Annotated in this window: 53 protein-coding genes (2 of these 53 only partly in view); 30 read left to right on the top strand and 23 right to left on the bottom strand. The window is 65.8% G+C overall.

The annotated features are described in order from the left end of the window. The 4 genes from LC092_RS04035 to LC092_RS04020 form a co-directional block, all read right to left on the bottom strand. On the bottom strand, positions 1–205 hold the 5' end (the start) of the coding sequence (locus LC092_RS04035; RefSeq protein ID WP_224805153.1) for an NAD+ synthase. Its footprint begins 1484 nt before the window's first position; only the first 205 of its 1689 coding nucleotides appear in the window; the start codon lies at positions 203–205; the stop codon falls past the left edge of the window. Between the two features lie 110 nt (positions 206–315). Further along, complete coding sequence (locus tag LC092_RS04030; protein ID WP_224805152.1) at positions 316–822, bottom strand: response regulator; 507 nt, start codon at positions 820–822, stop codon at positions 316–318. A gap of 219 nt (positions 823–1041) precedes the next feature. Further along, positions 1042–2424 (bottom strand): class II 3-deoxy-7-phosphoheptulonate synthase, encoded by a 1383-nt coding sequence (locus LC092_RS04025; RefSeq protein ID WP_224805151.1) that lies wholly within the window; start codon positions 2422–2424, stop codon positions 1042–1044. A 229-nt stretch (positions 2425–2653) separates the two neighbouring features. Continuing rightward, positions 2654–5923, bottom strand: a complete 3270-nt coding sequence (locus tag LC092_RS04020; RefSeq protein WP_224805150.1) for an AsmA-like C-terminal domain-containing protein — start codon at positions 5921–5923, stop codon at positions 2654–2656. A 199-nt stretch (positions 5924–6122) separates the two neighbouring features. Between LC092_RS04020 and LC092_RS04015 the strand changes: the two genes are divergently transcribed. The 6 genes from LC092_RS04015 (at position 6123) to LC092_RS03990 (ending at position 12021) form a co-directional block, all read left to right on the top strand. Further along, positions 6123–6593: a peroxiredoxin gene (locus tag LC092_RS04015; RefSeq protein WP_224805149.1), complete on the top strand. Its 471-nt coding sequence runs from the start codon at positions 6123–6125 to the stop codon at positions 6591–6593. 93 nt (positions 6594–6686) lie between these two features. Continuing rightward, positions 6687–7538, top strand: a complete 852-nt coding sequence (locus LC092_RS04010; protein ID WP_263626993.1) for a ferritin-like domain-containing protein — start codon at positions 6687–6689, stop codon at positions 7536–7538. A 138-nt stretch (positions 7539–7676) separates the two neighbouring features. Continuing rightward, positions 7677–9017: a peptidoglycan DD-metalloendopeptidase family protein gene (locus LC092_RS21250; protein WP_318245900.1), complete on the top strand. Its 1341-nt coding sequence runs from the start codon at positions 7677–7679 to the stop codon at positions 9015–9017. 160 nt (positions 9018–9177) lie between these two features. Next, positions 9178–10062, top strand: coding sequence for an ATP-grasp fold amidoligase family protein (locus tag LC092_RS04000; RefSeq protein ID WP_224805148.1), 885 nt, complete (start codon positions 9178–9180; stop codon positions 10060–10062). A 187-nt stretch (positions 10063–10249) separates the two neighbouring features. Then, complete coding sequence (locus tag LC092_RS03995; RefSeq protein ID WP_224805147.1) at positions 10250–11110, top strand: ATP-grasp fold amidoligase family protein; 861 nt, start codon at positions 10250–10252, stop codon at positions 11108–11110. A gap of 2 nt (positions 11111–11112) precedes the next feature. Then, positions 11113–12021 carry an ATP-grasp fold amidoligase family protein gene (locus LC092_RS03990; protein ID WP_224805146.1) on the top strand — a complete coding sequence of 303 codons (909 nt, stop codon included), beginning with the start codon at positions 11113–11115 and terminating at the stop codon, positions 12019–12021. 66 nt (positions 12022–12087) lie between these two features. On the opposite strand, the gene prfB is transcribed toward LC092_RS03990, so the two are convergent. The 3 genes from prfB to LC092_RS03975 form a co-directional block, all read right to left on the bottom strand. Continuing rightward, positions 12088–13219, bottom strand: a protein-coding gene (gene prfB / locus LC092_RS03985) for a peptide chain release factor 2 (protein ID WP_224805145.1) whose coding sequence is annotated in 2 segments (ribosomal slippage) — positions 12088–13149 and positions 13151–13219 — 1131 coding nt in all. Because the reading frame shifts where the segments join, the coding sequence is not laid out codon by codon here. A gap of 166 nt (positions 13220–13385) precedes the next feature. Then, entirely contained in the window at positions 13386–15836 is a 2451-nt protein-coding gene (locus tag LC092_RS03980) for a penicillin-binding protein 1A (RefSeq protein ID WP_224805284.1), read from the bottom strand. Between the two features lie 259 nt (positions 15837–16095). After that, positions 16096–17394: an N-acetylmuramoyl-L-alanine amidase gene (locus LC092_RS03975; protein ID WP_224805144.1), complete on the bottom strand. Its 1299-nt coding sequence runs from the start codon at positions 17392–17394 to the stop codon at positions 16096–16098. A 725-nt stretch (positions 17395–18119) separates the two neighbouring features. Between LC092_RS03975 and LC092_RS03970 the strand changes: the two genes are divergently transcribed. Further along, a complete protein-coding gene (locus LC092_RS03970; protein ID WP_224805143.1) occupies positions 18120–20741 on the top strand; it encodes an Rne/Rng family ribonuclease in 2622 nt (873 codons plus the stop codon). Positions 20742–20866: 125 nt separating this feature from the next. Here LC092_RS03970 and LC092_RS03965 read toward each other — a convergent pair whose 3' ends face one another. Then, positions 20867–22027: a pyridoxal phosphate-dependent aminotransferase gene (locus LC092_RS03965; RefSeq protein ID WP_224805142.1), complete on the bottom strand. Its 1161-nt coding sequence runs from the start codon at positions 22025–22027 to the stop codon at positions 20867–20869. Between the two features lie 307 nt (positions 22028–22334). On the opposite strand from LC092_RS03965, the gene LC092_RS03960 reads away from it, so the two are divergent. From LC092_RS03960 to aat, 6 genes are all read left to right on the top strand, one after another. Continuing rightward, on the top strand, positions 22335–23783 hold the full coding sequence (locus LC092_RS03960) for a M48 family metalloprotease (protein ID WP_224805141.1): 1449 nt from the start codon (positions 22335–22337) through the stop codon (positions 23781–23783). A gap of 146 nt (positions 23784–23929) precedes the next feature. Continuing rightward, entirely contained in the window at positions 23930–24712 is a 783-nt protein-coding gene (locus tag LC092_RS03955) for a DsbA family protein (protein WP_224805140.1), read from the top strand. A 139-nt stretch (positions 24713–24851) separates the two neighbouring features. Continuing rightward, positions 24852–25292 carry a type II 3-dehydroquinate dehydratase gene (gene aroQ / locus LC092_RS03950; RefSeq protein ID WP_224805139.1) on the top strand — a complete coding sequence of 147 codons (441 nt, stop codon included), beginning with the start codon at positions 24852–24854 and terminating at the stop codon, positions 25290–25292. Positions 25293–25331: 39 nt separating this feature from the next. Next, positions 25332–25790 carry an acetyl-CoA carboxylase biotin carboxyl carrier protein gene (gene accB / locus LC092_RS03945; RefSeq protein ID WP_224805138.1) on the top strand — a complete coding sequence of 153 codons (459 nt, stop codon included), beginning with the start codon at positions 25332–25334 and terminating at the stop codon, positions 25788–25790. A 14-nt stretch (positions 25791–25804) separates the two neighbouring features. Beyond that, on the top strand, positions 25805–27154 hold the full coding sequence (accC, locus tag LC092_RS03940; RefSeq protein ID WP_224805137.1) for an acetyl-CoA carboxylase biotin carboxylase subunit: 1350 nt from the start codon (positions 25805–25807) through the stop codon (positions 27152–27154). A gap of 165 nt (positions 27155–27319) precedes the next feature. After that, positions 27320–28000, top strand: coding sequence for a leucyl/phenylalanyl-tRNA--protein transferase (gene aat / locus LC092_RS03935; protein ID WP_224805136.1), 681 nt, complete (start codon positions 27320–27322; stop codon positions 27998–28000). Positions 28001–28032: 32 nt separating this feature from the next. Here the strand turns inward: aat and parA are convergent, their stop codons facing one another. Further along, positions 28033–28680 carry a ParA family partition ATPase gene (parA, locus tag LC092_RS03930; RefSeq protein WP_224805135.1) on the bottom strand — a complete coding sequence of 216 codons (648 nt, stop codon included), beginning with the start codon at positions 28678–28680 and terminating at the stop codon, positions 28033–28035. A gap of 188 nt (positions 28681–28868) precedes the next feature. On the opposite strand from parA, the gene LC092_RS03925 reads away from it, so the two are divergent. Beyond that, on the top strand, positions 28869–29567 hold the full coding sequence (locus tag LC092_RS03925) for a fumarylacetoacetate hydrolase family protein (RefSeq protein WP_224805134.1): 699 nt from the start codon (positions 28869–28871) through the stop codon (positions 29565–29567). Between the two features lie 42 nt (positions 29568–29609). Beyond that, the gene (locus tag LC092_RS03920; protein ID WP_224805133.1) at positions 29610–30404 is read left to right on the top strand and encodes a lysophospholipid acyltransferase family protein; all 795 of its coding nucleotides are present in this window, start codon (positions 29610–29612) and stop codon (positions 30402–30404) included. A gap of 33 nt (positions 30405–30437) precedes the next feature. Here the strand turns inward: LC092_RS03920 and LC092_RS03915 are convergent, their stop codons facing one another. Continuing rightward, on the bottom strand, positions 30438–31232 hold the full coding sequence (locus LC092_RS03915) for a Frag1/DRAM/Sfk1 family protein (protein ID WP_224805132.1): 795 nt from the start codon (positions 31230–31232) through the stop codon (positions 30438–30440). A 298-nt stretch (positions 31233–31530) separates the two neighbouring features. Here LC092_RS03915 and LC092_RS03910 point away from each other — a divergent pair, with 298 nt between their 5' ends. From LC092_RS03910 to LC092_RS03895, 4 genes are read left to right on the top strand one after another with little or no spacing between them, the layout of a single operon-like run. Beyond that, a complete protein-coding gene (locus tag LC092_RS03910) occupies positions 31531–31794 on the top strand; it encodes an acyl carrier protein (protein WP_224805131.1) in 264 nt (87 codons plus the stop codon). Further along, a complete protein-coding gene (locus LC092_RS03905) occupies positions 31791–33011 on the top strand; it encodes a beta-ketoacyl-[acyl-carrier-protein] synthase family protein (RefSeq protein ID WP_224805130.1) in 1221 nt (406 codons plus the stop codon). Before LC092_RS03910 ends, LC092_RS03905 begins: the two co-directional genes overlap by 4 nt. A gap of 10 nt (positions 33012–33021) precedes the next feature. Further along, positions 33022–33444 (top strand): hypothetical protein, encoded by a 423-nt coding sequence (locus LC092_RS03900; protein WP_224805129.1) that lies wholly within the window; start codon positions 33022–33024, stop codon positions 33442–33444. Continuing rightward, the gene (locus tag LC092_RS03895; protein WP_224805128.1) at positions 33441–33845 is read left to right on the top strand and encodes a MaoC family dehydratase; all 405 of its coding nucleotides are present in this window, start codon (positions 33441–33443) and stop codon (positions 33843–33845) included. The genes LC092_RS03900 and LC092_RS03895 overlap by 4 nt, the downstream gene beginning before the upstream one ends. A gap of 25 nt (positions 33846–33870) precedes the next feature. Here the strand turns inward: LC092_RS03895 and LC092_RS03890 are convergent, their stop codons facing one another. From LC092_RS03890 to LC092_RS03840, 11 genes are all read right to left on the bottom strand, one after another. Next, positions 33871–34752, bottom strand: a complete 882-nt coding sequence (locus LC092_RS03890) for an EamA family transporter (RefSeq protein ID WP_224805127.1) — start codon at positions 34750–34752, stop codon at positions 33871–33873. 1 nt (position 34753) lies between these two features. Continuing rightward, positions 34754–35407: an NAD(P)H:quinone oxidoreductase gene (gene wrbA / locus LC092_RS03885; RefSeq protein WP_224805126.1), complete on the bottom strand. Its 654-nt coding sequence runs from the start codon at positions 35405–35407 to the stop codon at positions 34754–34756. A gap of 105 nt (positions 35408–35512) precedes the next feature. Next, a complete protein-coding gene (locus LC092_RS03880; protein ID WP_224805125.1) occupies positions 35513–36418 on the bottom strand; it encodes a LysR family transcriptional regulator in 906 nt (301 codons plus the stop codon). A gap of 123 nt (positions 36419–36541) precedes the next feature. Next, a complete protein-coding gene (locus LC092_RS03875) occupies positions 36542–36922 on the bottom strand; it encodes a rhodanese-like domain-containing protein (RefSeq protein WP_224805124.1) in 381 nt (126 codons plus the stop codon). Positions 36923–37073: 151 nt separating this feature from the next. Continuing rightward, positions 37074–37793 carry a ThuA domain-containing protein gene (locus LC092_RS03870; protein ID WP_224805283.1) on the bottom strand — a complete coding sequence of 240 codons (720 nt, stop codon included), beginning with the start codon at positions 37791–37793 and terminating at the stop codon, positions 37074–37076. After that, on the bottom strand, positions 37787–38656 hold the full coding sequence (locus LC092_RS03865; protein ID WP_224805123.1) for an NAD(P)-dependent oxidoreductase: 870 nt from the start codon (positions 38654–38656) through the stop codon (positions 37787–37789). Before LC092_RS03865 ends, LC092_RS03870 begins: the two co-directional genes overlap by 7 nt. Further along, a complete protein-coding gene (locus LC092_RS03860) occupies positions 38656–40167 on the bottom strand; it encodes a sugar ABC transporter ATP-binding protein (RefSeq protein WP_224805122.1) in 1512 nt (503 codons plus the stop codon). Before LC092_RS03860 ends, LC092_RS03865 begins: the two co-directional genes overlap by 1 nt. Next, entirely contained in the window at positions 40164–41153 is a 990-nt protein-coding gene (locus tag LC092_RS03855) for an ABC transporter permease (RefSeq protein ID WP_224805121.1), read from the bottom strand. The genes LC092_RS03860 and LC092_RS03855 overlap by 4 nt, the downstream gene beginning before the upstream one ends. A 10-nt stretch (positions 41154–41163) precedes the next feature. Then, positions 41164–42138: an ABC transporter permease gene (locus tag LC092_RS03850; RefSeq protein WP_224805120.1), complete on the bottom strand. Its 975-nt coding sequence runs from the start codon at positions 42136–42138 to the stop codon at positions 41164–41166. 49 nt (positions 42139–42187) lie between these two features. After that, positions 42188–42985, bottom strand: a complete 798-nt coding sequence (locus LC092_RS03845; protein WP_224805119.1) for an SDR family NAD(P)-dependent oxidoreductase — start codon at positions 42983–42985, stop codon at positions 42188–42190. Between the two features lie 74 nt (positions 42986–43059). After that, positions 43060–44004, bottom strand: a complete 945-nt coding sequence (locus LC092_RS03840) for a sugar ABC transporter substrate-binding protein (RefSeq protein ID WP_224805118.1) — start codon at positions 44002–44004, stop codon at positions 43060–43062. 218 nt (positions 44005–44222) lie between these two features. On the opposite strand from LC092_RS03840, the gene LC092_RS03835 reads away from it, so the two are divergent. The 11 genes from LC092_RS03835 to LC092_RS03785 all read left to right on the top strand — a co-directional run bounded on the left by LC092_RS03835 (position 44223) and on the right by LC092_RS03785 (position 56285). After that, complete coding sequence (locus LC092_RS03835; RefSeq protein ID WP_224805117.1) at positions 44223–46034, top strand: ABC transporter substrate-binding protein; 1812 nt, start codon at positions 44223–44225, stop codon at positions 46032–46034. Between the two features lie 20 nt (positions 46035–46054). Further along, a complete protein-coding gene (locus tag LC092_RS03830; RefSeq protein ID WP_224805116.1) occupies positions 46055–46861 on the top strand; it encodes an SDR family NAD(P)-dependent oxidoreductase in 807 nt (268 codons plus the stop codon). Positions 46862–46976: 115 nt separating this feature from the next. After that, positions 46977–48275: a M24 family metallopeptidase gene (locus LC092_RS03825; RefSeq protein WP_224805115.1), complete on the top strand. Its 1299-nt coding sequence runs from the start codon at positions 46977–46979 to the stop codon at positions 48273–48275. Between the two features lie 51 nt (positions 48276–48326). Next, on the top strand, positions 48327–49322 hold the full coding sequence (locus tag LC092_RS03820; protein WP_224805114.1) for a thiamine pyrophosphate-dependent dehydrogenase E1 component subunit alpha: 996 nt from the start codon (positions 48327–48329) through the stop codon (positions 49320–49322). A gap of 11 nt (positions 49323–49333) precedes the next feature. Beyond that, positions 49334–50329 carry an alpha-ketoacid dehydrogenase subunit beta gene (locus LC092_RS03815; RefSeq protein WP_224805113.1) on the top strand — a complete coding sequence of 332 codons (996 nt, stop codon included), beginning with the start codon at positions 49334–49336 and terminating at the stop codon, positions 50327–50329. Then, on the top strand, positions 50319–51638 hold the full coding sequence (locus LC092_RS03810) for a biotin/lipoyl-containing protein (protein WP_224805112.1): 1320 nt from the start codon (positions 50319–50321) through the stop codon (positions 51636–51638). The genes LC092_RS03815 and LC092_RS03810 overlap by 11 nt, the downstream gene beginning before the upstream one ends. Before the next feature lie 28 nt (positions 51639–51666). Beyond that, entirely contained in the window at positions 51667–53097 is a 1431-nt protein-coding gene (locus LC092_RS03805) for an NAD-dependent succinate-semialdehyde dehydrogenase (RefSeq protein WP_224805111.1), read from the top strand. A 9-nt stretch (positions 53098–53106) separates the two neighbouring features. Then, entirely contained in the window at positions 53107–54015 is a 909-nt protein-coding gene (locus tag LC092_RS03800; protein WP_224805110.1) for a 2-oxo acid dehydrogenase subunit E2, read from the top strand. 2 nt (positions 54016–54017) lie between these two features. Continuing rightward, on the top strand, positions 54018–54791 hold the full coding sequence (locus LC092_RS03795; RefSeq protein ID WP_224805109.1) for an SDR family oxidoreductase: 774 nt from the start codon (positions 54018–54020) through the stop codon (positions 54789–54791). Positions 54792–54894: 103 nt separating this feature from the next. Next, entirely contained in the window at positions 54895–55614 is a 720-nt protein-coding gene (locus LC092_RS03790) for a spermidine synthase (protein WP_224805108.1), read from the top strand. A gap of 8 nt (positions 55615–55622) precedes the next feature. Continuing rightward, positions 55623–56285: a class I SAM-dependent methyltransferase gene (locus LC092_RS03785; RefSeq protein ID WP_224805107.1), complete on the top strand. Its 663-nt coding sequence runs from the start codon at positions 55623–55625 to the stop codon at positions 56283–56285. Here the strand turns inward: LC092_RS03785 and LC092_RS03780 are convergent. Together LC092_RS03780 and LC092_RS03775 are read right to left on the bottom strand one after the other, a co-directional pair. After that, on the bottom strand, positions 56271–57008 hold the full coding sequence (locus tag LC092_RS03780; protein WP_224805106.1) for an Asp/Glu racemase: 738 nt from the start codon (positions 57006–57008) through the stop codon (positions 56271–56273). The two genes, LC092_RS03785 and LC092_RS03780, sit on opposite strands and share 15 nt — an antisense overlap. After that, positions 57005–57671, bottom strand: partial view of a M24 family metallopeptidase gene (locus LC092_RS03775; RefSeq protein ID WP_224805105.1) — the 3' portion only. 506 nt of this gene lie beyond the right edge of the window; only the last 667 of its 1173 coding nucleotides appear in the window; its start codon lies beyond the right edge, outside the window — the gene reads right to left on this strand; it ends in the stop codon at positions 57005–57007. The genes LC092_RS03780 and LC092_RS03775 overlap by 4 nt, the downstream gene beginning before the upstream one ends.

Here is a 57671-nt window from a genome sequence, read left to right as displayed (position 1 = left end):
CCGGCTTGAGGACGAGATCTTCCGGCGGATAACCGGACAGGAACAGCTCGGACAACAACACGAGATCCGCATTCGCGGCGGCGGCCTGCGCCCGCGCCCGGCGCGCAAGCGCGAGGTTTCCGTCGATGTCGCCCACCGTCGGATTGAACTGTGCAATGGCGAGGCGGAGCCGGTCGGCGCGAGGCGGGATGGAAGCGTCTGTCATGGCTTCGGTTTAGCCCGCTCTTGCACCACGGTCCAGTGCCCTGAACGGTTGATGCAAGGGTCGCGCGGTCCGCGCGGGACCGGGCGCAGACATCCTTCGTGATGCCACCCCTAAAGGAACACCATGTCCTGCTGCGCCGGACCCGACGGCGCTGCAGCGGCGGGCGGCGGCATGCTGCTGCGCGGCACCGGGCCGAAATAGCTGCCCTTGCGCACGAACGGCCGATGCTCGGTCAACACCCGGTAGAGACGTTGATACAGCATCGCGGGCGAAACGGGCTTGGCGAGAAACTCGTGGATGCCCAATTCGAGCGCGCGCAGGATCACCGGCTTGCGGGCGTCGGCGCTGACCATGATCACCGGCGTGGTGGCGACGAATTCGTCTGAATCCCCGCGCAGAATGGACAGGAATTCGCCTCCCGACAGCGGCGCCATCACCCAGTCGCAGATCACCACGTCGGGCTTGCGGTCGACGACAACGGCCAGGCCATCTGATCCGTCGCCGGCCTCGAAAATCTTGCGCGCGCCGAAACCGTTCAAGATCGCACGGAACAAAGAGCGCATATGGGAATTGTCGTCGATCACGAGAATCGACACGTCCGAAAGGTCAATATGCATGCCGTCTCGGTCCCCTCCCGATTGGCGTTGGAAAAGTCTAGACGAAAGAGCTTCAATATTTCCTTTAAAAATAGAGGCTTTGCCGCCGGATAAACTGCAGCTCACACAGATGTGACCGGCAGCCGGCGAAACTGCGGACCGACCAACGTCCGATGAGCGAACGGCCGGCAATGCCGACCGTTCAACAGATGCCGTGCGATGCGTGCCCGCAGGGACGTATCAGCTCGCGGCGGCCTGGCGCTCCGCGGACCGGGCGTCGCGCTCCTTGCGCACGTTCTCGGCAACCAGGAACGCAAGCTCGATCGCCTGTTCGGCATTGAGGCGCGGGTCGCAATAGGTGTGATAGCGATCGGCCAGATCGTCGGCGGTCAGGGCGCGCGCCCCGCCGGTGCACTCGGTGACGTTCTTGCCGGTCATCTCGACATGGATCCCGCCCGCATAGGTGCCTTCGGCGCGATGCACCGCGAAGAAAGCCTCGACCTCGCGCAGGATCCGGTCGAACGGACGCGTCTTGTAGCCGTTGGCGGTGATGGTATTGCCATGCATCGGATCGCACGACCAAACCACCTTGCGGCCTTCGCGTTCCACGGCCCGCACCAGAGCCGGCAGATGCTCGAACACCTTGTCCGCGCCGAAACGGCAGATCAGCGTCAGACGACCGGCCTGGTTGTCCGGGTTGAGCGTATCCATCAGCTCCAGCAGACCGTCCGGCGTCAGGCTCGGTCCGCACTTGAGCCCGATCGGGTTCTTGATGCCGCGGAAGAACTCGACATGCGCATGGTCGGGCTGGCGGGTGCGGTCGCCGATCCACAGCATGTGGCCGGAGGTCGCGTACCAGTCGCCGGAGGTGCTGTCGACACGCGTCAGCGCTTCTTCGTAGCCAAGCAGGAGCGCCTCGTGGCTGGTGAAGAAATCGGTCGAGCGCAACTGCGGCGCCGTGTCTGGATCGATGCCGCAGGCCCGCATGAAGTCGAGGCTTTCCGAAATGCGGTCGGCAAGCGCCTGATAGCGGTGGCTCTGCGGGCTGTCCTTGACGAAGGACAGCATCCAGCGATGCACATGGTCGAGATTGGCGAACCCGCCCTGGGCGAAGGCGCGAAGCAGGTTCAGCGTCGCCGCGGACTGGCGATAGGCCATGATCTGTCGCTGCGGGTCCGGCTCGCGCGTTTCCGGCGTGAACTCGATGTCATTGACGATATCGCCGCGGTAGCTGGGAAGCTCCACGTCGCCCTTCTTCTCCATCGGAGACGAGCGCGGCTTGGCGAACTGGCCGGCGATGCGCCCGACCTTCACCACCGGCTGCGACGAGGCATAGGTCAAAACAACCGCCATCTGCAGGAACACGCGGAAGAAATCGCGAATGTGATCGGCATGGTGTTCGGCGAAGCTCTCGGCGCAATCGCCGCCCTGCAGAAGGAACCCGCGCCCTTCACCGACTTCGGCGAGCTGACGGGTCAGCTTTCGCGCCTCACCTGCAAAAACCAGCGGCGGAAAGTCGGACAGGCGGCTTTCGACCGTCGCAAGCGCCTCGGCGTCGCGATAGTCGGGAACCTGCACGACCGGTTTCGACCGCCAGCTGTCAGGTGACCAATTCTGCGCCATAGTTCCAACTCCCGCACAATTCCGGCACCGGCGTGACGATGGCGCGCCGCTGCCCTGTTCAAAAATCCGCGTTGCGGTTCACCCGTCGACCGCACTGACCGGCGTGACGCAACCGCCCGCGCCAGACCGGCTGGGGTTATACACGCGACCACGCGGCGAGGCCATACCTAATGCCCATGCCATGACGTAAGGGAAGATTGCAACCCTTGCGCGAATTGCGTCGATCGTTTCAACGGTATTCGAAGATTTTCCGGAAGATCCCCGGCGCCATCGCCGAGGCCGGGTTCACCGTCAGCACCGGATCGGCAATCGGCCCGGTGAGCTTGAAGGTCACGCCGATCAGACCCTCATCCGTCCCCCCGCCCAGCGCGAAACCGAGGATCGGGATTTTCGCGAAGAGGTTGTTGAGCGCAAAAACGGGAACGAAGGTGCCGGTCAGGTCGAGCAGACGCCTCTCGAGATTGACCTGGCCGCTCACGGTGCCGCCAATGGTCGCGCCCGTGAGCGTGCCGTCGGTGATCGTGAGCATGTCACCCTGACGCTGGAACACCAGATCGAGCGCATTGAAGGACGCCTCGCCGCGCTGTGCCGAGCCCGTCAGCCCCGCCCGGCGCCGCCGGTCAGGATCGGACATGTCGGGCGCGCGCGCAAGCGCGCGGATCGCCGGATCCTCGGTGATCGACAGACGCTTGACCTTGAAGCGACCGTTCCAGGCTCCGTTCGACGGCATCGCTACCGACAGGACACCCGCGCCGCCGCGCATGCGCTCGTAGAGGTTGGCGAAGCGCAGCAGCGCCCCGGTGTCCTGCATCGACCCGGACAGGACCCGGTCGGCGTCTTTGCCGGACATTGTGAAATTGAACGCCGCCCTGCCGCCGGTCTGCCCGCTCAGCGACAAGGCCCGCATCTCTCCGCCGATGCTGGACAGGTTGAGCGACACATTGGTGACGTTGACGCCGTTGAACCCGGTCATCTGGTCGACCGTTGCCTGAACCCGGAGCGCGCCCCCCTCCCCGCCGCGCCTGGAGGCGTCACCATTGGCGAGACTGGAAAGCAGGCCGCGACCATCGAAACGCCGCGCGCGCAGGTCGGCAACCACCTGGTTGCCGCGCTTCGACACCCGCAAGGTGGCGTCATCGCTCGGCCGCAGGGAAAAACGCGAAAACTGGGCGCTGGTGAAGCCCCCCTTCGCGTCGAGTGCAATGGTGCCGGCAATGTCGACGCCCTCCGACGTCAACTGGAAGCCGCGCACCTCGCGACCGCCATCGACCTCGGCCAACGTGAAATTCGCCTTGGCGGCAACGCCCGGGCTCTTGCTCCAGCCGACCTGGGGCAGGCTGATCTTCGCCCGCGACAGGTCGATCTCGTATGTCTGCCCGCTGGCGGTCTCGTCGGAGGACAGCCGCATCTGGCCGGAGACGAAATCGCGCAGATCGATGCCGCGACTGGCAAGCTGCGCCGCGGTCGCGTCGATAACGACCCCCTGACGGGCGGCAACGGAGGATTCCTCCCCGTCGCCAAGCGGGACCACAAGGTCGATGTTGGCGGGCAGGCCGTCGAGCTCTCCGCGCCCGGTCAGTGCGATCCGGCCCGGATCGACCTCAAACGACAGGTCCGCGCGCCGCATCTTGTGGCCGCGGATCGCAACGGCATTGGAAAACCCCTTGAGTTCGCCTTTCAGCGTCCAGTCGACCTCTTCGAGGGGAACGTCCTTTTCGAGCGCAAAGCGGGCGGTCAGCGAGAGCGAGCCGCCTCCGCCGAGATCGTCTGGCGTGACGTCGTTCTTGGACAGGACCTCGAAGGGCTTGCTGTCGAGAACACCGCCGAGCGACGCGGCCGGTCCGGCAAGCGTCAACGCGAGATCGCCGGTCTTGACCCCGCTTTTACGCAGGTCCGGAATGGCGAAATCGATCTTCTCGATGCTAAGCTGCTCGTCAGGGCGCACCACCATCACGCCCTGGTCGGAGGTGACCGTGAGAATTTCGTTCGCCACCTCGAGTCGCCCTGCAAGGCCCTGCGCGACGGGCACCGTACCCACGGTCTTGAGGCTGAGATCGTCGAAGGCGATCTCGATCTGCATGTCGTCGCCCGACCAGCCCGGATCGGGATCGAGATGATCGAAGGCCGGCGGCTGCAACGCCACCGTCGCGCTGCCGCCAAGCACCCGCCCGTCGATCATGTGCTCGATCACCCAGGCGCGCGCAGGAGGCGCGACGGTGATCGGCCAGATCCGCTTCAAGGTGGCAAGCGGCATCGGTCCGCTTTCCATGGCCAGCGCGAGATAGGGCCCGTCCGCCGCGATCTTCAGTGATCCGGCGCCGTCGAGCTGCGCTGTGCCCGAGCGCAGGGCGATATTGTCGAAATGCAGCTCGCGCTGCATCAGGTCCGCACGCCCCTCGACCGCAAGCGCATTCATCGCAAACGGCGGCCCCGGCACATCGCTCGGGCCGATCCGCCCGTTGCGCGACACAAGCTGGAACGACCATAGCTCCTGCCAGGCGCGCGGCGGTTCGACCATCCCCTCAAAGGGGACGACGGTGTTTCCCCGCGCATAGACCGATGGCGCCACCCGGAAGCCGGGGCGCCCCGCCTCCCAGACCAGTTGGAGGTCGAAACGGTCGAAGCTGACGACGGTCCGGCCGGTGTTGATCCACCCCGGCGACACGGACAGGCCTGCGCGGCTTGAAATGAACCCGCCGTCCTTGTCGAGGCTGGTGTCCAGACGGATGCGCACGGGAATCCCGAGCCCCCGGCCGGCGCGCATTTGCGTTTCCAGCGGCATGAACTCGCCAAGGGTCACATCCTTGATGTCGAGACCGAGCAGCCGCTCGCCGGAGCCGGGGTCGACGCTCCGGCGCAGGTTCGCGCGCCACCGCCCCATGCGGCCGGCCACTTCCGTCTCCATCTGCAGCGTGTCCTGCCCCTCGCGGCGCAGGACCGCGTCGATCCCGCTGGTGCGATAGGTCTGCCCCGCATAGGCGACCACCTCCGCCGACACGATCTCGATCCGCTGGATGCCGCGTGCCGACAGTTGCGCAAGCGCCAGACGGGCGAGCCTGTCGGCTGCCTCTGCAAGGGCCGACATGTCGGGCACCTCGCCCGGCGTCGTGCCGGTCGGCTGGATCTGCAGCTTCGGCTGTTCAAGCACCACCTCTTCGAGAACGACCTCGCCGCGCATGGCGTCCGACAGGTCGAGCGGGGCCGAAATGCGCGGCAGGATCAGCGTGACGGGACTGGGGCCCGGCATCTCGATCGCGGCGTTCTCAAGCTCGATTCGCACCGGCAGTCCGCGCGACACATCCACCGTGGCGACGCCGATCGTCAGCTGCGCCTCGTCGGTGGACACACGTTCCTCGATCGCCCGCGCAAGCTGTGGAACCGACACCGGTCCCTGGGCGAGATAGAACGCTCCGCCTGCGAGCGAGACAGCGAGAAAGGCGAGCAGGATGATCGACGGCACAACCCATCTGGCGCGGCGCCGGCGCAGCGTCGCGCGCAAGGGTTTATCGCGGCGGATCAACCTTCTATACAGGGGTCTGGTCCTTGTTCGAGGCAGCCGTCAATGGCTCGAATCGCGCAGCAGCATACTACCTATTGGGGTCTGTCGAACGCGCTTTGCTCCGGTCGGCATCCGCTTTCGTGACGACCGCGTAACACGTTGACTGTTGTTCCCCCAACTCGTGACGAAAGGAAGGCAAATGAGCGAAATTGCAGTCGGAAGCCCGGCACCGGACTTCGATCTGGAAACCGACGGCGGCGGACATGTCAGCCTATCCGGCCTGAAGGGCGGCAAGGTGGTGCTCTACTTCTATCCCAAGGACGACACGCCGGGATGCACCAAGGAGGCCATCGCCTTCACAGGACTTGGCGCGGACTTCAAGGCCGCCGGCGCGACGGTCATCGGCGTCTCGCCCGACACGGCCACCAAACACGACAAGTTCAAGGCCAAGCATGACCTCGGCGTGATCCTGGCCGCCGATACCGAGACCGAGGTCGCGACCGCCTATGGCGTTTGGGTCGAAAAGAACATGTACGGCAAGAAGTACATGGGCGTGGAACGCTCCACATTCCTGATCGACGGCGATGGCAAGATCGCAAACGTCTGGCGCAAGGTGAAGGTGCCCGGCCACGCCGAAGCCGTGCTCGACGCGGTCAAGGCGCTCGGCTGAAGCCCCGTCGCGACTGACACCGTGTCGCGGATGCGCCATTCGGCGCGTCCGCCCTCCTCGTCCGCCCCGGACCCAGCCTCTTTCGGAGCCCGCTTGCCTATCTCACCGACACGTCAGACGTCGCTTGATGCTGCCCCCGCCTCGCTTGCCGAGGGCGCGCGTCGCATCGTGGCCACCCGCAATCTCGACGAAAAGATCCGCCTCTCACACGCTACGGCGCGAAGCTGGTTCGCGCGCGGGATGTCGCTGCGCGGGAGAACCGGCGGCGCAGCCATGCCCGACCAGCCCGGCCGGCCGGAGGAGCCGCGCCTGCTGCCGCCGCGCGACATGCCGAAACGCGCCGTTGGCGGCCAGTCCGGCCGCATCGCGCTGTTGCATTCGCTCGCCCATATCGAACTGAATGCCGTCGACCTCACTTGGGACCTGGTCGGACGCTTCGCCGGTCATTCCGTTCCCCGTTCCTTCTACGACGACTGGGTGCGCGTCGGGCTGGAAGAGGCGAAGCATTTCTCGCTGCTGCGCAAGCGTCTTGCCGACCTTGGGTCGTTCTACGGTGCGCTTCCCGCCCATCATGGCCTGTGGGAGGCAGCCGAAAGCACCGGGAACGACCTGACCGCGCGGCTGGCGGTGATTCCCCTGGTGCTGGAGGCGCGCGGCCTCGACATCTCGCCCAACATGATCGTCAAGGCCCGCAAGACGGGGGACGCGGAGACCGCCGATATTCTGGAAATCATCTACCGCGACGAAAAGCGTCACGTCGCATTCGGCGCAAAATGGTTCCGCTTCCTGTGCGACCGCGAGCGCAGCGATCCGGAAGTCCGGTTTCAGGACCTTGTGCGCCGGCACTTCAAGGGCGGGCTGAAGCCGCCGTTCAACGACCGGGCCCGCGCGGAGGCCGGATTGACGCCGGGATTCTATCGCCCGCTGGTCCGCTTGACCGGGTGAAATCCGTCACGCCGGCGCCAAAAACACCGCCCGAACGCCTAACCCTTAGCATTTGTTAACCTTAATCATCTCTAATCCATTCCAAGGATGTCCGGCCGAGTGTGTGGTCGGAGACGGCAGGAATGGGTCCGGAGAGTAATGACAGGACACGCAGCAAACGGCCAGAAGGTGTTTGGAAAGCGCAAGGAACCCCATCGGGTCATCATCGCCAGGGGCGATCATGTGCGCAGTTTCACAATATCGCCCTGGATCGCCGGTGCGGCGACCGCCGTCGGGGTTCTGCTTGCTGTCGGCTACGTCGGTGCAACCGCCTATCTCGTCCTGCGCGACGACATCATCCAGTCCTCTTCGGAACGCCAGGCCCAGATGCAGCTCTCCTACGAGGACCGCATCACCTCGCTGCGCGCCCGCATCGATCAACTGACAAGCCGCAGCGTGCTGGAGCGCCAGAGCCTGGAAGCGCAGCTGGAAGGCGTGGTCGCCCGCCAGCAGGACCTGGATACGCGCCAGTCCCGCGTCGCAGCCCTGCTTCAAAAGGCCGCCGAAAGCGGGATCCGCGTGGCGGTCGGCGGTCCGGTGCCGCAGACCAAACCCGATATTGCCGACCCGCTACTGGCGCTGGACGCGGACCTGACCGGAACCGGTATCGGCGGCACGCCCGAGCCGATCGACATTTCGCCGACCCTCAACCTGCGCGGATCGCAGAGCGACCCCCTGCCCGCCGCAACGGACCAGGCGCCCGCCGCGCCGGCCAATCAGGCCGCGCTCGAGGAGCAGGAAAACCTGATCGAAAGCGTGAACGGCAGCCTGCAGCGCATGGACCGGGAGGCGCATTTCGCCCTCGACGTGATCGCCGTGACCGCCGAGCGCGACGCACAGCGAATTGCCGAGACCGCGGACAAGCTGGGCCTGCAACTGGCAACCGCTCTCCCCAAGTCCGCGACCGATGCGAGCGGCGGGCCGTTCATTCCGCTTGACGCCACCGACTTCGAGACCCGCCTGGAGCGCGCGGAACGTGCACTTGCCGTGCTCGGAACCCTGAAGACCGCCGCCCGCGGCATTCCGCTCGACCGCCCGGTTGCCGGCGCGCCGATTTCCTCCTCCTTCGGCCCCCGCCTCGACCCGTTCCTCGGGCGCATGGCGATGCACACCGGCACCGACTTCAAGGCCCCGCGCGGCGCCAGCATTCGCGCTCCCGGACCGGGCACGGTGGTGTTCGCCGGTCGCAATGGCGGCTACGGCAAATCCGTTGAGATCGAACACCCGAGCGGCGTGGTGACACGCTTTGCGCATATGAGCCGGATCCTGGTTAAGAAGGGGCAGAAGGTCGCCGCGCGCGAACCGATCGGCCGGGTCGGCTCGACGGGGCGCTCGACGGGTCCGCATCTCCACTATGAGGTGCGCATGGACGACCGCCCGCTGAACCCGACGCGCTTCATGGAAGCCGGAGAGCAGATCAAGCCGTTGCTCGACAACTGAGCCATCCTGCGACTGTGCATCACAGCGGCGCCCGGCGGGCGCCGTTTTCGTTTGCGTCCGGGCAGGCGTCGGCGCTCCGAAGCGGTTTATTGAAACACCGCAAGGCTTGCGTCAGAACAGAAGAACCGTCCCACGTTTGTCCTCCTGCCAACGCGGTTCCATGCAACGCCCCTCCCGCTTCCTCGACAAGCTTCACGAGTTCCTGCTCGACGTGACGCCGAAAACGCGGTTCTTCGACAAGCAGCTCTCGACCCTTCAGTTCCTGAACGCACACGGGCGTCTGCCCGGAAACCGCGCATCGCTCAACGACGCGCTCTACCGCCTCAAGACGAGCGACGAGATCCTGCGCCCCGAGCGGGTGCTCACCTCCGACAAGGAACTGGTGAAGGGCTTTATCCGGCAGCGGATTGGGGAGACGCACGTCGTTCCCACACTGGCAGTGCTGCGTAGCAAGCAGAAGATCCGCGACTTCGTCTTTCCGAACCGCTGCGTCATCAAGCCGACCCACACCAGCGGCGATATCATCCTTCGGCGCAACGGCGAACCGGTCGACATGACGACGGTCCTGGGCTGGATGGACAAGAACTATTACCGCGACCTGCGCGAGGCGAATAATCGGGACCTTGCCCCGAAGATCATCGTCGAGCCCTTCGTGTTTGATGCCGACGCCGTCGATGACATGAAAGTCTTTTGCTACCGCGGCAAGGCGCGGATCATCCAATGGGACTTCGACCGTCACAGCGGGCTGACCCGTGCGCTCTACACCTGCGACTTGGAGCCGCTCGAGGCGTCCCTGCTCTATCCACGCGCCACGAAACGCAAGGAGCGCCCCCGCAACCTTGACGCCATGCTCGAGGCGGCAGAGCGCCTCGCATCGGCCTTCGATCTCGTGCGAATCGACATGTATACGAACGACCGCGACTTTCTGGTCGGAGAGATCACCCATATCGCCGGCAACGCGACCAACCCGTTCATCCCCGCAGACGCCGAAGAGCGGGTGTCGGCACTGCTCTTCGCCGGGGACCCTGCGGCGCAGACGCCCTGAAAGGCATGGACGGCCGCGCAGGTCGCTTGCGATCACAAAGGGTCGGACAAGAGCCGCACAAGCCTGCCCCCCCTTATTGGCTCTTGCGTTTGGCGCCGATTTCTCACCATAGACAGGGGCGGATTTCTCCCGCCCGCGCCGTTGGCGCGCACGCCCCTCCCCCTGTCAGAAAGACCGAACGAATTTCATGCTTGCGAAGTCGTTGATCGATGTCCTGATCCGCATCACGCCGGAAACGCGGTTTTTCGACAGGCTCCTGTCGCACGCGCATTTTCTTGCAAGCCATGGACGGCTGGCGCTGCGGAAGAATTCTCTCAACGACGCCATTTTCGCCGTCAAGGCATCGGACGAGGCGCTCGATCCGCTGCGGGTCATGACCACGGACAAGGAACTCGCCAAGAGCTTCCTGCGCACGCGGGTCGACGCGGGCCGGATCCTGCCGACCCTTGCCGTCCTGAAAACGGCGGAAGATGTCCGCAGCTTCGTCTTTCCCGAACGCTGCGTGATCAAGCCGACCCATATGAGCGGGCAGGTCATCCGGAGGCACAACGGCGAACCGTTGGATCTCGACCGGATCTCGCAATGGCTGAAGATGAATTACTACCGCGTCTGGCGGGAAGCGAACTACCGTGACCTGGAACCGAAGATCATCGTCGAGCCTTTTGCCTTCGATCAAAGCGAACCTCAGGAAGCGAAGTTTTTCTGCTACAAGGGCAAGGTCAAGATCATAAAATGGACGCATGACTGGCATTCGGATCCGCACAGAATGCTTTACGACCGCCAATGGACCGCCTTGAATGCGTCGATGAACTGTCGCCTGACAACCATCAAGACGGAACGGCCCGCAAATCTTTTCGCGATCCTCGAGGCGGTCGAACGCGTCGCCGAGCCCTTCGGCCTCGTGCGCGTCGACATCTACACGAACGGCACGGATTTCTACATCGGCGAGATCAGCCACACGTCGAACAATGCTGCGTTGAGGTTCATTCCGCCGGAGGCCGAGCAGCGGATTTCGGCGATCATCTTCGACGAACACGGCCAGAGTTGAACATGACCGCCAATGCCACTCCAGAACCCGAGGACAGGCGCATTCTGCCGAAGACGACGGGTCCGCTGTGGGCGATCCATCACTGGCTGAACGGGATCACGCCCAAGACGCGGCGGTTCGACAAGCTCATCTCCTGTCTGCAGTTCCGCCTTTCGCACGGCCGCTGGCCGGGACGCCGGCAAACCCTGCAGGATGCGCTGCTCGCCCTCAAGGTCGGTGACGAGATCCTCTCTCCCGACCGGGTGCGCACCACGGACAAGGAGCTCGCCAAGGGCTTCATCGAGGAGCACACGGGTCCGGGACTTGCCGTGCCGACCATCGCCGTGCTTCGCAGCAAGCAGGAGGCAAGCGCCTGTGCCTTTCCGCGACGCTGCGTGATCAAGCCGACCCATTCGAGCGGGTCGGTCATCATCCGGCGCGACGGCGAGCCGGTGAACATTGACCAGATCACGGGCTGGTTCGACCACAATTATTACCGGGTCTGGCGCGAAGCCAACTACCGCGACCTCGCGCCCAAGGTGATCGTCGAACCGGTGGTGTTCGATGCCGATCCGAACACCGAACTCAAGGTGTTCTGCCATCAAGGCCGGGTCAAAGCCATCAAATGCTACCTCGGCGCCCCCGACAACACGACGTCTATGCTCTACACGGCCGCGTGGCAGCCGCTGCATGCAACGCTCGGAACGCCCGTCTCGCCGAAGATTCGCGCCCGCCCTGAAATCCTGGAGAGGATCGTCGGGATCGCGGAGAAGCTCGCCGCCCCCTTCGGCCTGGTCCGCGTCGATTTCTACTGGAGGGGCAAGGAGCTGTTCGTCGGGGAACTGACCCACGTCGATCACAACGCCACCGGACAGATCTTTCCGCCCGAGGCAACGGACCGCGTGTCCCGCCTCATTCTCGATCCCGTGTGACCACGCAAAAACGGCGCCCGTCAAGGCGCCGCTTCTGTCAGTCGCGATCTGAAGCGAGGCGGTTGCCTACTCCACGTCGGCGATCTCTTCCGCCTGGCCGCCGAAGGCACGCTGCGCCAGCGTTGCCTCCATGAAGCCGTCGAGGTCACCGTTCAGCACATCCTGCGGGCTGGTGCTTTCCACGCCCGTGCGCAGGTCCTTCACCAACTGATACGGCTGCAGCACGTAGGAACGGATCTGGTGGCCCCAGCCGATTGACGTCTTCGACGACGCTTCGGCATTGGCCTTTTCCTCGCGCTTCTGCAGTTCCAGCTCGTAGAGACGCGCCTTCAGCATCGCCCAGGCGCTGGCCCGGTTCTTGTGCTGCGAGCGCTCGCTCTGGCATTGCACCACGATCCCGGTCGGCTGGTGGGTGATGCGCACGGCCGAGTCCGTCGTGTTCACATGCTGTCCGCCCGCGCCGGACGCGCGGTAGGTATCGATGCGGCAGTCGCTTTCGTTGATGTCCACCTCGATGGAATCATCGATCACGGGATAGACCCAGGCCGAGGCAAAGCTCGTGTGACGGCGCGCCTGGCTGTCATAGGGCGAAATCCGCACGAGCCGGTGGACGCCGGATTCGGTCTTGAGCCAGCCGTAGGCGTTCTCGCCCTTGATCTTGAGCGTCGCGGACTTGATGCCGGCCTCTTCGCCGTCGTGGATCTCGAGAACCTCGACCTTGTGTCCGTGCTGCTCGGCCCAGCGGGTGTACATGCGAAACAGCATGTTCGCCCAGTCCTGGCTTTCCGTGCCGCCGGCGCCGGCGTTGATCTCCAGATAGGCGTCATTGCCGTCGGCCTCGCCGGACAGCAGAGACGCGATCTGGCGGCGCTGGACATCGGTGCGCAGAGCCTTGAGCGCGGCCTCCGCCTCGGAGACCACGTCGGCATCGCCTTCCGCATCGCCAAGCTCGATCAGTTCGAGATTGTCGTTGAGGTCTGCCTCGAGCTGACGCACCCCGTTGATGCTGTCATCGAGATGCTGACGCTCGCGCATCAGCTTCTGGGCCTGCGTCGGGTCGTCCCAAAGGGTCGGATCCTCGGAGGCAGCGTTCAGTTCGTCGAGTCTGACAATCGCCTGATCCCAGTCAAAGATGCCTCCTCAGCAGGCTTATGGCCTGCTTGATTTCATCGACCACGGCCTCTGTTTCGGCGCGCATCGCAAGTCCTCGCGTTGGTGTTGAATCTGTCGCCATCCGGTTGGATGGAAAGAGCTATCCGGCGATCGCAGCCCGTGCGAACGCCGGAAGTGGGCGCGACCATAGTTGATCCGAAAGTGACGTGCAAACCATCCGGGGACGGATGGTTTGCACCTGTGGTGAAGGATCAGTAGAGCCCGCCGGTTCCCGTCATGACCGCTTGGCCGGCTTCCGGCGAAACCGTGCGCGGAATGCCGATATCGTCCTGGAACCCGATGATCGAATATTCGTCCGGCGGTGCCGTTCCCGGCTTGAAGGCTTCCAGGATGGTGCCCGGCGTTCCGGCGGCGGCGCGCAGGCCCGTGCGACGGTTGATCGGGATGAGCTGCAGCCCCTTGGGAACGCGGAACTCCACCGGCGGCTGGTCGGCCAGCGCATTCTTGACGAACTCGGTGAAGATCGGCGCCGCCACCTGGCCGCCCGTCGCGCCACGGCCCATCGGCTTGGGATTGTCGTAGCCGACGAAGACGCCGACGGTCAGGTCGGGCGTGAAGCCGACGAACCAGGCGTCCTTCTCGTCGTTGGTCGTACCGGTCTTGCCGGCGACCGGACGGTTGACGGCCTGCACCTTGGTCGCCGTGCCCCGCAGGACCACGCCTTCCATCATCGAGGTGATCTGATAGGCCGTCATCGGGTCGAGCACCTGCTCGCGGTTGTCGATCAGCTCCGGCTCGGCCTGGCCTTCCCAGTGATCGGTCGCGCAGGTTTCGCAAATGCGCTCCTCGTGGCGGAAGACGGTCTTGCCGTAGCGGTCCTGAATGCGGTCGATCAGCGTCGGCGTCACCTTGCGCCCGCCGTTGGCGATCATCGCATAGGCGGTCACCATGCGCATGACGGTGGTCTCGCCCGCGCCGAGCGACATCGACAGCACCGGCATCATGTCGTCGTAAATGCCGAAGCGCTTGGAATATTCCGCCACCAGCGGCATCCCCATGTCCTGCGCGAGACGCACGGTCATGACGTTTCGCGACAGCTCGATGCCGAGACGAAGCGTCGACGGTCCATAGAACTTGCCGCCGTAGTTCTGCGGCCGCCACACGGGCAGGCCCGGCCCCTGGGCGATCTCGACGGGCGCGTCCAGCACAACGCTCGAGGGCGTATAGCCATTGTCGAGCGCGGCCGCATAGATGAAGGGCTTGAAGGCCGATCCCGGCTGGCGATACGCCTGCGTCGCGCGGTTGAACTCGCTCTGCGCGAAGGAGAAGCCGCCGACCATCGCGAGCACGCGACCGGTAAAGGGGTCCATTGCGACCAGCGCGCCCGACACCTTCGGGAACTGGCGCAGCTCGTAGACCGGCCCGGCCGGACCATCGATGGCCTCCACGAAGATCACGTCGCCGGGGTTGAGCACATCGTTTGCGCTCTGCGGCGCCCGGCCGTTGACGCGGGCCCATTTCATGCCGGAAAACGGCAGGGTCACGCGCTTGCGCTCGGTCGACAATTCGCCGCTGACCAGCGTTTCCGGCTTCAGGCCGATCTCGGCCGCCTCGCCGGACACGGACAGAACGACGGCGGTCCGCCACTCGGGCACGTCGGAATAGTCGGGGATCTCGGCAAGGGCCGCGCCCCAGTCGCCGGCGCCGAGCTCGATGGTCTTTTCCGCACCGCGCCAGCCGCCGCGGCGGCGGTCGAACTCGATGAGCCCGTCCATCAGCGCCTTGCGCGCCTTGACCTGCAACTCCGGATCAAGCGTGGAGCGTACCGACAGCCCGCCCTCGTAGAGACGGCCCTCGCCATACATCTCGAGAATCCGGCGACGCACCTCCTCGGCGAAATACTCCGAGGCGAAGAGCTGCGACCCGCGGGTGCGCGGCGTCACATTGAGCGGCTTGGCCTTGGCTTCTTCGCCGGCCATGCTGTCGACAAAGCCGTTCTGCACCATCCGGTCGATCACCCAGTTGCGGCGTTCGATCGCGCGCTCGGTCTCGCGAAACGGATGGTAGTTGCTCGGGCCCTTGGGCAGGGCCGCGAGATAGGCGGCTTCCTCGAGCGTCAGCTCATGCACGGACTTGTCGAAATAGAGCAGCGACGCGGCCGCGACGCCATAGGCGCCGAGCCCCAGATAGATCTCGTTCAGATAGAGCTCGAGGATCTCGTCCTTGGTGTAGGCCTGCTCGATCCTGAGCGCCAGGATCGCTTCCTTCACCTTGCGCTCGATCGACACCTCGTTGGTCAGCAGGAAGTTCTTCGCAACCTGCTGCGTGATCGTCGAGGCGCCCTGGGGGCGGCGGCCGGTGCCGTAATTCTTGAGGTAGGCGAACGCCGCACGGGCGATGCCCTCGGGGTCGACGCCGAGATGGCTGTAGAAATTCTTGTCCTCGGCGGAGAGATACGCCTGCTTGAGCAATTCCGGCACGGCCTGGATCGGCAGGAACAGACGGCGTTCCTTGGCATATTCGGCCATCAGCTGGCCGTCGGCCGCGTGAACGCGGGTCATCACCGGCGGCTCGTAGTTCTTCAAGGTCGTGTAGTCCGGCAGGTCATCGGTCATTTCCTGCAGGTAGATCCACACGCCTCCCGCCACCAGAAACGCGAAGACGGCGCCGATGCCGAAGAGATAGCCGAACAGCTTGATCAGGACTTTCATGTAACCGGCTCGTTTGCCCCAATTAGAATTCCAAGGCACGAAGGGACGCATTTCCCGCGTGCAAAACGGCGCCAGGACGCGGGCGATGCGGCGGCATACAGGATTCGCCCCCTGCTCCGCCAGCCTCTTGCAGTCCCGTTCTTGCGGCACAGCCCGCCTGCGCCGGCCGCGCGGCCGTCACGACACGGACAGCCTAACGTTCAGCGCCCTCTGTCGGCGAGCAATATGGCGATGCTGAGGCGTCGCGGCATCATTGCTGCACCGCCGCGCCGGTGACGTCGCTCTCGGCGGCCTCGGCCGTCTGCGACAACGTCACATGCGCTGCCCCGAAGCGGCGGGCGAAATACCGGTCGATCGCCACGACAATGGCCTCCGCCATGCGATTGCGCCAGGCATCGGTCGCCATCAGTTTCTCGTCAAGTTTATGGGAGAGATACCCGAGCTCGACCAGCGCGGATGGCACGTCATGGGCGGTCAGCACCCGAAATCCGGCAGAACGGTGCGGGTTTTTCACCAGTTCGGCCGACCCGCGCAACTCGTCCACCAGCGTGCGCGCGAAGAAATAGGAGAATTTCTTCGTCTCCATGCGCGCAAGATCGATCAGGATGTCGGTGACGTCATCCGGCTCGTCGGCGAGGTCGATGCCGGCAATGACGTCCGAGCGGTTTTCCCGCTCCGCCAGCGCGGCGGCGATTTCGTCGCTGGCCGTTTCCGACAGCGTGTAGACGCCCGCGCCGCGCACCTGGCTGCGCCCGATGCGCACCGAATCGGCATGCACCGAAACCAGCAGATCGGCCTGATGCCCGCGCGCGATCTTCACCCGCTCGCGCAACGGGATGAACACATCCGTGTCGCGCGTCATGCGCACGTCATAACGTCCGGTTTCCGCAAGCTTGTCGCGAAGCAGCAGGGAAAAGTCGAGAACCACCGCCTTTTCGAGCGTGCCACCGGCACCGGTCGCGCCGGTGTCGAGCCCCCCGTGTCCGGGGTCGAGCACGATCAGCGGACGGGTCTCGTCGTCCTGCGGCTTCAGGCGGTCGCCCTTGCGCGCCACGGCCGCGCGTTCCGCGCGCGCCTGCTCGGCCGTTTCCGCCGCCTCGCTCAGGAAGGCCTCTCGCGTGGTCTTGACCAGATCGATCACGAACCGGGCCGGCTGGTCGGACACCGGAGGCAGCACAAACACCTTGTCGACCGAAACGGGCGCGGTGGCATCGAGAACGATGCGCGACTTGCCGGCCGCGAACAGGCCGAAGCGCCAGTCGGAAACCAGCCCCCGCCCCTCGCGCCCGGCGACCGGATCGAGATCGAACGAGACCTGCGGCAAATCGATGACCACCCGATAGGGATCGGACAGGGTGGAAACCGCAAAGTCCACCGGCTTCGACAGATCCATGACGAAGCGCGTGCGAAGCTCGTCGCCGGCGAGCCGCGCATCGCGCGCCGTCGCCGGCGCCGTGTCCTCAGCGTAGGAGGAGACGCCCGCCGTGCCGAGCCACGCGACGATCGCGGCAGCGACAAACCTGCAAGCCATGCGCGGAACCATTGCCATTCGTGTCCGTTTCCAAGAGCGTTTTTCGAAGCGCCACCCCACAACACCGCCCATCCAAGACTTACTCATAGGCAAGTTAACCTTTCATTGACAATAGACGGCTCGCCGCGATGTCGCCAAACGCGAAAGGTCGACGTGCGAGCATACTTGCCATCGCCGGCGCGCGCCCGTAAAAGGAAGTGAACGGGTCCCGGTCTCGGAATTGATTCCGGCCGGGATGTCTTGGTCCCCTTGAGCGGCGTCCCGTAAAGCCAACTGTCCTTGCGTCACCCGCGAAAGATCGATTGGCTGCGGAACCCGATCGGGTGAACGACCCGCGTGTCTGCATGCTGCAACCGCTCCCGACGCCGCAAGGATATCGCGGCGGCTGGACAGAGCGGCGAGGCGGTCACACGGGGCGGTGGATCGGGAGACAACCGTTCGCGTCTGCCAGTCGCAGACGCCCGTCAGCAGACGCAAAACGTCTGCCCTTTTCAATACCGGCCGGTCGTTTAGGCGGGCACGCGATACATATGGTCAGATAGGCGCTGCAATGAACCTTTGCGCGAAGACGATCCGCAACGGACAAGGACCTGCCCTCTCCGGCACGGGATCCTCCGTTCTGATCGCCGCGCGGCGCGCCATACCGTCAACATTCACAATGAAGAACAGAACGGCCGGTGTTTCGCACATCCGGGCGCGCACTCAGCGCCGCCCCGACGCGACGGTCGTGGAGATCCCCATCTATGGCAAACAAAATGCTGATCGACGCCGCGCACCCGGAGGAGACCCGGGTTGTCGTCGTGCGTGGCAACAGGGTCGAAGAATTTGATTTCGAGGCCGCCAATCGCAAACAGCTGCGCGGCAATATCTATCTGGCGAAGGTAACCCGGGTCGAGCCGTCGCTTCAGGCGGCGTTCGTGGATTACGGCGGAAACCGCCACGGCTTCCTCGCCTTCGGCGAAATCCATCCCGACTATTATCAGATCCCGGTCGCGGACCGTCAGGCGCTTCTGGAAGAAGAAGAGGCCGACGCCCGCCGCAACGACGCGGACGAGGCCCCCGAAAAGCCGGCAAAGCCGTCCCGCCGTCGCGGCAAGGCCGCCAAGGCCAAGTCCGAGGATGCAACCGTCTCCGGCGACGAGGCTCCGTCGGACGATGACGCGCCTGCCGACGAGGAGACCGTCTCCGACGCCGACAATGGCGCCGAGAGCGAAACCGACGTGGAATCGGTCGGTGCAGAAGACGCGATGGAGGAAGTGCCCCAGCGCGCGCGCCGCCACCGCAAGCAGTACAAGATCCAGGAAGTGATCAAGCGCCGGCAGGTTCTGCTGGTGCAGGTCGTCAAGGAAGAGCGCGGCAACAAGGGCGCGGCGCTGACGACCTATCTGTCGCTGGCCGGTCGCTATTCGGTGCTGATGCCGAACACCGCGCGCGGCGGCGGGATTTCCCGCAAGATCACCAATCCGACCGACCGCAAGCGGCTGAAGAAGATCGCCTCGGAACTGGAAGTGCCGCAGGGCATGGGCGTGATCCTGCGCACCGCCGGCGCAAGCCGCACCAAGGCCGAGATCAAGCGCGATTTCGAGTATCTGATGCGGCTGTGGGAGAATGTGCGCGACCTGACACTGCAATCCTCCGCCCCCTATCTCGTCTACGAGGAGGGATCGCTGATCAAGCGCTCGATCCGCGATCTCTACAACAAGGATATCGACCAGGTCCTTGTGGCCGGCGACGAGGGCTACCGCGAGGCGAAGGACTTCATGCGCATGCTCATGCCGAGCCATGCCAAGAACGTCCAGCCCTACAAGGACGCGACGCCGGTCTTCTCGCGCTTCATGGTCGAGTCCCAGCTGGACGCGATGTTCTCGCCGCAGGTCACCCTGAAATCCGGCGGCTACATCGTCATCAACCAGACGGAAGCGCTGGTGGCCATCGATGTGAACTCGGGCAAGTCGACGCGCGAGCACAACATCGAGGACACCGCCGTCCAGACCAATCTGGAGGCGGCCGAGGAAGTCGCTCGCCAGTTGCGCCTGCGCGATCTTGCCGGTCTCATCGTGATCGATTTCATCGACATGGAAGAGAACAAGAACAATCGCGCCGTCGAACGGAAGATGAAGGACTGCCTGAAGAACGACCGGGCGCGCATCCAGGTCGGGCGGATCTCGCACTTCGGCCTTCTGGAAATGTCGCGCCAGCGCATCCGCACGGGCGTGCTGGAAAGCTCCATGACCCCCTGCCCGCATTGCCACGGCACGGGCATGATCCGGTCGGTGGAATCGGTGGCGCTGCATGTGCTGCGCTCGCTTGAGGACCAGCTGCTGAAAGGCGCGACGCACAATCTCATCGTCCGCACGACGACGGAAGCCGCGCTCTACATCCTCAACCAGAAGCGCTCGCATCTGTCGGACCTCGAGGCCCGCTTCGGCCTGGAGATCGATGTCCAGGCCGGCGCCATGGACAACGGCCAGCATTACGCCCTGGAGCGTGGCGAGCTGATCGAAGCGCGTCCCGACGATACCCCGCCGATGGTCCAGCCCTCGAGCATCGAGCCGATCGTGATCGAGCACGAAGACGAGGACGAGGATCAGGAGGAAGCTCCGCGCGAGCGCTCCGCGCGCGAGGACACGCAGGACGAGGACGGCAACAACCGCAAGCGCCGCCGCCGGCGCCGGCGTCGCAAGCCTTCGGGCGATGAGGCGCAGCCGGGCGATGCCGATGCCGATGCCGATGCAAATGGCGACGACGACCAGTCGAACGGCGATTCCGGTCCTGCCTCCGAAGCCGCGGGCGAGGACGAAAGCGACGAGGATCGTGCACGCCGCAAGCGTCGCCGCGGCCGTCGCGGCGGACGTCGCAGCCGGCGCGACGGAGACGGCAACGAGACGTCCGCCGATGCGGAAGCCTCGGACGCCTCCGACAACGACAACGCCTCCAACGACGCAAAAGACACCGCGACAGCGGCAAGTGACGAGTCACCGGCTGCCGACGCGCAGGACGCATCGCAGGATGCGGCGGCCGAGGCGGCTTCCGCCGGCACTGCAGAAACGCCCGAAGCGGCATCTGCGGAGCCTGTAGCGGCGGAAGAGCCGGCGGCGACCGAAGTCGCGGCAGCGGCGGAAGACCCCGAAGCGGTGGCTGCCGACGAAGCGGCCGCGGAGCCTGAAGAGCTGGCAGCGCCTGCGGAGACGGACAAGGAAGACGCCGCCGTCGCCGAAAGCGCGCCCGCGGAACCGGCACGGCCGGTGGCACCGGCGGAGCCGGTCGTCGTTCGCGAGACCATCGCCGGTGACGGATCCACGGAAAAGGACGAAGACCCGGAGCCCAAGCGCTCGGGCTGGTGGCAGCGCCGCAGCTTCTTCTGAAAGGGCATCCGGCGTCTCTTCAAGAGCCGCGGGTAAAAACAGCCGACAGTGACAGCAAAAGGGGCGGATCGAGATCGATCCGCCCCTTTTCAGTCCAGCGCGAGGACTGGCAGGCGCAGCCCGCCCTACTTGAGGCCGGGCAACCAGTCTTCCAGCCGGGTCATGGCCTTATCAATGACCTGGGTGTCGCCGGCGAAGGAAAACCGGATGTAGGAGCGACCGTTGACCGGATCGAAATCCGGTCCAGGCGTCGCGGCGATCCCGGCCTCCTCGAGCATCCGTTCCGCGAAGGCGACGCTGTCGTTGGAAAACGGCCGAACGCTCGCATAGCAATAAAAGGCACCGTCGACGGGCAGCATCTCGGTGAAGCCGAGCGCCGGGAGCCGCTGCAGCAGAAGCTCCCTGTTCCGTGCATAGCCGGCCTTGATCGCTTCGAGCTCCTCGGTTGCCTTGAAGGCGACGGCCGCAGCACGCTGGGAGAGTTCGGGCGGCGAGATATAGAGGCTTTGGGCAATGCGCTCGACCGGGCGCACCAGCGCCTCCGGCAGCACCATCCAGCCGATCCGCCAGCCGGTCATGCAGTAGTACTTGGAAAAACTGTTGAGGATGATCGCCTTGTCGCTATAGGCGAGCGCGGTTTCCTGCCGGCCGTTGAACACCAGCCCGTGGTAGATCTCGTCGGATAGGAACCAGAGCCCCATGTCGTCGCAGGCGGAAACCAGCGCCTTGAGCGCATCGGGCGTCATCATCGTGCCGGTCGGATTGGCAGGCGATGCGACAAGCACGCCCTTCAGCGGCGCCTCGCGGTGCGCCGCCTCCAGCAGTTCGGGCGTCAGCGCCCAGCGGGTGTCGGCGCCGACCTCGATCTCGACCGGAATGATTCCGAGCGCTTTCAGGATGTTGCGATAGGCGGGATAGCCGGGCGCGGTGATGGCGATGCGGTCGCCTGGATCGAACGCCGCCAGAAAGGCGAGATTGAACCCGGCGGAGGATCCCGTCGTCGCCAGGATGTGCCCGTCGGGCACGTCGACGCCGTAGGTGTCGCGGTAATGGGCGGCGATCGCCGTGCGCAGCACCGGCAGTCCCCGCGCTTCCGTATAGCCAAGGCGCCCGCCGGAAAGCGCTGCCTGCGCCGCCGCGATCACGCGCGCCGGCGCATTGGCGCCGGGCTGGCCGACCTCCATATGCAGAATTTCCCGGCCCGCGGCCTCCAGCGCATTGGCGCGCGCCAGGACATCCATTGCGAGAAAGGGCTCGACGGCGGATCGTCTGGAAGGCTGGGGCATCCTGAAGGACCTTTCTGGAAACGAGGGTGCCGAGCGCGTCAAAGCCCTCACCCGGGTGCGATTGCCAAGGTAACGCCGCATTCCCGACGTCTAAAGGACGCAACGGCGATTGCGGGCGCTGGCGGTTCGGTTGACCGCCGGGATCCGGCTCCCTACCCTCCCGGACCGGTCCTGTCCAGATCCGCGGTCCGGCGGCAACGGGGCGGGAGTGGGACCGCTTCGCCAGACGATGGCGCCAGGACCCGCCGGCGGCCATGGACAGGCCAGGCCGGACTTTGTGCCAGTTGCAGACGAGGATACCCGATCGATGACCCGTTGCCCTCCCGCGTCCGGACCAGCCATCCTCCGCGCAAGCAACCAGGATAGCGTCTCGCAGCCGCGCCGGCCGGCGCTGCGCCCGTCGCTGGGGCGCCGCGTCGCCAGTGTCGCGGCCGCCGCGCTGATCGGCATCACCTCCGCGCTGCAGCCGGCCCAGGCGCAAGGCGGGCTGCCGCTGGTGCGCGACGCGGAAACCGAGGAGCTGATGCGCGACTATGCCGCGCCGATCTTCGACGCCGCCGGCATCTCGCGCCAGCAGGTCGAGATCATCCTGGTCAACCGCAACGACTTCAACGCCTTCGTCGCCGACGCCCGGCGCATCTTCATCAACGTCGGCGTGATTCTCGACGCCGAGACCCCGGGCGAGGTGATCGGCGTCCTGGCGCATGAGACCGGCCACATCACCGGCAATCACCTTGTCCGCCTCCGCCAGGCGCTGGCGAATGCCCAGATCATGGCCGCCATCGGCGTGCTCCTCGGCGCGGGCGCAGCCGCCGCCGGATCGGCGGGCGGTGGCGCCGGCGCGGTGACCGCCGGTGCCGGACTGGCGCAGCGCACGCTTCTCGCCTATCGCCGGGGCGAGGAAGCGGTTGCGGACCGGGCCGCGCTGACATTCCTGGAAAAGACCGGGCAATCGGCCAAGGGCATGCTGAAGACCTTCAGCCGCTTTGCCGATCAAAGCCTGTTTTCCGCGCAATACACCGATCCCTATTCCATCAGCCACCCGATGCCGCGCGAGCGCCTCAACGCGCTGGAAACGCTGGCGCGCCAGAGCCGCTACTTCAACAAGCCGGCGGATCCCGCGCTCCAGGCCCGCCATGACCTGGTGCGCGCAAAGCTCCTCGCCTTCACCAGCCACCCCAATGTGGTTGCCCGCGCCTATCCGCGCTCAGACCGCTCGCTTGCCGCCGACTACGCCCGTGCGGTCGCGACCATGCGCACCAGCAGCCGGCGCGAGGCGGTGGAGGCCATCGACGCCCTCATCCGCCGCCAGCCCAACAATCCCTATTTTCATGAACTGAAGGGACAGGCGCTGCTGGAATCGGGCAATCCCAAGGCGGCCGTCGAGCCCTTCCGCCGCGCCGTTGCGTTGCGCCCGCGCGAGGGCCAGCTCAACATCTGGCTGGGCTTCGCGCTTGTGGCCTCCAACAGCAACAGCCTGCTGCCGGAGGCGGAACGCATCCTCAAGGCCGGCCTGCAGATGGACCCGAACTCGCCGATCGGCTATTCGCAGCTCGCCATCGCCCAAGGGCGGCAGGGCAAGACCGCGGAGGCGGATCTGTCGACCGCCCGCGGGTTGATGGCCCGCGGCGATTTCCGGGCGGCGAAACGCTACGCGGCGCGTGCACAAAAAAAATTGAAGCGCGGCACGCCCGCATGGCTACAGGCGGATGATATCGTGTCCTACAGTCCGCCGGATTTCGCGAAACGGCGCTAGTCGTAACACCCCATCGTGCCTGCATCCGTGCAAACGGCCCGGCACGGCGTCCGACATCCGACCGACCCTGCCCTTTGCATCGGTCCGGCATCACACATCGGGTCCTTGAGGCCCACGGGCCAAGCGCCCGTTTTCTGGAGACGCAGATGAAGACCATTTTCGCAACCGCCCTGACCGCGTCCCTGCGGCTTGCCATCCTGTCGCTGGCGACGGTTGTCCTGCTGCAGGCACCTGTGCAGGCGCAGGACGGCGTTCTGAAGCGTGGCGACGTCGAAACCATCGTCCGGGAGTATCTGCTGGAGAACCCGGAGATCATCCGCCAGGCGTTCGAGGAGCTCGAGCGACGCGAACTGGCAGCCGCGGACGCCGCTCGTGCAGAAGCCGTCTCCACCGTCTCCGACGTGCTGTTCAACTCCACCCGGCAGGTGGAGCTCGGCAACCCGGACGGCGACGTCACGCTGGTCGAGTTCTTCGACTACAACTGCGGTTACTGCAAGCGCGCCATGGCCGACATGATGCAGCTGCTGCAAGAAGACGACAAGCTGCGCGTCGTTCTCAAGGAGTTCCCGGTGCTGGGCGAGGGATCCGTGCAGGCGGCGCAGGTCGCGGTTGCAGTCAACGCGATCGCGCCCGAGAAATACCTGGAGTTTCACCGCGAGCTGATGGCCGCGCGCGGCCAGGCCAACCGCGCCTCGGCGCTTGAAGCCGCCGTGAACACCGGCCTTAAGGCCGACGCCGTGGAAACCGCAATGAACGACCCCGAGGTCCGGGCGACCATCGAGGAGGTCTACACGCTGGCCCGCCGGCTCGGCCTCAACGGCACCCCGGCCTATGTCGTCGGCGACGAGGTGCTGATGGGCGCGGTCGGATACGACCGGCTGAAGCAGGGCATCGAGGCCGCCCGCAACTGCGGCGAAGCGACCTGCTGAGGCGTCAGGGCCCGGCATCGGCGGCGAGCGAATGGCGCTCCCGGCAATGTCGGGTCTTTTCCTTGCCACGCGGAGTGCCTATAAGGGGCCGTGATCCTTGCGGCGCGTCGACTGCGGCGCGGCCCTTTGCGGAGAAGGCATGTCCGCTTCAGTCTTCGTTCTCAACGGTCCGAACCTCAACAGGCTCGGCACACGCGAACCGTCGACCTACGGCTCGGCGACGCTCGGCGATATCGAGCGCCTGTGCCGCGATGTCGGCGAGGATCTCGATCTCGAGATCGATTTCCGCCAGACGAACCATGAAGGAGTGCTTGTCGACTGGATCCAGGAAGCCGGAGACCTTGCCCAGGGGCTCCTGATCAATCCGGCCGCCTTCACCCATACCTCCGTCGCGGTTCACGATGCGATCCGGGCGGCGGAAATACCAACCGTCGAAGTGCATCTGTCCAACGTCTTCGCGCGCGAGGCATTTCGGCACCATTCCTACGTCTCGCCGGTCGCCCTGGGGGTGATCTGCGGTTTCGGCGCCACGGGCTACCGGCTCGCGCTGGAAGCGCTGTCAACCGTCATCAGGCCGTGACGCCGGCGTTCGCCAACCGAGAAAAGTTCAAGAAAGCCAATGTCGGACAAGAAAAACAAATTCGATCAGGACCTGATTCGCCAGCTCGCCGTGCTGCTCGACGAAACCAACCTGAGTGAAATCGAGCTCGAGCGGGACGATTTCCGCGTCCGCGTGGCCCGTCAGATCACCATCGAGGCTCCGGTCGCAGCACGTGCCGCCGCAGCGCCGGCGCCGGCCGCAGCCGCCGCTCCGGCCGAGGCGACCTCGGATCCGGCCGGCCATCCGGGCGCCGTGCCCTCGCCGATGGTCGGGACGGCCTATATGGCGCCCGAGCCCGGCGCACGTAACTTCATCGAGGTCGGCGACACGGTCGCCGCCGGCGATCCGCTGCTGATCGTCGAGGCGATGAAGACGATGAACCAGATCCCTGCTCCGCGTGCGGGTCGCGTCACGGCCATTCTGGTCGAGGACGGGCAGCCGGTGGAATACGGCGAGCCGCTGGTCATCCTCGAGTGACGGGGAGCCAGGCCATGTTTTCAAAGATCCTGATTGCCAACCGCGGCGAGATCGCGCTGCGCGTGCTGCGCGCCTGCAAGGAGCTCGGCATCCAGACGGTCGCGGTGCATTCCACGGCCGACGCCGATGCGATGCATGTGCGCCTGGCCGACGAAAGCGTGTGCATCGGTCCGCCGGCCGCGCGCGACAGCTATCTGAACATTCCCCAGTTGCTGGCCGCCTGCGAGATCACCGGCGCCGATGCCGTGCATCCCGGCTACGGCTTCCTGTCGGAAAACGCCCGTTTCGCGGAGATCCTGGAGGCGCACAAGATCGCCTTCATCGGCCCGACAGCTGAACACATCCGCATCATGGGCGACAAGATCGAGGCCAAGCTGACGGCGAAGAGCCTCGGCATTCCGGTGGTTCCGGGGTCCGATGGCGCGGTCACGCCGAGCGACGACGCCCATGCCATCGCCGCGGAGATCGGCTATCCGGTTCTCGTCAAGGCCGCCGCCGGCGGCGGCGGACGTGGCATGAAGGTGGCGCTGAGCGCAGCCGATCTCGACACGGCGCTCTCCACGGCCCGGTCCGAGGCGAAGGCCGCCTTTGGCGACGACGCGCTCTACATGGAGAAATACCTCGGCAAGCCCCGCCACATCGAAATCCAGGTGCTGGGCGACGGGCGCGGCAATGCGATCCATCTGGGCGAGCGCGACTGCTCCCTGCAGCGCCGGCACCAGAAGGTCTGGGAGGAGGCTCCCTCCCCGGCCCTGAATGCCGAAAGCCGCAAGAAGATCGGCGAAGTCGTCGCCGCGGCGATGCGCAAGCTCAAGTACCGGGGCGTCGGCACCATCGAGTTCCTGTATGAAAACGGCGAGTTCTATTTCATCGAGATGAACACCCGTCTCCAGGTCGAGCATCCGGTGACCGAGATGATCACCGGCATCGACCTGGTCAACGAGCAGATCCGCATCGCCTCGGGCGCCGAGCTGCAGATCCGCCAGGAAGACGTCACCTTCGAAGGTCACGCGATCGAGTGCCGGATCAACGCGGAAAATCCGCGCACCTTCGCGCCGTCGCCGGGCCGGATCAGCTATTATCACCCGCCGGGCGGTCTGGGCGTGCGCGTCGATTCGGGCGTCTATCAGGGCTACAAGATCCCGCCGCACTACGACAGCCTGATCGGCAAGCTGATCGTGCACGGTCGCAACCGCGTGGAGTGCATGATGCGGCTGCGCCGCTGCCTCGACGAGTTCGTGGTGGACGGGATCGACAGCACGATCCCGCTGTTCCGCGATCTGGTGGACAATCAGGACATCGCCAACGGCATGTATGATATCCATTGGCTCGAGAAATACCTGTCGGAAGACGGCACGAACTGAGGCCGTCGCGAAAGGGTCCGGGTGGCCGGAGCCAATCCGCTCACCCGGGCGATCCCGGGACCGCCTGACGCGACCGGCTGTCCCGAACCTCCCGGCCGACGCGCGGCGCGCGCGTACGGCCGGGCGAAGATCTGCATGGCGGCGCCGGCCGCCGGGAAGGATCCAATGGCCGCCAACACGTCCGATCAACTGGTCATCACACCGCAAGTGCTGTTGAAGGCCTATGCCTGCGGGATCTTCCCCATGGCGGAATCGGCGGAGGATCCGAACCTCTTCTGGATCGAGCCAGAACACCGCGGCGTCCTGCCACTTGATGCGTTCCACCTGCCCAAGCGGTTGCGCCGGACCGTGCGTCAGGATGTCTTTGAGGTACGGATCGACACCGACTTCCAGCAGGTGATCGACGGATGCGCCGAGCCGCAGGACGACCGGACGAAGACCTGGATCAATTCCGAAATCCGCCGGCTCTACGGCGCGCTTTTCGACATGGGCCACTGCCACACCGTCGAGGTCTGGCGCGAGGGACGGCTGGTCGGCGGGCTGTATGGCGTATCGCTGGGCGCGGCCTTTTTCGGGGAAAGCATGTTCTCGCGGGAACGCGATGCCTCAAAGGTGGCACTGGTCCATCTGGTGGCGCGCCTGATCGCCGGACATTACACGCTGCTCGACACGCAGTTCGTGACCGGTCACCTGTCGCAATTCGGCACGCGCGAAGTTCCCAAGGCCCGCTACGACCGCATGCTTGAATCGGCGCTTCACCGGCATGCCGATTTCCTGGCGCTTCCCGACCGTGTGAGCGGCGAGAAAGCCCTCTCGGTCCTGGACGCCACGGCCCGGCACGCCTGATCTCTCCACGGCCGCCGACACGAAAGAGCGGCTCAGCCGATGCCCAGGATTTCGGCAATTTCCGCCGCAAGGGCCGTGGTTTCCTCAGCCCCCTTGCCGCGCGCGTCCGTTTCCAGAACCGTCAGCCCCCGCCCCATCGACGCGGCAAACGCCGTCCGGTTGCCGAGCCGGGCAACAGCCGTGTGAAATCCGTGTTCGGAAATGGCGTCCAGCATTTCGGACGTGAGCGCCGCGCGCGGCGGCACCCGGTTGAGCACCACCAGCGCGTCGGTCCCTTCGCGCCGCGCGATCTCCACCGTCTGTCCGGTGGCCCAGATGTCGACCGGCGTCGGCTGAACCGGGATGGCGACGAGATTGGCCGCCTCGATGGCCGGGCGCACGTCGGAATCGGTCTTTGGCGGTGTGTCGACGATCACCACCCCGTGGTCGCGGGCGAGCGAGCGGGCTTCGCGCCGCGCGCCCCATCCGCTGGAGGTGCGGAAGGTCAGCCCGGTCTGGCGCTCGCCGAGCGCCTCTTCGCGCGCCTCGAACCACGTGCCGAGCGATCCCTGCGGGTCGACATCGATCAACGCCACGGGAAAGTCGCCGCGCCGCGCAAGCGCAACAGCAAGATGGGCCGCCAGCGTCGTCTTGCCGGACCCGCCCTTTTGCTGTGCAACGGAAACAATAGAACCGCTCATTCCACCCACCCCTGCTGGAAGCGCCAGTGTTGCACCGCAACAGCGCGATTACAATGGGCCGTCGGAGGGTCGCACGGCCTTACGGCGCTGGACCGGCAGAGCGATCTCACCTAAGAAATCAGGCATCCTTCCTCGCGTCCGCCACCGTCCTTCCGGCGGACCGCCGGCCCCCGTTCATGGAGATTGCGGTGACCTCGTTCGTCTTCCCTCCGGCACCTCGCCCCAGCGTCGCCATTTCAGGCAGCACCGAGCGCTTTCCGGTGCGCCGCGTGTTCTGCGTCGGCCGCAATTACGCCGCCCACGCCCGCGAGATGGGCAAGGACCCGGACCGCGAGCCGCCGTTCTTCTTCACCAAACCGGCAGATGCGGTCTGCGATGCCGGCGGTGCAATCCCCTACCCGCCCCTGACGAACGACCTGCATTTCGAGATGGAACTGGTGGTCGCCATCGGACAGGGCGGCAAGGACATCGCGCCGGACGCTGCGGAGGCGCATATCTGGGGCTATGGCGCGGGCATCGACCTGACCCGCCGGGACCTGCAGCAGCAGGCCAAGGACATGGGCCGCCCATGGGACTGGGCAAAGGGCTTCGACCTCTCGGCGCCCGTATCGCCGCTTGTCCCGGCAGACAAGATCGGGCATCCGACGAGCGGCCGGATTTCCCTTTCGGTCAACGGCGAGATCCGCCAGGACGCGGACCTTGCCGACCAGATCTGGCCGGTCCGCGACGTGGTCTCGATCTGCAGCCGCTCCGTCACCCTGGCGCCGGGCGACCTGATCTTCACCGGCACGCCGGCCGGGGTCGGCGCCATTTTGCCAGGCGACCGGCTGACCGGCTCGATTGCCGGCATCGCCGAGATCGCCATCACCATCGCGGTGCGCGCCTGAGGCGCAACGGCGAAGGACGGACACCGGCGGAGCGGGAGCACCATGACGACACCTGAAAGGTCCGCAGACCTCTCGGCTCCCGCGCTGCCGCCCCGCCGGACCAGCCTGTCGGTCATGATCCGTTCGCTGGCGTTTCTGGCGCTCGTGCTGGCGACCCTGATAGTGGTCGCCCCCTTCACCGTGCTGCTGGTCCTGCCGCGCCGCATGTGCCTGGCTATCGTCGGGCGCATCCTGAAATTCTGGCTGTGGGCGCTCAAGCTGCTGACCGGCCTTTCCTACGAGGTGCGCGGTCGCAAAAACCTGCCGCAAGGTCCCTGCCTCATCGCCTCCAAGCACCAGTCTGCCTTCGAGACGATCGCGTTGCAGGTCATTCTCGACGACCCGGCGATCGTGCTCAAACGCGAACTCACCTTCATACCCATCGCAGGGTGGACGATGTGGCGGCTGGATCATATCCGGATCAACAGGGCCGCCGGCGCGGCCGCCCTGATGAACCTGTTGCGCGACGCAAAAAAGCGCCTCAGCGACGGACGCAGCGTGGTGATCTTTCCCGAAGGCACCCGTCGCGTCCCGCTTGCACCGCCGGACTACAAGCCCGGCCTCGTCGCCCTCTACCGCTCGCTCAAGGTCGCTTGCGTGCCCGTGGCGCTGAACTCCGGCGTCTTCTGGCCACGGCGCAGCCTGTGGCGCTATCCCGGGCGCATCGTCGTGGAAATCCTGCCGCCGATCGCGCCTGGCCTGAAAACGACGGAGTTCGAGGCACAGCTTCAGGACGCGATCGAAAGCCGCAGCGCGGATCTGGCCCTTGCCGCCAAAGTGCCGACTGCAAACGGCTGAACCGGTCCCCGGCGACGTCGGCTGGTGGCGGATCTATCGACCGGCCGCCTGCGGCGAGACGCGCAGCGCGTGGAGAGACCGCCCGATAGCAAAGATATCGGGCGCGAAAAGCGCGAGATAGATGATGAAGGAGGAGATCGTGAGGATCTCCTGAACGGTATAGACGTAATAGATCGTGTATTCCGGCACCGGCAGCTCGATGCCCTTGATGGCGAAGAGCACCATGTAGAGGGCCGCCATGCCCGCCACGACCTGCGCTGCCCGCTTGCGCACCCGGCTCATATGCGGCAGAAGCGCGAAGGGGGCGTCGGGCGCGATATGGGCGGCGCTGGCGATCCGGGCGCAGAGGAAGCCGCTCGTGGCGATGGCACCGGCTTGTCCGACGAAAAACACGTAGCTACCGAGCATGTGAAGGTCGTGATTGTTTGCGAAGGTGTATTGGGTGCAAACGACCATCCCGGCGCTGCCCATGACCTGCAGGCCGATCGCCAGCCACACGCGCGCGGTCAGCGACCGGCGCAGCGCCGGCTCCTGCGCGAACCGGGTTTCGATCGCCAGCCGGTATCCATGGAAGATCGGAACCAGCGCCAGCAGGATCACGACCGTCACCGCCAGGATCATCATCGCGAAAGGCCCGCCGATGGCCGGATCGGAAATTGCGCGGCTAATGGTTGGAGCGCTATGCTGGACGTAGTCGGGGTGGCGCTGATAAAAGGACCAGCGAGCCCAAAACATCATTGGAATTTGAAACAGGGGAATGGCGACGACCGGCACGCTGAGCAACAATCCGAGAAGCACACCTTCGCCCGCTCCGCCACGTCGTGACATTCTCGCTCCTTCCCCGCATCCGAGACAGCCTGCTGCACATGCCGCAACCCGCGACCGACCATCCGATCTTCACCGTGCCGCACCGTCCCGGGCGCGCAACGGCTCGATTGATTGTGAATAGCGGACGAAACAATGCCATGACAAGACCGCTCGGCACGGCGGGCAGCGGGCCGGCCTTCGGAAAATCGCCGGCGACCTGCGGTTTTGTGGAAATTCGTTCTGGAACCGGGGCGCGCGACCTTTTATGACAGCCGACAAGAATTCGGAACATCAGGGAACAAGGCACGAGATGGAACAGATGGCCGAAGGGATTGATCCCGCGACGCTTGATCGCTTGCTGGATCTCGTCGCGAAGGAAGGCATGGTCGAGCGCGAGAAGCTCAAGGCCGATGCGACATTCGAGGAACTCGGCATCCAGTCCGCCGACATGGTCGTCGTCCTGATGGCGATCGAAGAGGAATTCGGTGTCTATATCCCCGTCGATGGCGACCTGGCGGATGCGGAGACGGTCGGGGACTTCCTGAAGGTTCTCGCGGCTCGTATGAAGGAAGACGCCGCGTGACACATCAAACACGCCGCATCGTCGTCACCGGCATGGGGGCGATTACGGCTGCCGGACGTGGAGTGGAAAGTCTCTGGAGCGCCGCGCGCGATGGACGCAGCGGTGTCTCGGAACTGCTTTTCGACCGCTATCCACGCCAGAGAATCACCAAGACCGCACATATCAAGGACTTCGATCCCGCCGATCACCTTTCGGCCCAGGAGATCAAGACCACCGACCGTTTCGCGCAGCTTGCGCTTGTCGCCGCCGAAGAAGCGTTGAAAAACGCCGGCATCGACACGGCCGCGCCGCTGGGCCCGCGCACCGGCGCGATCATCGGCTCAGGCATCGGCGGTGCCTGGACGACCGACAACGGCAACTACAGTTTCTACGTCACGCACGAGCGGCCCGACCTTCTGACCATCGCCAAGGTCATGCCGAACGCGGCCGCCTCGCAGGTGAGCATGCGCTACGGCGTGCGCGGACCCTCGCTTGCCATCTCCAGCGCCTGCGCCTCCGGCACCCAGGCGGTCGGCTACGGCCTTCAGATGATTCGCGCCGGCATCATCGACGCGGCCCTCGTCGGTGGCAGCGAGGCCCTGCTGACGCCCTCGACCTTCCGCGCGTGGGAAGTCCTGCGGGTAATGGCGCCCGAAGCCTGCCGTCCGTTCTCCGACAAGCGCAACGGCATGGTGCTCGGCGAAGGGGCCGCCGTGCTGATGATCGAGGAACTGGAACACGCGCTTGCCCGCGGCGCGACGCCGCTTGCCGAGATCGCGGGCTATGGCACGACCAGCGACGCGGCGGACCTCTTGCGGCCCACGGTCGAAGGCCCGGCCGGATCGATGACCGCAGCGCTTCAGGACGCCGGACTTGCTCCGGACGAGATCGACTACGTCAATGCCCATGGCACCGGCACGATCCTCAACGACATTTCCGAAACCCGCGCTCTCCGGCAGGTGTTCGGCGACCGGCTGTCCTTGCTCTCGGTCTCCTCGACCAAGCCGATCCACGGTCACGCCCTCGGCGCGGCCGGGGCCATCGAACTGGTCGTGACCGTCGAGGCGATGCGCGCCCAGATCGCGCCGCCGACGATCAACTGGCTGGCGCCCGATCCCAAGTGCGATCTCGATCCCGTTCCGAACGAGGCGCGCGCGCACCGGATTTCGGCGGCGCTCAGTAATTCCTTCGCCTTCGGCGGCATCAATGCCACCCTGGCGTTGCGCGCCATCACCTGAGGAAACACCCGTGTCCGACGCGCGTGCCCCGCAGTGGACCTCCCTGCCCGACGCGGTGCTCGACACCGCCGCCGACAGGGTCGACGCCTTCGCGCGCGCGCTTGCCGGAGGAGCGACCGGAACGGAGCCGAGCGATCAGGTTCCGGCGACCTTTGCGTTCACGGTCTTCGCCGGCGCGGAATCGGGCGGGCTGATCGAGGAGATCGCGCGCGAGCGCGGCGCCATGCTCGTGCACCAGGCCCAGGCGTTTACCTTTCACGTGCCGCTTGAGCGCAACCGCCGCTATCCGGTTGCCCTCGACTGGCATGCCAATCCCGACCGCGACGACCGGCTGGTGCTGCGCGGGCGGGTGCGCGGTGACGACGGCACGCTGCTGCAGGAGTTTACCGCCGACATCGTCTTGTATGTGAACCGCAAGGGGGACACCGCGTGAGCGACGCGCCGTCTTCCTTCACCGTCGGCGATCGGCTGCCGGATGGCCGTCCGCGCCACCTTCCGGCCTCCGACATCAGCGCCTATGCAGAGGCGTCGGGAGACCGCAACCCGATCCATCTCGACGCGTCTGCCGCGCGCGGCGTCGGCCTGCCCGGCACCATCGTGCACGGCATGCTGGTGATGGGACAGTTCGAGGCGACGCTGCGCGCCTGGCGGCCCGGTTTGACGCTGCACACTCTGCAGACCCGGTTCCTGAGGCCGCTTCCAGTCGGCGCGACCATCCATGTCGAGGGGCGCATCGCCAAGGTGCTCGACGAGCGTTCGGCAATCGTCCGTCTCAGCGTGCGCGATGACGAAGGCCATGCGATCTGCGTCGGCGACGCCACCGTCTCGGACTGACCCCCGATCTCCTTGCGGCCAGGCGTCACACCGCCCGTGCCGAATGCGGTAGACGGGCGGCGCGCCGTCCCGCGCTTTGGGCGGCCAAGACGCTTGCGATCACCACCAGCGCCCCGGCGATCTGCGCGCTTGAAAGCGTCTCGCCCAGCACACCCCATCCCAGGACCACCGCCGTAGCCGGGCTGAGGAAGCCCAGCGCCGAGGCCGGCCCCGGCTCCAGCCGCGCAAGGCCGCGAAACCAGAGATAATAGGTCAGTGCCGCGCCGATCAGACCGAGATAGACGAGACCTGCCAGGTTTTGCCCGCTCAATGCCGGCAAGGGCGGTTCGACCAAGAGCGCCAACGGCAGAAGCAGAAGCCCGCCGGCGGTCAGTTGCCATGCGGTGAAGGTCAAGAGCGGCACCGGCGGCTGCCACTTGCGGCTGAAGACGGTGCCGCCAGCCATGGCCGCTGCCCCGCCGAGACCGGCGAAAACGCCGACCGGATCGAGCGCCGCCGCCGGTCCGGCGACGAGCAGCGCCACGCCGCAAAGCCCGGCGAGCGCCGCCGCGACCGACAAGAGCGTGACCGGGCTGCCAAGGGCCGCGCGGGCGAGGAAAAGCACCAGCAGGGGCTGAACCGCGCCAAGCGTCGCCGCCACGCCGCCGGGAAGCCGATAGGCGGCGACGAAGAGAAGCGACCAGAACACCGCGAAGTTGAGCGCGCCGAGCACGAGGATCCGTCCGATCCATTCCGGCGGCGGCAGTTGGCGGACGACCGCAAGCAGCAACAGCCCCGCCGGCAGCGCCCGCAGGACGGCGAGCGTCAGCGGATGACCGGGCGGCAGCAGCTCGGTGGTGACGATATAGGTGCTGCCCCAGATGGCCGGGGCGAGCGCCGTTGCGAGTATATCGATGGGGCGCGCCATGTCAGACCCCCTCCAGAACCTGCGTCCTGTCGGCAGCAGGACCGCCGTCGGCCCGGCCGTGCAGTCGTTTGGCAAGGGCCGCGACATGCGCGCCCTGGAACCGCGCGCCGTCCAGATCGGTCACGCCCGGGACCCGCGATCCGTCGCCGCCGGCGATGGTGCCAGCGCCATAGGGCGACCCGCCGACCAGCGCATCCATCCGCGTCTGTCCGGCAAAAGTGTAGGGCAGCCCGGCGATGACCATGCCGAAATGCAGCAGGGGCACATGGAAGGTGAGGATCGCCGCCTCATGACCGCCGTGCTGCGATCCTGTCGAGGTGAAGACCGACCCGACCTTGCCGACGAGCGCATTGGTGGCCCACAACCCGCCGGCCTGGTCGATGAACTGCTTCATCTGCGCGGCCATGTTGCCGAAGCGTGTCGGCGTGCCGAACAGGATCGCGTCATAGGCTGGAAGATCGGCGACGGCGGCAACCGGCGTCTCGGTGTCGGCGATATAGCCGGCCTGATCGCGGATGTCGGCCGGAACCGTTTCCGGCACGCGCTTGAGATCGACGCTCACTCCGTGGACGCTTCGAGCGCCCTCGACGACCGCGCGGGCCATCTCTCGGATGTGGCCATAGCTGGAATAATAAAGAACAAGCATTCGGGTCATGACGATCTCTCCGCTCGCAATGTGTGATCGAGCGGGAGGATGCGCCGCGCCGGCGCCCCGAAACAGGGCCGCACGCGCAACTGATTTTTTACGTGGGTTGAAAAATCAAGGGCGCGACGGCCCGGTGCCGGCAAGGGCTTCCTCGACGAAGGAGAGGAAGGCGCGGGTCTTCGCATCCGCGCCCAGGCGCGCGGCGAGCACGGCAAAGACATGCCGGTCCGGCAACGCGTGATCGGGAAGAACGCGCTCCAGCCGCTTCGCCGCGACGGCCTCCCGGGCCAGAAACCCGGGAAGCGCGCCGATCCCCTGCCCGGCCTCGAGCATGTCTCTCAAAAACAGGCTGTTGGACACCGTATGGCGCGGCTGGATCGCCAATCGCTGTTCGACCGCTCCGTCCGACAGCGCCCAAACCGTTGCATGATCGGCGAGCGTGAAGGCGCAGATCTCGTGGTCCTTGAGATCCTCGGGCGTTTGCGGCCGCCCCTGCGCATCGAGATAGGCGGGAGACGCGTAAAGACGCTGGTCGACCGTTGCCAGCCGCCGCGCGACCAGCGAGGAATCCGGCAGCTCGGCCCGCACACGGATCGAGACGTCGTGGCCGCCCTCCACCATGTCGATCACCCGGTCGTCGAGGGTCAGGGCGATGTCGATGTCCGGATAGCGTGCGAGGAATGCCGGCAGCATCGGCGAGAGCACGGAAAGCCCGAAGGAGAGCGGGGCATTGACCTTGAGGCGCCCGCGCACGACGCCCGCACCGGCCCGAAGGGCTGCATCGAGCGCCCCGACCTCCTCCAGGATGCGCCGACATTCGTCATAATAGAGCTTGCCGTTGTCGGTGAGCGTCATGCTGCGGGTGGTGCGCGACAGCAGCACGCAGCCGAGGCTTTCCTCCAGCAGCCTGGTTTCGCGGCTCAGGAGCGCCGTGGACAGGCCGAGATCCTCGGCAGCGCGCGAAAAGCTGTTCAGTTCGACAATCCGGCAAAACGCCCGCATGAAGCTCAAGCGGTCCATGATGCGATACAGCCCCTTGGCAATTGATCCCCTGTCGCCAAGCTAACCGCAGATGGCCGCTCGCGCATGCAAAACCGGGAGGCGTCCCGGTCTTGCATGGGGCGCAAAAGGAAGGCCGGCGCCTCAGCCAGCGGTCATGCGCTTGGGCGCGCCGGTCGACATGTCCGTTCCAACGTAGGGCTGCCCGGCAGCCTTCCACGCGCCCATGCCGCCGCCCAGATGGGCGATCCGCTCGAAGCCGGCCTCCAGGCAGGCGCGCGCGGCCTTTTCCGAGCGCATCCCGGACCCGCAATGCAGGACGATGCGCTGGTTTGTATCGCGCGGCAGGAAGCTTGGATCGAAGAAGGCGATGGGCGAGAGCAACGCGCCCTCGATGTGCTCGATCATGAACTCCTGCGGGCTGCGCACATCGACAAGGACGATATCGCGCTGCGCCAAGGCTTTGCTCACCTCGTCCACATCCCAGGTCTCGAGCGTGGCGCCATTGACGGTTTCGGATTTCATATCGCAAGTCCTTTCAGGCTTGAAAAAGCGTCGGCCAGCGCCCGCGAGGGACGGCTGGCCGTGGGAGTTCCGCATTCCGGGCGAACCCGGGATCGGAAAACTTCTGAAAACCTGAATGTTCAATGCGACGAGAATATGCCCGTCCGGCGGTTTATCCGGCGAGCGCCTTGCCCTCGGCCGCCCAGACCGCGCCGCGTCGGATGATCTCGGTGACCTGCGGCACCTTGAGGTCGTCCAGCGTATGGCCGATGGAACAATAAAACACCCGCCCCTTGTCCCAGCGCCGCTTCCATACGACAGGGATCACCGTTCCCTCGATCCACCACAGGTGATCGCCGGAAAACGTCGTGGTCGCCAACACCTCGTTGGACGGGTCGACCAGCATGTAATATTGCTCCGAATGCAGGCGGAAGCTCTTGATGCCCTGAACGATCGGATCGCCGGGACGGGTGATCGTCACGTCATAGTCGACGAAATCGTCCGACGGCACCGGATTGTCGGGCCAGCCGGGGGGATGCGCCACGAATTGCCCGCCGATCAGGAAGTGATAGGTCGGCCGGTCGCGAAAGGCATCGCCCATATGCCCGTGCCATCCGGCGATGCCGCAGCCATTGGCGACGAGCTGCAGGAGGCCATCCTCCTCCGCCTTGGTCATATTGCCAAACTCGGGCCGATGCGCCGAGCGCGCCGACGACCAGATCGGGACGATCAGGTCGACATCGCCAAGGCTTTCCGGATCGGCCAGCGGCGCAAGCGTCTGGTGGACCGCGACCTCGAACCCCTCCTTGCGCAACAGGTCCTCGCACCAGTCGGAAAATGTGGTGGGCGCATGCCCTTCCCAACCGCCGACGAACAAAACCGCCTTCATGATTTTTCCCCCCGCATGAAACTCACCATTGCCGCCATGTCGCGACCCGAATAGCCTTGCGTCTCCGCCGCGCGCAGCTTCTCGAGCGTGACCCGTCCCTGCGGCATGGCGACGCCAAGCGTCTCGGCGAGCGTCGCCGTCACCTCCATGTCCTTGCGCGCCAGTGCTACGGTGAAGGTGACAGCATGGGCCGCCTCGTCGAGATAGAGCGGCCGGCGGTAGGTGAGCATCGGTGCGCAGGCGGCCGAGGCCTCGATGGCGTCGAAGGCAAGCTCCGGCGCGATGCCGGAGGCTCCCGTGAGGCTCAGCGCCTCGGCAAGGGTCTGGTTGAGGCCGTGAATGAGCGAATTGACGGCAAGCTTCATCACCGCCCCCGCCCCCGGCCGACCCAGCCAGACGGTCTTGCGGCCGAGCACGTCGAACAGCGGCTGAAGATCGCCGGCCTCCGCCTCACGGCATCCCGCCATGATCATCAGCGTGGCATCGGCGGCGGCCTGCGTCGCACCGGACACCGGCGCATCGATCACGCGTGTCCCCGCCGGCGCCGCCGCGCCCAGCGCTTCGATATGCGCCGGGCTCATCGTGCCCATTTCCACGAACCAGCGTGCGCCGCGCCCAGCGAAAAGCCCGTCCGGCGCCGCATGCACGGCCAGCGAGGCCGCATCGTCGGCCAGCATCGTCACGACGACCTCCACCACTTCTGCAAGCTCGCGCGGGGTCGCCGCAACCGCGCATCCGATCTCAGCTGCCAGTGCCTCCGCCTTGTCGCGCGAGCGGTTCCACAGCGTCACGTCATGGCCGGCGCGCGCGAGATTGCGCGCCATATGCGCCCCCATTCGGCCGAGGCCGGCAATCCCGACGCGCATCACGCCACCTTGTCGGCGCGAATGCCCGAGATCGCCTGGACGAGATTGTCTTCCGTCACTTCGGCCGCGGTAAATTCACGGATGATCTCGCCGCTGTACATGGCGATCACCCGGTCGGAGACATGCAGCACCTCCGGCATTTCCGACGAGATCACGATCACCGCATAGCCACTGCGGGCAAGCTCGCGGATCAGGTTGTGGATCTCCGCCTTGGAGCCGACATCGATGCCGCGCGTCGGTTCGTCGACAATCAGCACATTGGGCCGCATCGCCAGCCACTTGCCGATGACGATCTTCTGCTGGTTGCCGCCGGAGAGATTGCCCACCGCCTGGCGCCAGCTCGGCGTCTTGATCTCCAGCCGGTCACGGTACTGTTCGAAGATCGCCAGTTCCGCGCCGTCCGACACGAACGGTCCGGCGGTGAGATCATCGACCTGCGGCAGGGTGATGTTGTCGCGGCAGTTCATGCCGAGCACCAGCCCCTGCTCCTTGCGGCTTTCCGGGACCAGCGAAATGCCGTTGGCGATCGCATCGACGGGCGAGGAAATGCGCACCTCCTTGCCTTCCAGCAGGATCGTTCCGGCACTTGGCGTGCGCAGGCCGAACAGCGTTTCGGCGATCTCCGTCCGCCCCGCGCCGACAAGGCCGTAGAAGCCGACCACCTCCCCGGAGCGAACGTTGAAGGTGATGTCACGGTAGAGCGACCCGCAGGACAGTCCGCGCACCTCCAGCGCCACATCGCCGAACTCGACCTGCGCTTCATTGCGGGAGAGATCGAGGCTGCGCCCGATCATCAGCTGGGTGACCTCGTCCTCACTGGTTTCCGCCGTCACCAGCGTTCCGCGATAGGTGCCGTCGCGCAGCACGCTGATGCGGTCGGAGATCGTGAAGATCTCCTCCATCCGGTGCGAGATGTAGACAATGCCGACGCCGCGCGCCTTGAGGTCGCGGATGATGTCGAAGAGCACCACCTTTTCCGCATCCGTGAGCGAGGCCGTCGGCTCGTCGAAGATCACCGCCTTGGCATTGACGGTCAGCGCGCGGGCGATCTCCACCATCTGCTTGTTGGCGATCGACAGGTCGCTGACGCGGGTTTGCGGACCGAACTTGCAATTGAGCCGTTTCAGGATCTCGCCGGCCTTGGCGTAGAGTGTCTTCCAGTCGACGCGACCGAAACTCTTGGTCGGCAACTCGCCGAGGTAGATGTTTTCCGCCGCCGACATTTCCTCCGCCAGGCTGAGCTCCTGGTGGATCAGCACCACGCCCTTGGCCTTGGCCTCCAGCGGCGTGCGCATCACCACCTCGTTTTCCTCGATGAAGATGCGCCCCTCGTTCGGCTGATGCATGCCGGCGAGCGTTTTCATCAGGGTCGACTTGCCGGCGCCGTTCTCGCCGAGAAGCGCGTGAACCTCGCCGGGCAGCACCTCGAAGCTGACGCCATCGAGCGCGCGCACGCCGGGAAACGTCTTGACGATGCCCTCGAGCCGCAGGGCCGGGATCGGCGCCATCATATCTTCAACTCCTGTTTGCCGCGACGGTTGAGCTGCTTGTCGAGGAACAGCACCGCGATCAGGATCACGCCGAGAATGACGAGAACGTAGAAGGCCGGCACCTGCATCAGGTTCATGCCGTTGCGCAGGATGCCGATGGCAAGCACGCCGCCGAAGGTGCCGATGATATTGCCGGCGCCGCCGGTGAGTTTGGTGCCGCCGAGCACGGTCGCGGTGATCACCCAAAGCTCGTAGTCGCGCCCGAGATTGGGCGTCGCCGCGCCCATCTGCGACGACAGCGTGACCCCGGCAAGGGCGGCGAAGAAGCCGACGATCATGAAGTTGATCATCATGTGCGGCCCGACGCGAATGCCGGCATTGACCGCCGCTTCCCGGTTGCCGCCGACCGCATAAGTGTTGCGCCCGTGCACCGTGCGCGACAGCAGCAGGTGGGTCACCACGGTAAAGACCAAAAAGAGCACGGCGAGCGTCGGCAACGGGCCGACCGAGCTTGAGCCGAAGTCGGAATAGGCGAAATTCGAGGCGAAGAAGGATTCCTCGCGGGTGTAGATGAAGACCAGCCCGCGCACGCCGATCATCGCCCCCAGCGTGACGATGAAGGCATCGACGCCCGTCTTCCAGACGATGAAGCCGTTGAGCGCGCCGAGCGCGATGCCGGCCGCCAGGGCCGTCGCCACGGCGGGAAGGATCGCCCAGTTGCCCCAGGTCGCGAAAACACCCCAGCTTTGCAGGTCGACGGCGAGGCTCGCGGCCAGCGCGACGACGGCCCCGACGCTCAGGTCGATGTTGCCGTTGATCATGACGAGCGTCATGCCCAGCGCGATCAGCCCGATGGTCGACGTCTGGACGAGGATGTTCCGGAAGTTCTGCAGGTCGAAGAAGTACTCGTTCGAGACACTGAAGAACACGAAGATGATGACGATGAACCCCCAGATCGGATTGCGCATCAGCCATGTCGCGAAAGCGTTTTTCGAGGTATCGGCCATGGGTTCCTCCTCAGGCGATCGGCGACAGCAGCCGGCCGCGTTTCGCCGCGATGTCGAGCCAGACCGCAAGAATGATGACCACCCAGGTCACGAGCCACTGGGCGTAGTAGGGAAAGCCCATGAGCAGAAGTCCATTCTGGATGAAACCGAGAATGAGCACGCCGATCACGGTCTTCAGGATGTTGCCCGACCCGCCGAGAAGCGAGGTGCCGCCGAGAATCACGCCGGCGAGCACCAGCAGCTCATAGCCCTGGCCGACGTTGTTCTGGCTGCCCATCACCCGGCTGCCCAGGATCAGCGCGGCAAGTCCGGTGGTGAAGGCGGAAATCAGATAGGTGGAAAACACCAGTCGGGAGCGGCGGATACCGGAGAAGACGGCGGCCGTGGGATTGCCGCCGACGGCATAGACCCGGCGCCCGAAGGGCGTATAGGCCATCACCACATGCATGAAGAGCGCAAGGCCCAGGAACATCAGGATGGGGGTTGCGATGCCGAGGATGTGGCCGCGCCCGAAAATGGCGAACCACGTCGTTTCCTGATCGAGAATGTCGACGTTCTTGCCGCCGGTGTAGATCAGGGTGAGCCCCTGGATCGCCGACAGCATGCCGAGCGTGACGATCAGCGAGTTGAGCCGCGCCACCCCGACGAGAAACCCGTTGATCGCCCCGAGCACGAGCGTCGCGGCCAGCATCACGACAATGGCCAGTTCCGGGCCGATCTTGTCGTGCAGGTCGACGACCAGAACGGTCGAGAACGACAGCATCGATCCGACCGACAGGTCGAGGTTTCCCCCGATCACCACCACCGTGACGCCGATGGCCATGACGCCGATGATGGCCGCCTGACGGATGACGGTCTCGAGATTCTCAGGTGTCAGGAAACGATCGCTGAACACCGCGAAGCCGACAAGGAATATGGCAAAGGCGATCAGGATGCCCTGCCGGGCGAGCAGATCGCCGATGGATTTCAGGCGTGGGTCCGCCATCCGGTTTTCCTCCCCATAGGTCCCGCCGGTCTTTGCGGCGGTTTCGGCGTCAGACCAATGTCATGCCGCCGTCAATCATGACGATTTGGCCCGTCATATAGTCGCTGTCGCGCGACGCCAGAAATGTCGTCGTTCCGGTGATGTCGGCCGGGGTCGCGACCCGCCCCTTGAGGATCTCGGAGGAAAACTCCTCCATCGCCTGGCCGGGGCGCTCCGATGCGCCGATCGCCATGAGATCGCGGTCGACCTCCTCCCACATCTCGGTCGCGACCACGCCGGGGGCAAACCCCGTCACCGTAATATCGTGTCGCGCAAGATCCCGGGCCCCCGACTGGGTCAGCGAGACCACCGCCCATTTGGACGCGCAGTAGGGCGCCACATTGTCGAACCCCTGGCGGCTGGCGATCGAGGCGGTGTTGACGATCTTGCCGCCCCCGCCCTGGGCGATCATCTGCCGCGCGGCCTCCTGCATGCCGATGAGAACGCCGAGACCGTTCACATCCATGATGAACCGCCAGTTCTCCTCGGTCACATCCAGGAAGTTCATCGGCCGGTTGACGCCGGCATTGTTGAACTTCACATCGACGCGGCCGAACGCATCGGCGACGCGCGCGATCATGTCGCGCACCTGGTCGCGCTTCGACACGTCGACTACGGCGGCCATAACCTTGCCACCGCCTGCAGCCGCCCGTTCGGCGTTTTCCCCCGCCACATGCGCGGCCTTTTCGCCGTTGATGTCGGCGAAACAGACGTCCGCCCCTTCGTCCAGCAGCGCCTCGCCGATCGCCCGGCCGATGCCCTGCGCTGCGCCCGTCACCAGACAGGCGCGCCCCGAGACACGTCCCATGACGCCTCCCCCGTTTGTTCGCTCGAAAGGAAAAGGCGCGGACCCGAACGGGGCCCGCGCCAAAGGTGGGAGGGTCAGAAGACGGGCTTGTCGAACTCGTCCATGTTCGCCTTGGTGATCTTCGGCGTGTCGAAGTAGTTGAGGGCCGGAACGTCTTTGCCGGCGAGCACGTCGAGCGCGGTCTTCAGCGCGGCTTCGGCATCATCGACCGGGGACTGGTAGATCGAGCCGTAATATTCGCCACGGGCCATCGCCTCGTAGCCGACGGCGAAGTTGGTCGCGCCCACGAAGGCGATGTCGCCGGCCCGTCCGGCCGCCTTGGCCGCATTCAGCGCGCCGACGCCCATGTTGTCGTCGCCGGCATAGACGCCGTCGATCTCGTCGTACTTCACGAGGAAGCTTTCCATCACGCGCTGGGACTTCTCGCGGTTCCAGTCGCCCGGCTGGGTTTCCATCAGTTCGACATCCGGGCAGACCTCCGGAAGACGGTCCTCGAAACCCTTGGCCCGCTCGATGGCGGTCGTATAGCCCGGCTGGCCGGAGATCTGGACGATCTTGCCCTTGCCGTCGAGCCCCTCGCACATCAGTTCGGCCGACCGGGCGCCCTGCGTGATGTTGTCGGGACCGGAGAAGGAGGCGATGAACTGAAGGCCTTCCTCGGCGATGTTGGAGTTGGTGACGATCACCGGAATGCCGGCCTGATGCGCCTTGCGGACCGCCGGGACGACGGCCTTGCCGTTGGTCGGCCAGATGATGATGGCGTCGACGTTCTGCTGGATCAGGTCCTGAATCTGGGCGATCTGGCGGGCGACGTCGCCGCCGGCATCGAGCACGACCGCCTCGACGTTCTCGTTTTCATCGGCGGCGGCGATGAACGCCTTCTCGTAGGTCGTCTGATAGCTGTCGACCCCGACGTTGTTCTGCGTGATGCCGATCTTGTAGGTCTCGGCCTGTGCGACACCGGAAGCGCCGATGAGAGCGGTGGTCGCGACGAGCGCGGCTGCGAGCTTGAGCGTCATAAGGTGTTTCCTCCCTTGGAAAATCTGTCGTGCTGATTGCGCCTCGTCCTCCAGGGCCAGGGATTTTCGTCCCGTGCAATCAGATACCAAGATCATTCTCCCGACGTCGTTCTCATACCGCACAATTTTTGTCCATTATGGATGTTTTTATGTCCAAAATGGATGGATTGGCGGTAACGCCCCCTCCCTCGAAATGACCATTTTGAAGGAACCTCAAGATGACCAGACGTTCACGCACTGGCTCCAACGCGACAACGGACCTCAAAGTGACCGCCCAGCCTGCCACGAACATCCAAAGCGGATATTCAGCTGACGCCCTCGCGGCGGGGCAGCCGGGCGACAACCGTGCCGAAATGCTGGACGTGATCGGGTTCCTCGAAGCCTTTGCGGGCGAGGTGGAGACCAGCATAGAGCCGAGCGCGCCAAACCCCTATTTCAACATGGCGATGCATCTGATGCGCAGCCATCTCGAGGGACGGATCGTCACCGCCTCGGCGCTCGTGGCCGCCTCCGGCGTGCCCTATGCCACCGCCATGCGCAAGCTCGGCGAGATGCAGAAGAGCGGCCTGATCGAACAGCGCCCGCGCACCCGCAGCGGGCGCAGCTTCTCGCTCCATCCAAGCGCCGAGCTGATCCAGAAGTGGAGCCAGTTGTCCGACCGCCTCCAGCGCATCGCGCAACAGACCTTCGGCGGCGGCCCCGCAACGACCGCGGAGGCCGACTATTATTTCGGCGGGTCCTACATGGCCGGCCATTCGATCCAGCCGCCGCAGGTCCTGCCCGAACCGCTGGCGCTTCCCGGCGGATTGCGGATCCTGGTTCACGGCGATCCGACCTTCATGGTCATGGAGAACCTGAAGCGCCAGTTCGAGCAACTGGTCGGCAGCAAGATCAACCAGCGCGCCTTCTCCATCGACCGGCTGCACGAGGAAGCCCTGCGCAACGCCGAAAGGGCAACCAGCCGCTACGATCTGATCGCCGTCGACCTGCCCTGGATCGGCGAGTTCGTGAAAAAGGGCGTCCTGCTTCCGCTCGACGAGGTGCTGGACGTCGAGCGCCTCGATCCGAGCGACTTCCACACCGCCGGCTGGCGCGCCGCCCACTGGAACGGGCGCCCCTACGGCGTTCCGAGCCAGACCACGCCGGAGCTGTTCTTCTACCGCCGCGACCTCTTCGCCGAGGCCGGCCTGGAACCGCCGACGACGACCGACGCGGTTCTGGACGCGGCGCGCGCCCTGCACGACCCGACGCAAGGGCGATACGGCATCGCCTGGAACGCCGCGCGTGGCACAGCGCTTGGCCACACCTTCATCATGACCTGCGCCGACTTCGGCCAGCCGATCATCAACATGAAGCGGATCGCCGGCGGCTATGACGCCGACCATCTCGACCGGAGCGATCTCGAACCCACCATCGACACGCCCCGGGCGCTCGAGGCCGCGGAATATCTCAAGGCGCTGCTGGACTTCTCGCCGCCCGACATCCTGTCGATGTCCTGGTACGAGCGCGTCCGGCCCTATGCGTCGGGCCGGGTTGCCATGGCCTATGGCTACACGCTGCTCGCCCCCTATTTTGAGCAGGATCCGAGTTCGCCCGCCTGCGGGCAGACCGGCTATCTGCCCCACCCGCCCGGACCGAAGGGATCTCCGGTCGCACCGGTCGGCGGCTATGTGCTTGCCGTGCCCGCGAACCTTCCCGAGGAGCGCCGGGCGGCGGCGGGAGAGGCCCTGATCGCCTTCACCTCGCCGGAAGCGCAGAAACTCTATGTCGTCAACGGCAGCCGCACCGCACCGCGCTATTCGGTCGGCGCGGACCCGGAGGTCCGGCGGCTCTCGACCATCTTCGAAGCCGTGGACGCCATGTCCTGGCGCGACGAGCTGCAGTTCTGGCCGCGCCCGCCGATCCCGGAAATCTCGAAGATCATCAGCATCTGCGGACAGGAGATGCACGACATGCTGCGAGGGGTCATTCCCCCGCGCGACGCGCTGGAGCGGGCCCAGGCACGGGCCGCCCAGGTGATGAGACAATAAGCCACTCAAGGGAGGGAAAAATGGACCCCAATCGTCTCAAGGGAAAGAACATCATGATCACCGGTGCGGCCCAGGGCATGGGTGCGGCCAATGCGGAATATTTCGCAGCCCAGGGTGCGAATGTCTGCATCGGTGACATCAATGTCGACGGGGTCCGCGAGGTCGCGGAGCGCATCAACGCCGCCGGCAACGGCAAGGCCGTGGCAGTGAAACTCGACGTGACGAAACGCGAGGACAACACCGCCGCCGTGGCGAAGACGGTCGAGGCCTTCGGCTCGATCAACGTGGCGCTTCTGAATGCCGGCGTGAACAAGCCCAAGATGTTCCTCGATATCGACGAGGAAAACTGGGACATGATCATGAACATCAATGCCAAGGGCCAGCTCTTCGGCATGCAGGAAGCCGCAAAGCAGATGATCGCCCAGGGCAAGGAGCACGGCCCCTACAAGATCGTCAACGTCGGCAGCATCGTCTCGCGCACCGCCTTTCTCGATGTGATCCCCTATTCCTGCTCCAAATACTGCACGCTCGCGCTGATCATCGGCGGCGCCAAGGCGCTGGCGGAGCACAATATCACCGTGAACGGCTACGGGCCGGGCGTGGTGCGCACCGAGCTGTGGGAGCAGCTCGACAAGGACCTCGTCGAGATCGGCATGTTCGAGGAAGAGGGCCAGTCGATGGACCATCTCGCCAAGACCATGATCACGATGAAGCGCTATTCCTATCCCGACGACGTCAAGGGAACCGCCGCGTTCCTGTGCTCTGACGAGAGCGACTACATGACCGGCCAGCTCATCATGATCGACGGCGGCATGATCATGCAGTGACGCCTGGCGCGACCGGGCACCCCGTATCGCCCGCGCATCCGCTCGATTTTCTTTCCAAGGACAGACCGGCCGGCCCGCGCGTCATCGCGTGCGCCGCCAAGGGAGGCTTCAAACCATGACCAATGCCCTCAACCCGCGCATCCTGCAGCCGGGCGACATCGACCCCAACTGGCGCTGGGACAAGCATATCCCGGCCCTTGGCCACACCGCCGTCGACTTCGAGCGCCGCGTCGACCACGACCGGCTGCGCCGCTACCGGCTGTCGCGCACCAAGGACGCGCTAAAGAAGTCCGGCCTCGGCTCGCTGCTGACCTTCGACGTCAACAACATCCGCTACATCACCGGCACCAAGATCGGCGAATGGGAGCGTGACAAGATGTGCCGCTTCGCGCTGCTCACCGGCGACGAGGAGCCCTACGTCTGGGACTTCGGATCGGCCGCCGTCCACCACAAGGAATATTGCGACTGGCTCGACCCGGAGCGCTGCCGCGCCGGCGTCGTCGGCATGCGCGGCACCATCCCGCCGAGCTTCGGACTGATGAAGCGCTATGCGGAAGAGATCGCATCGCTGATCAAGAAGGCCGGCATGGCCGGCATGCCGGTCGGCGTCGATTATGCCGAGACCGCGATGTTCTTTGCGCTTCAGGAGGCAGGCTTGAACGTCGTCGACGGCCAGCAGGTGATGCTGGGCGCGCGCGAGATCAAAAACATCGACGAGATCCAGCTGCTCAACCAGGCCGCCAGCATGGTGGACGGCGTCTACGACATGATCTGGCACGAACTCAGGCCCGGCATCCGCGAGAACGACATCGTCGCCATGGCCAACAAGATGCTCTACGAAATGGGCTCCGACGATGTGGAGGCGATCAACGCGATTGCCGGCGAGCGCTGCAATCCGCACCCGCACAACTTCACGGACCGGCTGTTCCGCCCTGGCGACCAGGCCTTCTTCGACATCCTGCAGAGCTATCAGGGCTACCGCACCTGCTACTACCGCACGTTCAACATCGGCCGGGCGACACCGGCGCAGAATGACGCCTACGTCCGCTGCCGCGAGTGGCTCGACAATGCCATTGCGCTGATCAAGCCGGGCGTCTCCACCGATACGGTCGCCAAGGCCTTTCCCAAGGCAGAGGAATTCGGCTTCCCGGACGAGCTCTCGGCCTTCGGCCTGCAGTTCGGCCACGGCCTCGGCCTTGCCCTGCACGAGCGTCCGATCATCAGCCGTGCGGTCTCGCTCGACAATCCGATGGAAATTCAGACCGGCATGGTCTTCGCGCTGGAGACCTACTGCCCGGCGGCCGACGGCTATTCGGCCGCCCGCATCGAGGAAGAGGTCGTCGTCACCGACAAGGGCTGCACGGTGATCAGCCTGTTCCCGGCCGAGGATCTTCCGATCGCCAACCGCTACTGACGACCACAGGCGCCGGCCCCGTGCCGGCGCCGGCCAGGGAGGAGGCCAGACATGAGTGCCGCACGAAAGAAGAAGACGAATGCCGAGGATTATCTGCGCATGTACCGGCAGATGGTGCGCATTCGCGCCTTCGAGGACAGGGCCAACCAGCTCTATCTCTCCGCCAAGATGCCCGGCCTGACCCACATGTATTCCGGCCAGGAGGCCGTGGCGGTGGGCATTTGCGAGGCCCTGACGGCGACCGACAGGATCACCTCAACCCATCGCGGCCACGGACACTGCGTGGCCAAGGGCGCGAACTTCAAGGAGATGTTCTGCGAGCTTCTGGGCAAGGAGGAAGGCTACTGCCGCGGCAAGGGCGGGTCGATGCATATCGCCGACCAGAGCAACGGCAACCTCGGCGCAAACGCCATCGTCGGCGGCTCCATGGGGATCGCCACGGGTGCTGCGCTCAGCGCCAAGCGGCTCGGCACCGACGACGTCGCGGTCTGCTTCTTCGGTGACGGCGCGACCGCGCAGGGGCTCTGGTACGAGGTGATGAACATGGCCGCCCTGTGGGGCCTGCCGGTCATCTACGCCTGCGAGAACAACGGCTACTCCGAATACACAAAGACCGACGAGATCGCCGCCGGCTCGCTCACCGCGCGCGCCGAGGCCTTCGGCATCGAGGCGCATGTCGTCGACGGACAGGACGTGCTTGCCGTCAACGACCTGACGCAGAAACTGGTGGCGCGGGCGCGCAAGGGCGAAGGCCCCTTCTTCATCCAGCTCGACACCTACCGCTACCACGGCCACCACGTCGGCGACATCAATCGCGAATACTACCGCTCCAAGGACGAGGAGGCGCTGTGGAAGTCCGAGCGCGACCCGATCGTCAATTTCGGCAAGTGGCTGGTCGACCAGGGCATCTCGTCCTCCGACGACCTCGACAAGGTGAAGAGCGAGGTCGAAACGGACGCCGATGCGGCCGTCGCCTATGCGGAAGCCGCCCCCTATCCCGATACGCGCGAAGTGGACATGCATGTCTACGCGCCCAGTGCTGCTTGAGGAGGCGCGAGATGAGAGAGATCACCCTGTCGAAGGCGGTGAACGAAGCCATCGCCGAGGAAATGCGCCGCGACGAGACCATTTTCCTGCTCGGCGAGGATGTCGCGGAAGCGGGCACGCCCTTCAAGGTGCTGTCGGGCCTCGTGGAGGAATTCGGCACCGAGCGCGTGATCGACACGCCGATTTCCGAGCCGGGCTTCACCGGCATTGCGGTGGGCGCGGCATTGACCGGCTCGCGCCCGATCGTCGACCTGATGTTCGGCGACTTCCTGTTCCTGATCATGGACCAGCTCTGCAACCAGGCAGCCAAGGCCTATTACATGTCCGGCGGCAAGCTGAACGTGCCGATGGTGCTGCGCACCAACCTTGGCGCAACGCGCCGCTCCGCCGCCCAGCACTCGCAGTCGCTCCATGCGCTGGTCGCGCATATCCCGGGCCTGAAGGTCGCGCTCCCCTCCTCCGCCTATGAGGCCAAGGGGCTGATGAAGACCGCGATCCGCGACAACAACCCGGTCGTCATCTTCGAAGACAAGCTGATGTACCAGGACAAGGCGCCCGTGCCGGAGGAGGAGTATCTGATCCCCTTCGGCGAGGCCAACGTGAAGCGCCAGGGCAAGGACATCACGCTGATCGGCACCTCCTCCATGGTGCAGGTTGCCGAGGCCGCCGCCGAAGCGCTGGCAAAAGAGGGCATCGAGGCGGAGGTGATCGACCCGCGCACCATCGTGCCGCTCGACGAGGAGACGCTGCTGCGCTCGGTCAAGAAGACCTCGCGCGCGATCGTCATCGACGAGGGCCACCAGAGCTACGGGATCACCGGCGAGATCGCCAGCCGGCTGAACGAAAAGGCCTTCTATCATCTCGACGCGCCGGTGGTGCGCATGGGCGCGATGGATGTGCCGGTGCCCTTCTCGCCGGCGCTTGAGGATCTCACCGTCCCGACGGTGGAAAAGGTGACGGCCATGGCCCGCAGGCTGGTCGCCGGGGAGATGATCCATGCCGCATGACGTCATCATGCCGGCTCTCGGCATGGCGCAGGACTCAGGCCTGATCGTCTCCTGGCTGAAGAGCCCCGGCGACGCCATCAAGGCCGGCGATGCGCTGATGGAGGTGGAGACCGACAAGGCGACCATGGAGGTCGAGGCGCAGGCCGACGGCTTTCTGACCAGGGTCACGGCCGCTGCCGGCGACAATGTGCCGGTCGGCAATGTGGTCGCGGTGATCGCCGAGACCGCCGATGCGGCCGAGGAAGACGCGCCGGCGCCGGCTACGGCAGCCGAAAGCCCGTCGCAGGCCGAAGACGAGCCTGCGCCGGCGGATATACCCGAAGGAAAATCGGTGATCATGCCGGCACTTGGCATGGCCCAGGACACCGGCCTGCTTGTCGCATGGGCCAAGGCGCCCGGCGATACGGTTGCAGCCGACGACGTGCTCTTCGAGGTGGAGACCGACAAGAGCACGATGGAGGTTCCCGCCGGGCACGACGGCTTCGTCGCGGCGCTTCTGGCGGAAGCCGGCGACACTGTGCCGGTTGGCGAGAGCGTGGCGATCATTTCGGCGGGAAAGCCCGCCGACCCGCAACGCCGAAGCGCCCCGACAAACGCAAAGCCCGCGACAGCGTCAAAGGACCAGGCTCCGAAGACAGAGGCCGCGGCACCCGCCAAACCTGCGCCCGCACCGGTCAAGGCGGCCTCCGTCGAGGGCGTCATTCTCGCCTCGCCGAAGGCGCGGCGGCTGGCACTGGCGGAAGGTCTCGACCTGACCCGACTGGCGGACGCGGGACACCAGCAGCCCTATCATGTCCGCGATCTCGAGACGCTCCGGGCAATGCCGGCGCGCGGGACGCAAGCGGCGGCCTCCCCCGAAGCGGCGGCGGCCCGGCATCTGTCGGCACGCCTGCCCGCCGAGGGGCTTTCCCGTTTCCTCGCATGGGCGCGAGAGGAAGCGGACGGGGCGCTCGATCAATCGGCGCTGCTGGCGGGTTTCGCCGGCGCAAGCCTGCGCGCAACCGGAGGCCCGGCAGCGCCCGTCGTCGATGTGGAAACGCTCCACGGCCTGAAACGCTTCCCCGAGGCGGCTGAGGACGATGCGACGACCGGCGAACCGGACCTGATCCTTCGCGATCTCCGCAGTTCGTCGCTCAGCGGATTGCGCATGGGCGCGGAGGCGGCACCCGTTCTCACGCTTGTGCAGGCGGATGAAACGCTGACGCTGACGCTCGAATGCGCCGCCGGCCACCTCGACGCACGCGCGGCGATCCTGCTCGTCTCCGGTTTTGCCGGGCGGCTTGAGGATCCCTTGCGTCACCTTCTCTGATTTCTGGTTCCGACCTTTGGAGGTCCCGATGGACTACACCGATCTCTACATCAACGGCGACTGGCGCCCCGGCGCCGAAAACGTCCGTTTCGACGTCATCAATCCGGCGACCGAGGAGGTTCTGGCCTCCGTTGCCTCGGCCGAGATCGCGGATGCGGATGCCGCGCTCGATGCAGCCGAAGCCGCTTTCGCGGAATGGGCCGGCTACACGCCGCGCCAGCGCTCCGAAGTCCTGCGCAAGGCCTGGGAGCTGATGACCGCGCGCATCGAGGATTTCGCGCGGCTGATCACGCTGGAAAACGGCAAAGCGCGCGGCGACGCCATCGGCGAGGCGACCTATGCGGCGGAGTTCTTCCGCTGGTTCGCGGAAGAAGCCGTGCGCGCCGACGGGATGATCACCCATGCGCCGGCGTCCGGCGCGCGCATTCTCGTGCAGCACAAGCCGGCCGGAATCGCTGTGCTGGTCACGCCATGGAACTACCCGGCCGCGATGGGGACCCGCAAGATCGCCCCGGCACTTGCCGCCGGCTGCCCGGTGATCATCAAGCCGGCCTCCGAAACGCCGCTGACGATGCTGGCGCTGATGCCGCTTCTGGAGGAGGCCGGCGTGCCCAAGGGGCTCGTGAACGTGCTGCCCTCGCGCCGCACCGGCGCGCTGGTCGACCACATGCTGCACGACCCGCGCGTGCGGGTGATCTCCTTCACCGGTTCGACTCAGGTCGGGCGCAAGCTGCTGCATTCCGCCGCCGACCAGGTGCTGAAGCCGGCGATGGAGCTTGGCGGAAACGCCCCGCTCATCGTCTTCGAGGATGCCGATCTCGACGTTGCGGTGGAAGGCGCGATGCTCGCCAAGATGCGCAATCTCGGCGAGGCCTGCACGGCCGCAAACCGCTTCTACGTTCACGAGAGTGTCGCCAAGGCCTTCACCGACAAATACGTCGCGGCCATGCGCAAGCTGAAGCTCGGCAACGGCATCGAGGACGGCGTGGATGTCGGCCCGCTGGTCAACGCGGAAACCCGCGACAAGGTGGCGGAATTCGTCGAGGACGCGGTGAGGAAGGGCGCAACGCTCGAGCTTGGCGGCAAGGCGCCGGAGGGCAAGGGCTTCTTCTATCCGCCGACGGTCCTGTCCAATGTGCCTGAAACCGCCGACTGCGTGCATGACGAGATCTTCGGTCCCGTGGCGGCGATCCAGACTTTCACCGACCAGGAGGATGTCATCCGACGCGCCAATGCGACCGAATACGGCCTTGTCGCCTATGTGTTCTCAGAAGACATGAAGCGGGCGCTGCAGGTCTGCGAACGGCTGGAATACGGCATGGTCGGCCTCAACCGCGGGCTGGTCTCCGACCCGGCCGCCCCCTTTGGCGGCGTGAAGCAATCCGGTCTCGGCCGCGAGGGCGGCCACGAGGGCATGCTGGAGTTCATGGAAACCCAATATATTTCCGCAAGCTGGTAGGAGGCCCAAATGTCCGTCAATGCCTCTCCCTCGACCCGCGCCTACGCCCGCCAGCAGGGGGTCGATCTCGACGCCCTGGGGGCCGCGACCGGCCGCAACACGCTCGCACGCGAGGATGTCGACTGGCATCTGAGCGGCGAGACCGCTGCACCCGCGACCGACCACAGCCGATATTGGAACGTCGACCACGCGGCCTATGGCCCGGTGAGCGAGGAACCGCTTTCGCGCATGGCGCAGGTGGCCGCCGGAAACCTGGGTGCCGCCAACGCGATGATCCCGCAGGTGACCCATCACGACCGTGCCGACATGCGCGCGCTCGAGGCCTTCCGCTCAAGCCTCAAGGCGGAGGCGCAGGAGCGCGGCACCCGGCTCACCGCACTAGCCTTCCACGTCAAGGCGCTGGCGCACTGCCTGCGGGAATTCCCGCGTTTCAACGCATCGCTCTCGGCAGACGGCGAAACGCTGATTTCCAAGCACTTCGTGCATATCGGCATCGCCGTCGACACGCCGCACGGGCTGATGGTCCCCGTCATCCGCGATGCCGACCGCAAGGGCCTGTGGCGGATCGCGGAGGAGATCTCCGATCTCGCGGCACGTGCGCAGGCGCGAAAGATCCGCTCGGAGGAAATGGGGGGCGCGTCGATGTCGATCTCCAGCCTCGGCGGGATCGGCGGCACGGCCTTCACCCCGATCGTCAACCCGCCGGAACTCGCGATCCTCGGCCTGACGCGGATGGAGACGGTGCCGGTCTGGGAAGACGGCGACTGGACGCCCGTTGCCATGGTCCCGCTTGATCTGAGCTACGATCACCGCGTGCTCAACGGCGCGGACGCAGCCCGTTTCCTGACCCGTTATGCGGCCCTACTCGGCGATCCGCGCCGGCTGGTGCTGGCAAGCCTTCTCGCCGGGGCAAGCTGATCATGACGGACCCAGCCGCTGCCTTCGACCTTTCGGGACGCACCGCGCTTGTCACCGGGTGCAGCCGGGGGATCGGGCGCGCCATTTCCGTGGCGCTCGCGCGAGCCGGATCGGATGTCGTCGGTGTCAGCACCAGTCTTCCAGACGACGGCGGCGAAACGGGCGAAGCCGTGCGCGCGCACGGACGACGCTTTCGCCACTACCGCGCGGATCTCGCGGAGCACGATGCCGTTGCGGGCCTGATTGCCAGACTGGATGAGGCGGGCGAGAAAATCGACATTCTGGTGAACAACGCCGGCATCATCCGCCGCGCCCCGCTTGGCGATCACTCCGACGCCGACTGGGACGACGTGCTCGCCGTCAATCTCACCGCCCCGTTCCAGCTCGCCCGGGACCTCGGCGCAAAGATGGTGGCGCGCGGGCACGGCAAGATCGTCTTTCTCGGCTCCGTGCTCAGCTTTCAGGGCGGGCTCACCGTTCCGGGCTATGCCGCCACCAAGGGCGCGGTCGCCAATCTGGTGAGGTCCTTCGCCAACGAATGGGCGGCCTCCGGCGTCAACGTCAATGCCGTCGCGCCGGGCTATGTCCAGACCGACAACACCGCAGCCCTCAGGGACGACCGGGACCGCGAAGCCGCGATCCTTGCCCGCGTGCCGGCCGGGCGTTGGGGCACGCCGGAAGAGATCGCCGACCCGGTCGTGTTTCTTGCAAGTCGCGCCGCACGGTTCATCCACGGCACCACATTGATCGTCGATGGCGGCTGGCTGGCGCGCTGACGGCGTCCTCTCCCACGGGTTGCTCCCCTCCGTCGAAGCGCCGATAAGGGGGACGGCCTGCGCGCACAGCATGCATGGGTCGAGACCGTCAGGGAGCCCAAGCGTGAGCGCATTGTTTGAAGAACTGGATTACCGGCCCACCCCCATCGGCGCGCTGGCGCTGCGCCGGCGGCGCCTGCTTGCGCTCGACGTCGACGTCTTCGAGATCATCCTCGGCGACGAGCACCTGATGTCGAGCCTGTTCACCGCGTCGGAGATCGCGCTGGCGCAACTGGGGCTCGACGCCTGCACCGGCGAGGCGCTCGATGTCGTGGTCGGCGGCTTGGGCCTCGGCTACACCGCCAAGGCCGCCCTCGACCATCCGCGCCTCGGCTCGCTCGCCGTCGTGGAAATGCTCGAACCCGTGCTCGACTGGCACCGCGAAGGGCTGCTGCCGCTCGGCGCGGAGTTGACCGCTGACGCCCGCTGCCGGCTGGTGCAGGGCGATTTCTTCGCCCTTGCACAGGGAGCGACCGGGTTCGAGGGCGAACGCCCTGCCCGCCAACTCGACGCGATCCTGGTCGACATCGATCACACGCCCGATGCCTTGCTCGACGAGCGCAGCACCTCCTTCTACGCGACGCCCGGCCTCACCGCCCTCGCCGGCCATTTGAAGCCCGGCGGCATCTTCGGCCTGTGGTCGGACGCGCGCGAGGACGATGGCTTCACGGAGCGGCTGAAGAGCGTCTTCGCCGAGGCCTGGGCGGAGCCGGTGACCTTCCACAACCCGCTGCAGGACAAGCCCTTCACCCAGACCGTCTATCTGGCGCGCAAAGGCGGATGACAGCACACATGCAGCCTGACGCCTGCCCGGTGTGCCGGAACGCCGCCGTTCACGCGCTCGCCCCCATCGACGGACTGACCTATTGGCGCTGCGCCACCTGCGAGGCGACCTTTCTCGATCCCCGGCACTTCTTGTCGGCAGACGCGGAACGCGCCCACTACCTGACCCATGAAAACGCCCCCGACGATCCGGGCTACCGGCGGTTCATGATGCGGCTCGCAGCCCCGCTGATGGCGCGGCTTTCGCCCGGCTCCAGCGGCCTCGACTACGGCAGCGGGCCGGGGTCGGCGCTGGCGGCAATCCTGCGCGAGGCGGGACATGAGGTGGCGCTCTACGATCCCTTCTTTCACGACGATCCGGCGGTCCTGCAAACGACCTATGATTTCGTGACCTGCACGGAAACGGCGGAACACTTCCACGCGCCCTTCGCGGAATTCGACCGCATGGGCAAACTCCTGCGTCCGGACGGGCTGCTTGGCGTCATGACGCTGTTTCAAACCGACGACGCGAAGTTTGCCGGCTGGCGCTACCGGCGCGACCCGACCCATGTGGTCTTCTACCGGGAGACGACCCTGCGCCACATCGCCGCCACGCGCGGCTGGTCCTGCGACATCCCGGACAAGGACATCGCGCTGATGCAGCTTCCGGCGCCCGCCTCACGCAACCTCTGACAGCCGCCCGAACCCCGGCACCATCCGTGCGCCGGAAAGCCGGCACAAGTGCCAGGCCAGCACCAGATTGCTGGAGAAGACCGGCTTTGCGATCCGCGTCTCCACCTCTTCCAGCAGACCGAGCGTGCGCAGGTTGGTGCAGGACAGGAACACCGCCTCCACCGACGGATCGGCGCCAAGCAGGGTGGCCGCATCGATCACCGAGGCCGGCGCGATGCGCGCGACCTTGGCCTCTTCCGCCACGTTGAAGGAGCCGAAGACGGGCGTCTCAACCCCGCCCTCCGCAAGCCGTTGACGCAACATGTCGGAGACGTCCTCGACGTAGGGAGACAGCAGGGCGAGCCGCGTGACGCCGCAGGCCCGGCAGGCGGCGATCAGCGCCTGCACCGGATCGGTGATCGCCTCCGCCTGCGCGCCCTCACGCACCAGTTCGGCGACACGCGCGCTGCCGATCACCGAGGCGCCGGAGGTGCAGGCGTAGCCGATCGCGTCGAAGCGAAGCGCGTCGGGGAAGAGACGCGCCGCGCTCGGCAGATGCGCCCGCATGGCAAGCAGCGTCTCCTGCGTCACCTCAAGTCCACTCGGCACCCGCGAGACGTGGCATGCAGTCTCCACGGGCAGGAGCCGCCGGAAATCGCGCTCGATGGTCTCGTCGGCCTGAAGGATGATCAGCCCCAGCCGCACCGGATCGGGCGTCTCTAGCTCGAAGGAAAACACGGTCACGCCGATCTCTCCAGGCAGAGAATCTCCGGATCGGCGCGGGTGGACAGAAACCGTGCGCCGTCGGCCTCGATCACGATGTTTTCCTCATGGACGAGGATGCGTCCCGGCGAGACCTCGATGCCGGGTTCCAGCGTCAGCACCATGCCGGCCTCGATCCGCGTGCGATCCTGCGGGATCAGCGAGGGCCATTCGGTGAGCTGGGTCCCGAGACCATGGCCGAGCCGCCCGGTGTCGCTGCCGCCCTGCCCGCCGGTGACGATCGCGTCCATCGCGTGGAAGAGATCCGCAGCGCTCACACCCGGACGGGCGATCTCCATCGCGGCATCGACGGCCTCGAGAAGCCGACGATGCGCGGCGCGCACGTCGCGAGACGGCGCGCTGATGGAGAAGTTGCGGTCGAAATCGCAGAAATAGCCGTCGTGCACCAGGCCGGTGTCGAGCATCAGCACATCGCCCGGCGCGAAGACGTGGCCGTCGGCCGGCGAGATCACGTCGAAATATCCGTCCGGCCCGCAGGGGCAGGCAAGATAGGGCACCCAGTCGGCCCCCTCTTCCAGACAGAGCATCTGGAAACGCCGCGCCACCTCGTCGAGCCGCGCGCCCGCACCGGCGATCTCTCCGACCCGGGCAAAGGCGCGGTCCGCGATCCGGCAGGCAGTCTCG

The organism is Stappia stellulata (assembly GCF_020176715.1).
GTDB lineage: Bacteria > Pseudomonadota > Alphaproteobacteria > Rhizobiales > Stappiaceae > Stappia.
This window is presented reverse-complemented; position numbering and strand designations above follow the sequence as displayed.

Coding starts and splice junctions, on each gene's coding strand:
- LC092_RS04030 (WP_224805152.1), bottom strand. CDS start 822: ATGCATATTGACCTTTCGGACGTGTCGATTCTCGTGATCGACGACAAT.
- LC092_RS04025 (WP_224805151.1), bottom strand. CDS start 2,424: ATGGCGCAGAATTGGTCACCTGACAGCTGGCGGTCGAAACCGGTCGTG.
- LC092_RS04015 (WP_224805149.1), top strand. CDS start 6,123: ATGAGCGAAATTGCAGTCGGAAGCCCGGCACCGGACTTCGATCTGGAA.
- LC092_RS21250 (WP_318245900.1), top strand. CDS start 7,677: ATGACAGGACACGCAGCAAACGGCCAGAAGGTGTTTGGAAAGCGCAAG.
- LC092_RS04000 (WP_224805148.1), top strand. CDS start 9,178: ATGCAACGCCCCTCCCGCTTCCTCGACAAGCTTCACGAGTTCCTGCTC.
- LC092_RS03995 (WP_224805147.1), top strand. CDS start 10,250: ATGCTTGCGAAGTCGTTGATCGATGTCCTGATCCGCATCACGCCGGAA.
- LC092_RS03990 (WP_224805146.1), top strand. CDS start 11,113: ATGACCGCCAATGCCACTCCAGAACCCGAGGACAGGCGCATTCTGCCG.
- LC092_RS03975 (WP_224805144.1), bottom strand. CDS start 17,394: ATGGCAATGGTTCCGCGCATGGCTTGCAGGTTTGTCGCTGCCGCGATC.
- LC092_RS03970 (WP_224805143.1), top strand. CDS start 18,120: ATGGCAAACAAAATGCTGATCGACGCCGCGCACCCGGAGGAGACCCGG.
- LC092_RS03965 (WP_224805142.1), bottom strand. CDS start 22,027: ATGCCCCAGCCTTCCAGACGATCCGCCGTCGAGCCCTTTCTCGCAATG.
- LC092_RS03960 (WP_224805141.1), top strand. CDS start 22,335: ATGACCCGTTGCCCTCCCGCGTCCGGACCAGCCATCCTCCGCGCAAGC.
- LC092_RS03955 (WP_224805140.1), top strand. CDS start 23,930: ATGAAGACCATTTTCGCAACCGCCCTGACCGCGTCCCTGCGGCTTGCC.
- aroQ (WP_224805139.1), top strand. CDS start 24,852: ATGTCCGCTTCAGTCTTCGTTCTCAACGGTCCGAACCTCAACAGGCTC.
- accB (WP_224805138.1), top strand. CDS start 25,332: ATGTCGGACAAGAAAAACAAATTCGATCAGGACCTGATTCGCCAGCTC.
- accC (WP_224805137.1), top strand. CDS start 25,805: ATGTTTTCAAAGATCCTGATTGCCAACCGCGGCGAGATCGCGCTGCGC.
- aat (WP_224805136.1), top strand. CDS start 27,320: ATGGCCGCCAACACGTCCGATCAACTGGTCATCACACCGCAAGTGCTG.
- parA (WP_224805135.1), bottom strand. CDS start 28,680: ATGAGCGGTTCTATTGTTTCCGTTGCACAGCAAAAGGGCGGGTCCGGC.
- LC092_RS03920 (WP_224805133.1), top strand. CDS start 29,610: ATGACGACACCTGAAAGGTCCGCAGACCTCTCGGCTCCCGCGCTGCCG.
- LC092_RS03915 (WP_224805132.1), bottom strand. CDS start 31,232: ATGTCACGACGTGGCGGAGCGGGCGAAGGTGTGCTTCTCGGATTGTTG.
- LC092_RS03910 (WP_224805131.1), top strand. CDS start 31,531: ATGGCCGAAGGGATTGATCCCGCGACGCTTGATCGCTTGCTGGATCTC.
- LC092_RS03890 (WP_224805127.1), bottom strand. CDS start 34,752: ATGGCGCGCCCCATCGATATACTCGCAACGGCGCTCGCCCCGGCCATC.
- wrbA (WP_224805126.1), bottom strand. CDS start 35,407: ATGACCCGAATGCTTGTTCTTTATTATTCCAGCTATGGCCACATCCGA.
- LC092_RS03880 (WP_224805125.1), bottom strand. CDS start 36,418: ATGGACCGCTTGAGCTTCATGCGGGCGTTTTGCCGGATTGTCGAACTG.
- LC092_RS03875 (WP_224805124.1), bottom strand. CDS start 36,922: ATGAAATCCGAAACCGTCAATGGCGCCACGCTCGAGACCTGGGATGTG.
- LC092_RS03865 (WP_224805123.1), bottom strand. CDS start 38,656: ATGCGCGTCGGGATTGCCGGCCTCGGCCGAATGGGGGCGCATATGGCG.
- LC092_RS03860 (WP_224805122.1), bottom strand. CDS start 40,167: ATGATGGCGCCGATCCCGGCCCTGCGGCTCGAGGGCATCGTCAAGACG.
- LC092_RS03855 (WP_224805121.1), bottom strand. CDS start 41,153: ATGGCCGATACCTCGAAAAACGCTTTCGCGACATGGCTGATGCGCAAT.
- LC092_RS03850 (WP_224805120.1), bottom strand. CDS start 42,138: ATGGCGGACCCACGCCTGAAATCCATCGGCGATCTGCTCGCCCGGCAG.
- LC092_RS03845 (WP_224805119.1), bottom strand. CDS start 42,985: ATGGGACGTGTCTCGGGGCGCGCCTGTCTGGTGACGGGCGCAGCGCAG.
- LC092_RS03840 (WP_224805118.1), bottom strand. CDS start 44,004: ATGACGCTCAAGCTCGCAGCCGCGCTCGTCGCGACCACCGCTCTCATC.
- LC092_RS03835 (WP_224805117.1), top strand. CDS start 44,223: ATGACCAGACGTTCACGCACTGGCTCCAACGCGACAACGGACCTCAAA.
- LC092_RS03830 (WP_224805116.1), top strand. CDS start 46,055: ATGGACCCCAATCGTCTCAAGGGAAAGAACATCATGATCACCGGTGCG.
- LC092_RS03825 (WP_224805115.1), top strand. CDS start 46,977: ATGACCAATGCCCTCAACCCGCGCATCCTGCAGCCGGGCGACATCGAC.
- LC092_RS03820 (WP_224805114.1), top strand. CDS start 48,327: ATGAGTGCCGCACGAAAGAAGAAGACGAATGCCGAGGATTATCTGCGC.
- LC092_RS03815 (WP_224805113.1), top strand. CDS start 49,334: ATGAGAGAGATCACCCTGTCGAAGGCGGTGAACGAAGCCATCGCCGAG.
- LC092_RS03810 (WP_224805112.1), top strand. CDS start 50,319: ATGCCGCATGACGTCATCATGCCGGCTCTCGGCATGGCGCAGGACTCA.
- LC092_RS03805 (WP_224805111.1), top strand. CDS start 51,667: ATGGACTACACCGATCTCTACATCAACGGCGACTGGCGCCCCGGCGCC.
- LC092_RS03800 (WP_224805110.1), top strand. CDS start 53,107: ATGTCCGTCAATGCCTCTCCCTCGACCCGCGCCTACGCCCGCCAGCAG.
- LC092_RS03795 (WP_224805109.1), top strand. CDS start 54,018: ATGACGGACCCAGCCGCTGCCTTCGACCTTTCGGGACGCACCGCGCTT.
- LC092_RS03785 (WP_224805107.1), top strand. CDS start 55,623: ATGCAGCCTGACGCCTGCCCGGTGTGCCGGAACGCCGCCGTTCACGCG.